The sequence below is a fragment of the Chryseobacterium sp. T20 genome, from assembly GCF_047345655.1.
Classification (GTDB): domain Bacteria; phylum Bacteroidota; class Bacteroidia; order Flavobacteriales; family Weeksellaceae; genus Chryseobacterium.
The window spans coordinates 57,672-115,342 of record NZ_JBLFDU010000006.1; the positions used below are offsets into that span (position 1 = coordinate 57,672).

Below are 57,671 nucleotides of genomic sequence, written 5' to 3' on the forward strand. Positions count from 1 at the left end.
AAATTGAGTATGATGAAATTATTGAAATCGGATCTAAAAATGAACTTTAAAATTAACAATATCAGCTTGAAACAATCACTGTTAACGGGAATGCTTTTTGCATTGCTGGGAGTTTTAAATTCATGCTACAGCTTTACGGGATCGTCTCTTACAGACGAGAAAACAGTTCAGATTAATGAATTTCCCAATAATGCCCCTCTTGTAAACCCTGCATTATCACAACAGTTTTCTACAGCGATTCAAAACAGATTCCTTCAGAGAACCACTTTGAAAGGAACAAAAGAAAATCCGGATATCCTGATTGAAGGAGAAATTACAGACTATTCCATTACCCCTACCACCATCAGCTCCAATACCCAGACCAACCCTTCTGGAGGAGTGATTCAGCAGGCACAGAATAAACTTACGATTACAGTAAAGGTACATTATGAAAATAAAATCCACCCGGATGCAAGTTTTGACAGAACATATTCTGATGAAGCCGCTTTCAACAGTGATGTATCCCTAAGTCAGATCGAAGACCAGCAGGTAAAACTGGTAACAGATAGAATTATTAATAAGATATTTAACGACATTGTAGCGAATTGGTAAGATGAATCCGAGAGTTTTAGAATTAATAAAAAATCCGAAAAATATTCAGTTAGAAGACCTTGGTCTTTTGAAAGAAGAGATTCACACTTTTCCTTATATTCAGAATATCAGGGCGCTTCATCTGTATGGAGTGCATCTGTATGAAAAAGAAAATTATCAGAAGGAGCTTTCTATAACGGCTGCATATACTACTGATAAAAAGATTTTATATCAACTGATCAACGGAAAGATCAGACAGGAGGTAAAACCCGAAATTGTGGAAGAGAAGAAACCTTCTAAAACAATTGAAAAACCTGCCCAATTTACTCCAAAGATCCAATCCTTTCCCATCAGGAGAGAAGAGGAAGTTTCTTTGGAAAAACCTTTGGAAGAGGAGAAAAGTACTTGTGTTTTACCAACCGCACAGGAAGTTAAACACATTTATGTAAACGGTGAACGAAACAGAATTTTATTTGAAGGAGAAGAAAACTTCCTGGATGAAGAAAATTCTGAAACCATAGATATTGAATCTACCCTTGAATCTGGGACTCTGGTAACCCAGAAGACTGAGCCTATAATTGAAGAACCGGTTCAGGAGAAAGTTGAATCCGGACAAGTTGAAGCTGAGGAGAATGACGGAGAGGAGTTTACACCAGAAACTATCATTCACGGAGAGCAGATTTCTTCAGAAAAAGAGGAAGAAGAAATTGAAGAAGAGGAAAATACCAGTTTTCATGAAGTAGCACCTTTAGTACCGGAAGTAAATAGTGAGGTAGCAGTAGCAGAAAAGTTTATAAAGGAGGAATCTGCTCATGAAACTGAATGGGTTTCTGAGGAAGAACCTGCTCACCAGGAAGAAATACAAGCTGAAGCAGAAGAGGAAGCCGGAGAAAACTTTACACCGGAAACCATCATTGATGAAGATCAGATTTCTGGTGAAAAAGAAGAAAATGGTAATGAAGAATTGCCTTCAGTGGAATTATCTGATGCGGAAGTAAGTTTCCATGGAACAGATTCATTTATGCCGGACGTTAAAATCCAGGCTAACAGCGAAGAAATAGCAGAAACCGTTGAAATTTCCCAACCGAATGTCAATAAACATGAGGAGGAAATGAGACGCCTGATTGAAGAGGTTGAGAAAAAAATGAAGGAAACTAAGCTTGTTCCGCAAGAAGAAGAAATAGAGCCTGAAATAGTTGAAGATCATGAAATTAGCTTCTCAGATACTCAAAACTTCCATTTCTGGTCAACAAGTGAAGAAAAACCTGAAGAAATAAAAGAAGAATCTGTACAGGAAAAAGCTATTGAGAGTCAGACATCTGTGGTTGAGGAAACTAAACCTGAAGTTACTGAAGAAAAGATAGAAGAAGCTCCTGAAGTACAGTCTGCCTGGAAACCAATGAGTGTGGAATCCAATATGCCGGATTCTTTAATCAGTAAACCTGAACAAGTATCAGCTCCAGAAATAAAAACTCCGGCAGAGAAAATAACGCCAGCTGTAGAACCTGAAGTAATCCTTGAAGAGGAACAACTTTCCGAAACGGTTGCAGAAACCACTCAGGAAGAAGTTATTCCAGTATTAGAAACATCAGAAATTGAAGAGGATCATTCTGAACCCACTGAATCAGTTGAAGAAGAAAAAGCTGATACTGAGACTTTAAAAGAAAATGTACCTGTCATGAATGTTTCCTTCTTTGGAACTGATATTTCTACCCTTAAGGTTGAAGAAAAGCAGGAGGAAAAGAAAGAAGAACCTGTAGAAAAAGTACAGGAGGTTACTATGAAAAATACTACTCAATCATCCCTAGACAGCAACGTTCCAGGTTTTATCAACACATGGCAGAGCTGGCTTAAGATTGACAGAACAGAAGAGATTGAAAAGGAAAAATCAGAAATCAAAGAAAAGGCTATTGAGAACTTTATTGAGAACAATCCTAGAATCAGTCAGTTAAAAGAAGAAAGTACCTATGTTGTAAAAGAAAAGAATGACGATATCTCGCATTTGATGACAGAGACATTGGCTAATCTTTATTTTGAACAGAAACTATATACAAAGGCCATAAAAGCGTTTGAAATACTTATCAAAAAGAGTCCTGAGAAAAAAGAATATTTTGAATCCAAGATTAAAGATATTAAGGACTTCAGAAGTAAAAATTAAAAAGAAAAAGGTACTGATTAGAACAGTACCTTTTTTATTTTATAGCTTCTGAGAATTGCTTTTAGTGCTCCTTAATTTTTTCCAGGCCTTCCGCCCAAATACAATAACAACAATTAAGGTAATGATGGCAAATATGGCTGCTATTACCGGAGCTGCCATTGCAAGAATAGACATGATACCTGCACCTGCCGTTTCTGTTGTTCCTACCATAGAATTTCCTAAACCTCCGGTCGTCGCAGTAGAAGCAGCCCTTATTCCTGCAAATCCAGAGCTGATGGTAGCTGCTGTACCTCCACCGGCAATTAATGCCAAAGCCCATTGCGGAAAAGTTCCAAGATCAGCAAACTGACTTGCAAATAATATGGACCCAGCCACCGTGGCCATAGGAATAGAGACGGTATCCAGTAAATGATCTACAAAAGGGATGTAATAAGCCAAGATCTCAATAACAGTGGCTATTCCTGTCGTAATAAGTGTAGGAAGACCAGCAAGCCATTCAAAATGCTCATTCATGGGAATCCAGTTGAAATAGGAGGCAAGGCTTACAATAAACATAGGAAGAAATACCCGGAAGCCTGTAGCAGCTGCCAATCCAATCCCAATAAATGCACTGATTATATAGGAAAAATAGGGAACGTTATCTAACATATTAATTTTCAGATTTAATGTTTTCCCTAAATTACAAAAACTATATGATATTTGGAGCGTTGTTGATTTTAGAGTTCCAGATACGGGATGCGGGTACGAGGTTTTGAGCTTTACTATTCGTGATTTATTGTAGAGTAAAAAATATTTTATACATACTTATCTGTGAAAATCTGTGCGATCTCTGGGAAATAAAAAAATCTGCAAGAAAATGTCTCACAGATTTTTATTATTTCATCAGAAAAGATGATTACTTTTTCTGAGCTTCACAAAGCTTGATAAACTGAGCCTCCACATCCTGAAATTTAGGAGGCATCTCAGGAGAAACCCAAAAAAGCATTGCCATAGTTTTTTCTCCAAATGCTTGCCTGAAAAGATCTTTATTCAGACGATAGCATTCTCTCAGTAACCTTTTGATACGATTCCTGTGTACTGCTCTTTTAAAATATCTTTTAGAAACGGAAACTCCAAATCTTGCAGCTTCTACAGAAAGGTTGGGTTTATCCTTTAGAATAATGATTCTCAGGTTTCCGCTTGTTCTCCATTTACCTTTCTCAAAAAGCAAACTGATCTCTGTGTTTTTTTTGAGCTTTTCCGCTCTGGGATATTTGGAATTTGTCATTTACGAAGTGTAAATATATTTTTTTATTTTTCTCCCACATATTTCACAGATTAAGACATGAAAATCGTTTTAAAAATCTGTGCAATACGTGAGACAATATTTTAATCCTGATTTAATAAATGATTAATCACTTCTGAAGCGGTATACAACCCGAAAATGGCAGGCATATAACTTATTGTTCCGTAAAAAGATCTTTTATAGTTGGTTCCGTCAGTCATTTTCAAACTTTCTTCATCCTGGATGTCATTGGCAAAAACACAACGGACTCCTTTGTCAATTTTTACTTTTTTCAGTCTTTTTCTTACCTGTCTTGCGAGGTGGCAATGTTCGGTTTTGCTGATGTCTCTTACCATTACCTTGCTTGGATCGGTTTTTCCACCGGCACCCATTGAGCTTACGATTTTTATCCTTCTTCTTTTGGCAGCAATAATCAGACAAAGTTTTGGCGTTACACTGTCAATACAGTCTAAAACATAATCAAATTTTGCAGAATCCAGAACTTCATCCATTCTTTCAGGATTTAGAAACTCATTGATTTTGGTTAGATTAAGAGCAGGGTTAATATCTAAAAGTCTTTCAGCTACCACTTCTACTTTATGCTTTCCAATGGTAGAATGTAAAGCAGGTAACTGTCTGTTGATATTGGTAATGTCTACGGTATCACCATCTACGATCGTCATATTGCCAACTCCGGCTCTTGCAAGAAATTCAGCTGCAAAAGAACCTACGCCGCCTAAACCAACAACCAAAACAGTGGCTTTGTTCAATTTTTCCAAGCCTTCTTCTTTTACCAGAAGCTCTGTTCTTTCCAACCAGTACTTATCCATTTTTTATTGAGTGTAAATTTTCTAAAATTTGTTCATTGAGCTGTTCCAAAGAAATACCTTTTATTTCCGAAACTTTATCATACAATTCTTCGATGTTAAAATCTTCATTGTCAGTCTCTAAAAAGAATTTGTTTAATGGAGTGTTTTTCAAAATATCCTGCAAAGATAAATTATACAAAACAGCTTTTCCAAAACTCAGGTAAAAATTATTGGCAAGAAGGTCTTCAGCAATTTGACGTTTTTTATTAAAACCATGAATGATCATGGGCTGTTCGGCTTTCTTTTTAAAAGAAATGACCTCATAAAATTTTCTTACACAATGAATAATCATCGGTTTTTTGACTTCATTGGCGATTCTGATCTGTCTTAAAAAAACGTCTTCCTGAATTTTCTGATCTATAGAAACTAAAGAATCTAAACCACATTCACCAATGGCAAAACAATTTTGAAACATCATACTTTTCATCCATAAAAACTGTTGTTCGAGATTATTAACATCAATATCTTGGGGATGAATTCCAATAGAATAAGGGAAATCAGGCGGAATTTGCTCAATGTTCAGATTGTAAATTCCGTTTGTGATATATTTCTTATGATGATGAAAATCAAAAAAATCCATATTCAAAAGTAAGTATTTTCAGAATTAATTTAAAATTATTAAACGATCGTTTATAAATGTGTTAAAAATTTCTTAACTTTACTCAAAGTACACTTCATGAAAAAAAAATTTACAGAAAAACAGATTCACATATTGGATATTGCAGAAGAGCTCATCGCCAAGAAAGGATATGAGGGAACTTCTGTAAGAGATATTTGTTCTAAAGCAAATATCAACGTCGCCATGATCTCTTATTACTTCGGTTCTAAAGAGAAAATGATGTCCTATCTCTATCAGTACAGAGTACTGAAAACGAGAGAAAATTTTTCAGAATTTGCAGATACTATCAAAGAAGGTAAACCTGAAATGCAATTGCGGGAAATGATTAAATATATTGTTTCTCAGCTTTTCAAGTATAATTATTTTCATGGTTTCGTGACCCAGGAGCTTCGTCATACAGAGAACTTGAAAGATGAACTGCTGGATTTCTATCAGTTATTTGTGAAAAAACTGGATGAAGTCATTAAGAAAGGGGTTGCATCAGGAGTTTTTACTTTTACTCCCAAACCTGAAGATATTCTTACCATGATCATCGGATCCACGTTATTTGTGATCAGGAATAAAAATTTCTATGAGCTCTATGTTCCGAGCAAAAATGAGGAAACCTATGCAAAAGAAGCGGAGAAAAAGGTGAGAATGAATCTTTTATTAAGTGTTTTTGCAATTTTGGGATACGCTGCAGACTAAAATTACGTTAAATATTCATAAAAAAAAATCTATTGGCAAAAAAGTTATATTTTTGCAAATTAGTAAATCGGCTGTATAATCCGAAAACTGTTGAATTTTATATATGAAAAAATATATTTTAGGTCTTTTTGCTGTAGCGGTGGTTACATCTTGTGTAAGCCAGCAGGAAAGAGCAATGAGAAGTGCTGATAAAGAATTTATCTTAAAGGCAGCTAATGAAAATTTTGCTAAGAAAAAGTGGAAAAATGCATTGGCTCTTTACGACAGACTTGCCAATCTTGTGGCGGGAACAGATGATTTTCCTAACGTAGGTTTCAACACAGCTTATGCCAACTATTATGACAAAAGTTATAAGCTGGCGGGTCACCAGTTTAAAAATTTCGCAGTAAGTTTTCCTAAAGATCCTAGAGCAGAAGAAGCAGCCTATATGTCTGCATTATGCTACTATGAAGGATCTATGGATTATAACCTGGATCAGTCAAGTACAGAATTGGCCATTAATGAACTTCAGGAGTTCCTGAACAATTATCCTAATTCTGAAAGATCTAAAAATATCAGCCAGTTAATTGATGAATTGTCTTATAAGCTAGAATTTAAAGCTTATGAAAACGGAAGACAATACTACAAAATGGGCGAGTATAAAGCAGCCAATGTAGCATTTGAAAATGTTTTGGAAGATTTCCCAAGTACAAAACTTCGTTCAAAGATTTATGACTATATTATGAAATCACGTTATGAACTGGCGATGAAATCTGTATATGGTCTGAAAGATGAACGTATTGAAAGTGCTCTTACTTATACAAAGCTGGTAGAGAAAGAACTTCCTAACACGGAATATTCTAAAACGGCAACCGATCTTAGAGAAAAGCTGGAAAAGGAAAAACAGAATTTCGTAGGTGTTAAAAAACAAACAGAGGCCAGAATTGCGGCTTTAACTGCGAAACAGAAAAAAGAAGCTGAAAAACTGGCAGATAAAGATAAAACAGAACAGCAAATCAAAGATCAAATCGGCAATGAAAAGAAAGCAATGCAGTTACAGAGGGACAGTGCAGCACTTAAGACACCTCCTCCTGCGGCGACTTTCAAAATTCAAAGATAATTCGTAAATTTGCCATCTTAAAATAAAAATAATTTTCTCAAAATGAGTGTAAAAGATACAAAAGCAGAAGTAAATACAATTACTTACGACAAAGATAAGATTGAAGATAAAGTAGGTTCAATCTATGAAGCTATTGTTATCATGGGAAAGAGAGCAGAGCAGATCAATGCGGAGATCCGTACTGAACTTCACAACAAATTGGATGAATTTGCCGTTCACAATTCTACATTAGAAGAGGTTTTCGAAAACAGAGAACAAATTGAGATCTCTAAACATTACGAAAAGCTTCCAAAGCCAACTTCAATTGCTATTGAAGAATGGTTAAACGAAGATGTTTATTTCAGAAAAACAGAAGAAAGAAAGTAATCTTCTGTATTTTAATAAATCAAGGTCATAAAGGAATTCACTTCTTTTATGACCTTTGTTGTTTTAAAGCCTCATTGTGTGGGAAAAAATAAGTACTTTAGTATTTCAAAAAATTAGAACTAAATGAGTGTTTCCGGTAAAAAGATACTTATCGCTGTCTCTGGAGGAATCGCGGCTTACAAAATCCACTTTCTGATCAGAGACTTTGTGAAGAAAGGTGCCGAAGTACAGGTTATTATGACTCCTGATGCAGAAAACTTTGTGACAAAACTAAGTCTGTCTACATTATCTAAAAAACCCGTGTATTCGGATTTTTATAGTGATAACGGAACATGGAACAGTCATGTGGAAATGGCTCTGTGGGCAGATGTTATGATCGTTGCTCCATGTACAGCCAATACACTGTCTAAAATGGTTCACGGAATGTGTGATAACCTCGTTATTGCCACCTATATGTCTGCAAAATGTCCCGTATTCATAGCTCCTGCAATGGATCTTGATATGTATGCACACCCTTCTACAAAAAAGAATCTGGAGCTGGCAGAAAGCTTTGGACATATTATTATTCCTGCGGAAAACGGAGAGTTGGCCAGCGGACTGATCGGACAGGGAAGAATGGCAGAACCGGCAACAATTTTTAATACTGTTGAACATTATTTTAATTCAAATATCCATTCGCGAAGTCTTGAAGGAAAAGCGGTTTTAATTACTGCCGGGCCTACCTATGAAGCTATAGATCCGGTAAGATTCATCGGAAATCATTCATCTGGAAAAATGGGATTCTCTCTTGCAGAAGAAGCTTCAAAAAGAGGAGCCAAAGTAATTCTGATTTCAGGACCGAGTTTTCAAACCATCAATGATCCGAATGTTGAACTTCATAAAGTGACTTCAGCCAAAGAAATGCTGGCCAAAGTATTTGAATTTTACGACAGCATAGACATCGGAATTGCCAGTGCAGCAGTAGCAGACTATGCTCCGAAAGAAGTTGCGAAGGAAAAAATCAAAAAGAATGATGAAAATCTGACGATTGAATTGGTTAAAAATCCGGACATCCTAAAAACAATGGGCGAAAAGAAGACCCACCAGTTTCTGGTAGGATTTGCACTGGAAACCCAAAATGAAGAAGATAATGCAAAAGGAAAGCTGGAAAAGAAAAATCTGGATATGATTGTTCTCAACTCTCTTCGTGATGAAGGAGCCGGTTTTAAAAATGATACCAATAAAATCAAGATATTTACCAAAACAGAGAAGAAGGAATTCAATCTGAAATCCAAGGATGATGTAGCAAAAGATATTCTCAATTTTGTTGAGTCTCAACTTTTAAAATAATTTTAATAAATTTCCGTTCTCAATTTTTAATAGACAATGAAAAAAATTATAAGTTTATTTTTTCTGTTTTTTCTATATACCCAAAGTTTTTCTCAGGAGCTGCTGTCTACGGTACAGGTAAACGCCCAACAGCTGGGTGGAAGTAACCAGCAGGCCTATAAAGCATTGGAGAAAAGTCTCAGGGACTTTATCAATAATACCAGCTGGACAGGTAAAAGGCTTCAGAATTTTGAAAAAATAAAATGTGCTTTTTCTATTGTTATTACGGAAAGAGATGTTAACAAATTCAAAGGAACTATTGTTATTCAGGCGGTAAGACCTGTGTATAATACGACCTATGAATCTCCTTTAATTAATCTTCAGGATCAGAGATTTGCTTTTGAGTATATTGAAAATGAGAGTCTTATTTTTAATGAAAGACAATTTTCCGGGAAGAATCTTACCGATGTAATCAGTTTCTACATTTATGTTATTTTAGGTCTGGATGCGGATAGTTTTCAGTCTATGGGAGGATCGCAATGGTATGCAAAAGCGCAGCAGATTGCACAGAATTCCCAAAACAGAAACTATGAGGGCTGGAACACCATCAACGAGCCGAGAAGCCGCTCTATTTTGATTAACGAAATTATGAATCCTAACTGGAGCCAGTTACGTTCTACCATTTATACTTATCATAGAGCAGGATTAGACAACCTTTTCAACCAGGATCAGACTGCAGGGAAAAAAGTTATTTTTGATGCCCTGATGCAATTAAAAATGTACGAAAATAATTTCCAGCAGGCGTTTTTCTTTAACCAGTTCATGGATACTAAAAGCGATGAAATTTTCAATATTTTCAATTCCGGAAATAATGGAGGATTGATTCTTAATGATCTTAAACAGACAATGATCATCCTTTCACCGAAGAATATAGAGAATAAGTGGAATAAATGGAAAGTCTAGGGACTTCTAAGTAAATTTAAATAAAGTCAGCATTATTGAGGAGAGAGCCGTCAAAAAACGATTTCTTAACTCATTAAAAAAACTTATTTTTACAGTTCAAACTCAAATTGGATTATAACCCGGATTATCAATGCTTTCGAGAATTTACATTAAAAACTTTGCCCTGATTGATACCCTTGAAGTATCATTGAAAAATGGTTTACAGGTTATTACCGGTGAAACGGGGGCAGGGAAATCTATTATCCTAGGTGCTCTTCGACTTATTTTAGGCGAAAGAGCAGATGTAAAATCAATCGCCAAAGCTGAAGAGAAAAGTGTGGTGGAAACCGAGTTTTCTCTCAATAATCAGTTTAAGAAATTCTTTATTGAAAACGATCTGGACTACGAACTTCATACTATTATCCGAAGAGAAATACTTCCCTCAGGGAAATCCCGTGCATTTATCAACGATGTGCCGGTAACGTTGGATATTCTTAGAGAGCTTTCCTCACAACTGATTGATATCCATTCCCAATTTGAAACATCCAATCTTTTTACCTCAGAATATCAGTTTAAAATTATCGACGGGCTTTCTGAGAATAAAAAAATCATTGAAGATTATCAACAGGAGTTTTCTGAGTTTCAAACGCTGAAATTGTTGTTGAAAAAACTGAAAACCCAACTTTCGGAATCTAATAAAGAAAGCGATTATAAAGAATTTTTACTCAACGAATTGGAAGAGCTGAAGCTTGACGATGTTGATTATGAAGATATTCAAAACCAGCTTTCTATCCAGGAAAACGCTGGCATGATCTCTGAAAATGTAGGCCAGATTCTGTCAAGGTTTCATCAGGAGGAAATAGGAATTCTGTCATTCTTTAATGAAGCGACCAACAAGCTTTCAAAAATTTCCGAAATTTCTACCAGTTTTGCTGAACTTGATTCAAGGCTGGAAACCTCTTTTGTTGAGCTTAAAGACATCATCTCTGAGTTGGAACATGAAGCGGAAAGAGTAGAAATCAATCCTGAAAACCTGATATATCTTACCGATCTTAACAATAAAATCAACGCTTTATTCCTTAAACATAATGTTTCAGATCTTAATGAATTGATTGAGATCAGAAATCAGCTGGCTGGAGATCAGAAAGGAGCTTCAGATCTGGAATTACAGATTGAAGAAACAGAAGAAAATATCTCTCAAAAAGAGAAAACACTTCTAAGCCTTGCTTCAAAACTTTCAAAGAACAGACATAAGAATGTTCCTGTTTTCATCAAAAAAGCAGAAAGTCTTCTCAAGAAATTAGGACTGGAAAAAGCAAAGGTAGATATAGAATTACAGGATGCTGATGAGTTTAACCAGTTTGGAAAAGAAAATATCCAGTTGTTGTTTCAAGCCAATTCCGGCTTTCCTTTAAAACCGATTCAGACAGCTATTTCCGGAGGAGAAAGATCAAGAGTAATGCTTGCTGTAAAGAAGATTATTGCAGAAAGTGATGAACTGCCAACCCTTATTCTGGACGAAATTGATACCGGAGTTTCAGGAAAAGTCGCTGAAGAAATAGGAAACCTGATGAGAGAAATGTCTGAAGACATGCAGCTGATCGTTATTTCCCACCTTGCACAGGTTGCAGCCAAAGGAAATGACAATTATAAAGTCGTAAAACAGGATATTTCCGGCAGAACACAATCTACCATTATTCCATTAAGCAGTGAGGAAAAACTGAACGAAATTGCTCAGTTACTTTCCGGAAGCAAAATTACGGAAGCAGCCTTGGCACAGGCAAAAGAGCTTATAGGATAATTAAATAAATCCACTTTTTTCTTAAAAATTTGTAACATATTTTACATTATATTTACTAATGTATAAAAACTAAAATATGTTTCTAAAGTTCCTTAGGCTTGAAATTAAAAGCTTTTTTCGTGGTACATCTTTAGGGATCAATCTGACCATGAAAATCCTCCGTTTTATAGGAATTCTTTACTTTATTGGATCCCTTTTAGGAGGAGCATTTATTGCCTTTTTCTACATTCAGGAGGAAATGCATCAGGATCCTTTAAAGGTGGTTTCAAAATTCATGATCGTTGCCTGGATTATTGATCTTGTTCTTAAATATCTCTGGCAGGAAATCCCTACACAGAATATTAAGCCGTTTCTTACCATGAATATCAGGAAGAATACATTGGTCAATTATATGCTGGCTAAAACGTTTCTTTCAGCATTCAGTTGGCTGAGTTCCTTATTCTTTATTACATTTTCACTCATTGCGTTATTCAATGGATATAGTATTCCAGGAGTCTTATTATGGCTTATAGGAGCGGTTTCATTACTCTACATGAATAATTTTATCAATATCTTTTTCAATGGGAAAGAAACGCTGGCAGTTATCATAGGAGTATGCTTTCTGGGTATAGGAGCGCTGGGGTATTATAATATTGTTCCGGTTTTATCTTATTCTGAGTCGGTTTTCTTCAGCTTTTATGAAAAACCTTACTTTGCACTGATTCCTGTTCTATTGTTTGTAATACTTTGGTGGGTATGTTTCCGCTATCTTCGCAATGAATTTTATCTGGATCAGGGGCTTGAAGCCAAGAAAACAGTCGGGAAAACAGAAAATATTGCCTTTCTGAATAAATACGGTGTTATTGGAGCATTTATCAATAATGATATCAGAATGTTGAGACGCAATAAAGTAACCAAAGGAATTTTGTTTGGAAGCTTTATGTTTCTGTTCTATGGATTACTGATGTTTAGTTCGTCACTCTACAAAACTCCTGCAATGATGATGGTTATGGGACTTTTTGTAACAGGTGGTTTTCAGTTTCTGTTTGGGCAGCGGGTACCTGCTTTTGACAGCTCATATTTTCCATTGATGATGACCCTGAACGTTCCCTACAAAGAATATCTGAAAGCGAAATGGTGGCTGATGAATATTATAACAGCCGCTTCTGTGATCATTGCTCTCTGTTATGCCTACTTTGGCTGGGAGATCTACGTTACATTCTTCGCGGCAGGATTATATAATATAGGGGTTAACTCTCAATTTACGCTGTGGTCAGGAGCTTTCAATAAAAATCAGATCGATCTGAATTCAAAAGAGAAAAGAATGGGACAAAAAGGAAGTTTCAGTTTAATGACAATGCTTCTGTTGATTCCTAAAATGCTTCTCCCAATGGGAGTCTTTGCCCTGACAAAATATCTATGGGGAATTACTGGTGGAGTGATAAGTATTGCTATTATAGGAATTATCGGCTTTTTTCTGAGAGAGAAAATCTTCGATATCATTGTAAAACAATATAAAAGAGAGAAATACAGCACGTTGGATGCATTTAAAAATATAAATTAAGCCATGATCAATATACATAATCTATCAAAAACATACGGGACAGCAACGGTTCTTAATATAGAAAATCTTGAGATTCCTAAAGGAGAAACATTTGGCCTTGTAGGAAATAACGGGGCAGGAAAAACAACCCTTTTCAGCCTGATGCTGGATTTGATTCAGGCAACAACAGGCTTTGTAAGCATTGATGGTATTAAAGTCAACGAATCTGAAGCCTGGAAAAATAAAGTATCAGCATTTGTAGATGATACGTTTCTCATTGGATATCTTACTCCGGAGGAATATTTTTATTTTCTCGGGGAGTTGAGAGGTCAGAATAAAGCATCTGTAGATGAATTCCTGAAACCTTTTCATGATTTTTTCAATGGTGAAATCCTGAAATCCGGGAAATATGTCCGTGATCTTTCAAAAGGAAATCAGAAAAAAGTGGGAATTGTAGGAGCAATCATCGGGAATCCTGAAATTATTATTCTGGATGAGCCTTTTGCTAACCTCGATCCGTCTACTCAGATCAAACTTAAAAATCTGATCAAGGAATTATCAAAACAGGATGGCGTTACTTTTCTTATTTCCAGTCATGATCTTTCCCATACCACAGAAGTCTGCAACAGAATTGTGGTGGTGAACAAAGGGCTTTTGGTAAAAGATATTCAGACCAATCCGGAAACATTGAAAGATTTGGAACAATATTTTGCAGATCAGGTTTCAGTTTCGGATATTTAATACCACAAAAATAGAGGTATGAATACAATAGAATCACAGAATGTAACAGATTATCCCAACAGCAATACTATTTTCATGGTCTGGAAACTTAATGACAGCCCACAGCTGAAAAATGTTTTTCAGGAATTATGCGCGTTGGTGTTAAATCTTAACAATTCGGTGTTTAACCGTTTCCCGGATAGCAGGGCAAGTTGTGTCATGGGAATTGGTGCAGATGCATGGAGAAAACTGGAACTTCCATCACCACCGCCAAAAGAATTAATTAATTTTGAAGAAATAAAAGGATCAAAACATACCGCTGTTTCTACTCCCGGAGATCTTCATTTTCATCTGAGAGCAGACAATAAAAGCCTTATTTTCGATATGGCAGTTGAAATTTCCCAGTTGTTAAGTTCTGTGGCAGAAAGTATCTTGGAGATTCATGGATTTAAATATTGGGATGCACGTTCTATTCTGGGTTTTGTAGACGGAACGGAAAATCCTCATGGAGACGATCGTGATTATTTCGGAAAAATAGGAGATGAAGATCCTCAGTATAAAGGAGGAAGTTTCCTTTTTGTTCAGAAATATCTTCACAATATGGATGCCTGGAAGGGCTTGTCAACAGAAGATCAGGAGAAAGTAATTGGAAGGTCAAAGGAAAATGATATTGAAATGTCTGATGATGTAAAACCGTCGAATTCACATATTGCTTTAGCCAATATCGAAGGCGAGAATGGAGAAGAATTGAAAATTGTCAGAGATAACATGCCTTTTGGGAATCCTTCTACCAATGAGTTTGGAACTTACTTTATTGCCTATTCAAGTACATTTTCCACCACAAAAAAAATGTTGACGAATATGTTTATAGGTGATCCTCCCGGAAATTATGACAGAATTTTAGATTTCAGCACAGCAGTTACCGGAACGCTTTTCTTTGTTCCTACCCGAAATATGCTTGATGAATTCTCAGGATAAAATGAAAGGCTGTCCCATCCAAGGCAGCCTTTTTTATTTAATTAAGCACAAAAAATAGAATTTTTTTTAAATGTTGTAACCTTTTTTTGTTTTGATTGTCTTTAGTATAGAAACAGCATAAGCATGAAACTTTTGTTCGGAAATAAAAAGAATGATTTGTTAAGCCTCCTGAAGAAACAGGATCCGGCTGCACAGAAGATTTTCTATGAACAGAATGTAAAGAGATTCCTGAGTGTAAGCAAAAGCTATGTGAGCGATTTGTATCAGGCCGAAGATTGTCTCATTAAAGCATTCTGTAAAATTTTTAAGCACATAGAAAGCTTCAGAGGAGAGTCGAACCTGGAAAGCTGGGCAAGAAGAATTGTTGTAAATGAATGCCTGAATTTTATCAAGAGTCATAAAACTGTTTTCTATCTGGACGAGATTAATCAATCTTTTCATGAAGATATCCATGAAGCAGAGATTGATTGTGATTTTAATGCGCAAGAGCTTTTGGACCAGCTTCCCGATGCTTACAGAATGGTTTTTAACCTGTACGTGCTGGAAGAATATTCTCATCAGGAAATTGCTGATACTTTGCAGATTTCAGTGGCTGTCAGCAAAACACAGCTGTTCAGAGCAAAAGAAAAATTAAGAAAGATCTACTTTCAACAACAAAAAAAAGTGAAAAATGAAAACGTCTAAAGATAATATTGAATTTCAGATCAAAAAGCAGATTGAGGAAAGAGAAATTGCTCCATCACGGGATCTGTGGTCCGAAATTGAGCTTCAGAATAACAATAATCACCGTTCCAAATCAAAAATGAACTGGGTTTTAGTAGCAGCATGTTTGATTTTGACATTCAGCTTGGGAAGCGTTCTTTTTTTTCTTAATCAGCCTTCCGAGACTCAACCGGAAATTGTGAAGGAAACCGGAAAAAATACGACAAATGAAATGGTAAAAGATCCTGTTCAGAATCATGTTCCGCTGGCAGTTGGGAATAATGATAAAAAGGAGGTGAAAAAAACTCTTTCTCCTGATAAGCAAGAAGTGATTTCTCCGGTGGCAGTAGGGCAGAATAAACTTATTTATAAAGAAACTCTTCCTTTGAAGAAACTGGATATCACTCAAATTTCTAATCCTAAACTGATGGCAAAAGCCGATTCTATAAAAACTCCGGTTAAAAAGAAAAAATATGTAGACCCATCCACACTTCTTTTCTCAGTAGAGCATAAAGATGTTATCGAAAAAACAAAGGATGGAAGTAACGTGGCTACTATTGATTTGAATGCCAGATAATTTATCCGTAAAAATTTAAAAATTAATAATATGATCAAGAAATTAATCGTAATGGGATTGCTGTGCTCTTTTTCAGCATCATTCTATGCACAAAAGACATTCAATATTAACCTGTCTTCTAAAAAAGATACAGAGGTAAGCCCTATTGTAAAAGAAAAAGTGGAAGAATATGCCGCAAAGATCAATACCATCATTCAGGAAGAAAAAAAGCTGATGGAAGATGAACTGGTCGTTTTGCAGGCCAGAAATCTTGATAAAGCAGATTTCGACAGAGAAAAAGCTCAGATTGCAGACCGTTATTCTGAGAAAATGGATAAAAGAATTGAAGAACTTGGATTTGATCTGGATGACGTTATTCAAAAGCAGGTAAGATATTCCCTTTTGAATACTGATGTTACCTCAAAAGAAGAACTTAAAGAAAAATTATTGAAGAAATTCCGTCCCAGCAGAAGTTTTACAGGATATTTCTCTTATGGAATTATGACGTTGACAAACAGTGCTCAAGATAATGTCCTTGATAAAAACATCGGATATGCCAATAACCTGGAGTTTGGTCTGAAACTGAATTATCAGCTTAGCAGAACAAGCCCGTGGGCGGTAATTTCCGGGTTAGGATTTTCATGGAGAACGGTAAGAGCAGATAATAATATGCTGTTTACAAGAAGTGCAGATCAGGGAGTTGCTTTGGCACAATACAACGGAAATCTTGATAAAAGCAAACTGAGAACCGGATATATCATGGTTCCCCTTGGGATGCAGTATAATTTCTCAAAACTTAAAAATGCCGGAATGGATATCCAGTACAGAAGTTATTATACAGGCTTTAAAATTGGAGCTAATGTGTATGGAGGGGTAAAAATGTCTACCAACAATATTGTAAAAGGAAATGATGGTGAAACCAGAGACCGCGGAAACTATCAGGTGAATCCTTTTGTCTATGGAGCACAGATAACATTCTCATACAACAGTTTCAGTGTGTTTGTTAAAAAAGATTTCAGCAACTTCTTTAAAGACAGTTATTTTAAAAATGATAAAGCACTGATATTTGGCTTGGCCATTGGATTAGATTAAATATATTTTGACAGTAAAATGAAAAACTCCGGAAACTATTTCCGGAGTTTTTGCGTTGTATCAGTTATAGAATCATTATTTTAAACTTCCTACCATATCTTCAGGTTTTACCCATTCGTCAAACTGTTCAGCAGTTAACAGACCAAGATTAATGGCTTCCTCTTTCAATGTTGTCCCGTTTTTATGGGCTGTTTTTGCAATCTTAGCCGCATTTTCATATCCGATATGAGTATTTAAAGCCGTTACAAGCATTAAAGATTTGTCTACCAGTTCTTTAATTCTCTCATGGTTCGGTTCAATACCTACAGCACAATGATCGTTGAATGAAATACATGCATCAGCAATCAGTTGAGCAGACTGTAAAAAATTATAAGCCATTACCGGTTTGAAAACATTCAGTTCATAATTCCCCTGAGTTCCGGCAAATGAAATGGTCGTATCGTTTCCTAAAACCTGTGCGCAAACCATGGTCATCGCTTCATTCTGAGTAGGATTTACTTTCCCTGGCATAATAGAAGATCCCGGCTCATTTTCAGGAATATGAATTTCCCCGATTCCGGAACGTGGACCAGAGGCCAGTAATCTTACATCCTGAGCAATTTTATATAAAGAAACCGCCAGTTGCTTTAAAGCTCCGTGAGATTCCACAATCGCATCATGTGCAGCAAGGGCTTCAAATTTATTTTCTGCAGTAACGAAAGGATGATTGGTAAATTGAGCAATATATTCTGCCACTTTTACATCATAACCGTTGGGTGTATTCAAACCTGTACCTACGGCGGTTCCTCCCAATGCCAGTTCAGAAAGGTGAGGTAAAGTATTTTTTAAAGCTCTCAATCCGAATTCCAACTGAGCCACATATCCTGAAAATTCCTGTCCAAGAGTAAGAGGAGTGGCATCCATCAAGTGAGTTCTACCAATTTTTACTACATCTTTGAAAGCTTTTGACTTTTCAGCCAACGTGTTTTTTAGTTTTTCTACAGCCGGAATGGTTACTTCTACCACTTTGGAATAAGCAGCAATGTGCATGGCAGTAGGATAGGTATCATTCGAAGACTGGGATTTATTCACATCATCATTCGGGTGAATTTCAGATTTTTCGCCTAATGTCCCTCCGTTATTCACATGAGCTCTGTTGGAAACTACTTCATTCACATTCATGTTAGACTGCGTTCCGGAACCTGTCTGCCAGATCACCAACGGAAACTGGTCATTAAGCTTTCCTTCCAGAATTTCGTCACATACCTTAGCAATCATATCTCTTTTTTCTGCAGAAAGTACTCCCAGGTCAGTGTTAGTGTAAGCCGCAGCCTTTTTCAGATAAGCAAAAGCTTCGATAATTTCATGCGGCATTGAACCCTCAGGTCCTATTTTAAAATTGTTTCTGGAACGTTCCGTCTGTGCACCCCAAAGTTTATCTGCAGGTACCTGCACTTCTCCCATGGTGTCTTTTTCAATTCTGTAATTCATAGTGGTTGAAATTTGTATGATCTTTTTATTGTAAGCCATAAAAACTGTAAACATTATTTATGTTTGATGAAGAAAATAATGTTTTGGCTTTGTTTATTTAGCTTCTATAAAGGTACTTATAAACTCAGAAACCTCCAATTTATAATCATTATAAATATCAATATAAATGACTGATTTTACTCATATTTTTTTAAAGGAGGCGTACTTTTGTACAAACAAAAATTGAATGGATTTTAGATATCAGGATCCGTATCCTATTCAGAAAGATGATACGGTGTACAAGAAGCTTACATCAGACTATGTAAAGGTGGAAAAACTGGGTGACAGAGAAATTTTAACAATAGATCCTAAAGGATTGGAACTGTTAGCTGAAGAAGCGATGGCAGATGTGTCTTTCATGCTTCGTTCTTCGCACTTAGAAAGCCTTAGAAGAATTATTGATGATCCTGAAGCTACAGATAATGACAGATTCGTTGCGTATAACCTTTTACAGAATGCTGCCGTAGCAGTTGAGGGAGCTCTTCCTTCATGCCAGGATACGGGAACCGCTATCGTAATGGGAAAGAAAGGGGAAAATGTATATACGGGAGTAGAAGATGGAGAATACCTGAGCAAAGGAATTTTCAATACTTATCAGAAAAGAAACCTAAGATATTCTCAGGTAGTTCCTTTAACGATGTTTGATGAGAAGAATTCCGGATCTAACCTTCCTGCACAGATCGATATCTATGCTAAAAAAGGAGATTATTATGAATTCTTATTCTTGACAAAAGGAGGAGGTTCTGCGAATAAAACATTCTTATATCAAAAGACGAAATCTTTATTGAACGAAAAATCTCTTGAAGAATTCGTTAAAGAAAGAATTTCAGACCTTGGAACAGCTGCCTGCCCACCTTACCATTTAGCGTTGGTAATCGGAGGTACTTCAGCAGAAGCCAACCTTGCAGCAGTGAAGAAAGCATCTGCAAAATATTACGACCATCTTCCGACAGAAGGAAATGAGGCCGGACAGGCTTTCAGAGATCTTGAATGGGAAGCTAAAGTTCAGAAAATCTGTCAGGAAAGTGCTATAGGAGCTCAGTTTGGAGGGAAATACCTTACGCATGACGTAAGAGTGATCAGACTTCCGAGACACGCTGCATCTTGCCCTGTAGGAATGGGAGTTTCCTGTTCTGCAGACAGAAATATCAAAGGAAAAATTACAAAAGAAGGGATTTTCCTGGAGCAATTAGAGCAGGATCCGAAAAGATTCTTACCTGATACTCCTCCACACTTGGAAGAAGCTGTTGAGGTTAACCTGAACAAGCCAATGCCGGAAATTCTTGCCGAACTTTCCAAATATCCGATCAAAACCAGATTAAAACTGAACGGAACATTAATCGTAGCAAGAGATATTGCTCACGCAAAAATCAAAGAAATTATCGACAGCGGGAAACCAATGCCTGAATATTTCAAAAATCACCCAATCTATTACGCTGGACCTGCAAAAACTCCGGAAGGAATGGCTTCAGGAAGTTTCGGACCTACTACTGCCGGAAGAATGGACGTTTATGTAGACGAGTTCCAAAGCCACGGTGGAAGTATGATTATGCTGGCAAAAGGAAACAGAAGTAAAGATGTTACCAATGCATGTCATAAATATGGAGGTTTCTATCTTGGGTCTATCGGAGGACCGGCTGCTATTCTTGCGAAAGACAATATTGTGTCTGTAGATGTAGTAGACTTCCCGGAATTAGGAATGGAAGCAGTAAGAAAAATTGAAGTAAAAGACTTCCCTGCATTCATCATTTCCGATGATAAAGGCAATGATTTCTTCGCAAATCTGGCTCACTAATTAGTTTAAAATTAAAATAAATAAGAAAATAGAACGCTGATCTTTTGTGTAAAAAGGAAAAAAGTTCTATTTTTGCCTAAAATCTTTAAGAGAATGATAACGATATTATCAGCATTTTGGCCGTTCTACCAGTTCCTTTGGACTATATTCTTCATTACTATGTTCTTAGTAGGATTCTGGTGTATTTTTATGTTCTTCGGATTAGTAATCCCAATGTGGCTAACTGAAGGTTTGAAAGAGTATTTCGGAAAAGTAAAGCCTTTCGATCCTGAAGATATCAGAAGAAAGCTTATTTCTGAGCAGGAAGGTGTAGAAGTTATCTATAGCGAGCCTAAAGGAAACGGACCTTTCCTTCACGATCACGGACATCATCATTAATTGATTGTCATTGCTTTTTCACCTGAATTCTGAAAAAGTAATATCAAAGCAAAACAACATATATAAACCGCTTAAGCAATTAAGCGGTTTTTCTATTTATTATTCCTCAGACTTTCAGGAGATACCCCAAATTTCTTTTTGAAAGCGCGTGTAAAGTTCTGGAGGTACTCATAGCCGCATTCAATAGCGATCTCTTTGATCATAATTTCTTTATTAGTGATCAGTTTCCTGGCTTTCAACATTCTGAGCTCCGAAATATAATGAGCAATCGTTGTATGGTACTGAGTTTTAAATTCCTTTCTGATGATATTCTGGTTCAGACCAAAATATTTTCCTATTTCTTCCGCTTTTATATTCCTGTGATAATTTTCATCAATGAATTTCCTGATCATTTCGGGAGTTTTTGGAGTATCCTCGAGAATGTTTTTCTCATTAAATTGTTCAAAGATCAGGATAAGGAGTTTGATAATCTTTGCTTCTATAAATAACTTCTGCATGATTCCTTTCTTATTATAATCCAGAATTTCTTTTACAATCATATGCATCTCAACTGTCATATCCGGCGGCGTTTCTTTATGAAGGAATATAAAATTATTATGAATCATGTTTTCCAGAATCTCAGCATTCTCACGATTAAGTTCCGGATTGATGAGGTTAAAAATATATTGGTAATTAATCTGAATCTGGAGATACCTCAGAATTTCCTGATTTTCCGTCCATAATTCAGCAACACTTTCTTTAGAAGAATAATGAAGTATATATTGATTTTTCTTGAATAAAAACTGGGTGCCGCAATCATGACCTTCTAAATTAATGCCCTCACTCAACAGAAAAATCAGATTAAAGCTTGACTTCCCCTCCAGCATATGAGACTTGAAGGATTGATCAGGACACAGGTCTTCCTGCATGATGATTTTGATGTCCTCGGATATGAACAAATGTCCACTTTTTGATTGACTCCTCATACAACACATTTTTACAGCCATGGTACAACTTCTTAAGATAAAAGTCCTTCGCAGGATAACCAAAAGTTCGAAAATGATAACTCGGGGTTAATTATGTGAGGTACTTTTGCGCAAAATTAAATTAAATTTAGAATAATTAAAAATAATATTTCATATGTTTAAAGATTTACATTTTGCAATTCAGAAAATCAGAACGGGATTAGTACTGCTAACCGTTGCTGGAAGCTATATGTATGCCCAGCAATGGGAAAATGTTGGAGGCGTTCAGGATGTATCTGCAGGAGGAAGCAGTTTTAATAATCTTGTTATTGATAACTCAGGAAACTATTATCTGTCATATTATGATGTTTCAGTAGCTAAAGGCTCTGTTCAGAAATTTAACGGGAACTCATGGTCTTACTTAGGGGGAACACCCGGAGTTACTACAGGAACTGCCACTTACAACTCATTGTCTATAAGTCCGAACGGGAACAGTATTTATTATACCAATCAGCTTGGTTATCCAGGCTCCGGGATGGAAGTCCGTTTATTTACAGGCTCTTTATGGTCTCAGCTTCCGAATGCTACAGACAGCTCGGTAAATTATCAGGCTTCTGCAGTATCTTCAGATAATATTATATTCACTTATGGATCTTACGGTTCCGGAACTGTAAAAAAATATTCCGGAGGTGCATGGGAACAGGTAGGAAATGCAGGCTTTTCAGGAGGTGCTGAATTTGCTGAAATGGTCATAGGGACCAATAATATGGTGTATACCTGCAATGTTTCCGGAGGGATAAAAGTATATCAGAACAGTACGGATGCAAGTTCAGGACAAAACTGGAGTTTGGTAGGAGGAGCCGCGGCTGATGCTTCTTCGTCAGGGGAACAGTACAATGCTGATATTGCTTTAGATGGTGCAAATAGAATCTATGTAGCGTATGTTTCAAACTCTGCAGGAGGAAAAAAAGTGAATGTCAAGAAATTTGACGGAAACTCCTGGGTGCAGGTTGGAAATGCCAACTTCTCAGAAGGAAGAGTACAGCATGTTGCGTTAGCCGTAACAGAATCCGGAAAACCTTACGTGGTGGCCAGCCGTTTTGAAAATGATGACTTCCTGAGAAATACGGTTTATAAATTAGATGATTCGCAAAACTGGGTTCCTTTTGGAGGAGATTTTGTTTCAGATGGCGAAGCAAAATACAATGATTTAGCGATAGATAAGGCACAAAATTATCTTGTTTTGGCTTATTCCGACAATACAACAAAGGTGAAAAGAATTTCTCTGAACCTTAATCCACAAACATGCAGCAATACAGATCCTGGAGCCAATGTAGGTGATGTTGGCTGCGTAAGTTTTATGTATCGTGGACAACAGGTTGCTTATACTACGGTAAGAGGAGCAGATGGAAAAATCTGGCTTCAGCAGAACCTGGGAAGTACACAGGTGGCTTCATCAGTAGCGGATGCCAATTCTTATGGAGATCTTTTCCAATGGGGAAGATGGGATGACGGACACCAGCTTAGAAACTCTCAGATTGTACAGGCACCATCTCCTAACACTCCGGAAGGAACAAGTACCACTGTGGGAGCTTATGTTGCAGGATCTCCGGCATGGTGGGCAAATTTTGCCAGTGGAGATACATGGAATGGGACATCACTTGCAGATGTCAATGCTTCTGCAGGTATAGATCCTTGTAAAGCAATAGGAGCAGACTGGAAAATGCCTTCTCAGGCAGAGTGGACAACTTTAATAGGAGCAGAAAGTATTTCTAACCCTACAGCTGCTTATAACAGTCATCTTAAATTACCTGCCGGAGGTTACAGAAGCTCCAGTGATGGGAACTTTACTTTCGTAGGGCAAAGAGGGTATTTCTGGAGCTCTGATACATCAAGTTTAGGAGGTAAATATCTGTATATCGGATCCACGATTGCCAATCCATCTGCTGGTGCTATGAGAGGGCAGGGTGCTTCAGTAAGATGCATCAAGCCTACCTCTTCTTTGAGTACTTCAGAAACCAAACTGAATCAATCTGTAATTGGAATGTATCCTAACCCTACAAAAGGAATTCTTATGGTTAAAGCTGATTCAGGGATTGAAAAAGTAAACGTTGTGAACGCAGTAGGACAAAGAATGAATGTACAGTTCTCGGATAATCAGATCAACATGACTGAACTTCCTTCAGGATTGTATATTGTAGAATTAAAATTAAAGAATGGGCAATCCATTTCTAAAAAAATTATAAAAAATTAAGCGAAATTCAATACCAAAGATTTTTGCCAAAAGGAATTAGTTCATTACAATTACTTTTATTGGAAGGCTCATGAAATTTCATGAGTCTTTTTTATTTGGTTTTTTTTCAAAAAATGGGAATATTTCCCGAAAACTGATTAAAAGTAGCTGATATGAATAAAAAATAACACTATATTCGATAAAAAATAAGACATGAGAAAATTTTATTCCGTTGTTTTTCTGCTGATTGCAATGTACGTTTTTGGGCAGATTAATTATACAATTTCTCCCAATCCATTCAATGAAACAGATGCCATTACGCTTACGGTTCCTGGTGATCAGATTGACGAAACGGCCTGGGGAATTTCCAATAATGCCATTTATATGTGGACCTGGTCGTTTGACACCAATTATCAGAACAGTCAGGATTGCCCTACCAATGGCAGCTGGAATAATTCCAATGATTTGAATAAGTTGGTTTATAATGCTGCAACAGACAGCTATTCACTTACTTTTACCCCAACTGCTTTCTTTGGAAGAACAGGAATCGGAAGGTTCGGATTTTTATTAAAAGATAAAACAGGCTCCCATCAGACATCACCCGACATTTTTGTAAACGTAGGGACTTTAAGTTTAAATCTTACCAATCCATTGGCCAATAGCCTCACTACTGTTCCTGTCGGGAATTCTATCAATATTACAGCTACAGTCAATACCAATGCAACATTTCAGTTAAAAGCCAACGGAACTGTTGTCAACTCTACGACAACTCCTTCACAATCGTATTCTTACAGTTACACAGTTACTCAGGATGTCAGTATGGAACTTGTAGCTACACAGGGAACCAATTCTAAAACGGCCACATTTATCTTACAGATTCCTAGAAATGTAGTTTCTGAAGCAATACCGAACTGGATCAGACAGGGAATCAATTACCACCCGACAGATCCTACCAAAGTGGGATTGGCGCTATATGCTCCGGGGAAAAGTTTCGTCCATGTCATCGGAAGTTTCAATAACTGGGCAGTGAATGACACGTATTTAATGAAAAAAGATACCGCAAATCCTGATCTGTACTGGATAGAGCTCAATGGAATTACTCCTCAGCAGCTTTATACCTTCCAATACAGAACCAATGATTTGAGGAAAGTAGCAGATCCTTATTCTCCACAAATTCTATCTTCTTACGATGATCAGTGGATTTCAGCTTCTACCTATCCGAACTTACCAGCATTTCCTGCCGGGCAGGGTTTTGAAGTCTCAACATTTAAAACCGGACAGACCGCTTATAACTGGCAGGTTACCAATTTTCAAAGACCAGCAAAACAAGATCTGGTGGTCTATGAATTATTATTGAGAGACTTTACACAGGAAAAGAACTGGCAGTCACTGATTAATAAAATCTCGTATTTAAAGAACTTAAAAATCAATGCCATAGAATTACTTCCGATCATGGAATTTGACGGAAATCTTTCATGGGGCTATAATACTTCTTTCCATTATGCATTAGACAAAGCTTATGGAACTCCGGAAAAATTCAAAGAATTTGTAGATCTATGCCATCAGAACGGAATTGCAGTCATTCTGGATGTCGCGTTTAATCATGCTACAGGACGTTCTCCTTTGGTAAGACTTTGGAATGTAGATCCGGATGGTGATGGCTATGGCGATGTTGCACCGAACAATCCTTACTTTAATCAGGTCCCGAAACATTCATACAATGTATTCAATGATTTTAACCATACAAGCCTTTCAACGCAATATTACGTTGAAAGATGTCTTCAGCAATGGCTTACAGAATATCACATAGACGGATTCCGTTGGGATTTAACAAAAGGATTTACACAAAGCTGTTCTGAAAATGATGAAGCCTGTACCAATGCCTATCAGCAGGACAGAGTGGACATCATGAAACACTATGCCGACAGACAATGGGCCATTGACCCCAATTCTTATATGATCTTCGAACACCTGGGAACAGATGCAGAAGAGCAGCAATGGGCGAACTACAGAATCGCAGAAGGAAAAGGGGTTATGCTTTGGAATAAACAGACAGACCCTTACAATCAGAATACAATGGGATATCAGGAAAACAGCAATTATGACCGCATGAATCACAGTCTTCACGGCTTCACCAATATGAGTGCTGTAGGCTATGGAGAAAGCCATGACGAAGAAAGACTGATGTTTAAAAATCTTGCATATGGTGCAGTTAACGGAAGTTATAATGTGAAAGATCTGAATACCGCTCTTGAAAGAATGAAAACTTTCGGGGCAACTTTCTTTACCATTCCCGGTCCGAAAATGATCTGGCAGTTTGGAGAATTAGGATATGAATTCAGTATCAACAGATGTGCGAATGGTACTATCGACAGCGGATGCAGAACCGATGAAAAACCTGTTGCATTCACTTTAGGATATGATACCAATGCAAACAGAAAGGCAGTATATGATACATGGGCTAAAATCATCAACATCAGAAATACCCATCAGGTTTTTAAATCTAAAACCTACAGTATAGAATCCAATAACCTTGCGAATGATCCTACCGGGCTGATCACAAGAATTTACGTGTATGATGCTGCTATTGCCACGGGAATAAAGAATGTGGTTGTATTAGCAAATTATACCACTTCCGCACAGAATGTTATCCCTTATTTCCCTTACATAGGTCAATGGCAGAATCTGATGGACAACAGTATTTCAAATGTAGCTTCCACAACAGCTCCAATCACTTTACAACCTGGGGAATTCAGAATCTTTGGTAATTACGCGGGTGCTTTGTCAACAGCAGATGTCAATGCCGCCAACAAATTATCTCTTCAGATTGCAGATAATCCGGTTCGAAACGGAATAGCTAAACTCGTTTTCAGTAAAGCAAAAAATGGTGAGATTTCAATTTTTGATATGACCGGTAAAAGAATGGATTCTTTCAAACTGGATAAAGAAAACGGTACCTATGAAGCCAAAATCAATTATCCGGCAGGAACTTATCTGATTCAGCTAAAATCAGACACAGGAATAGCCATTCAAAAAATGATGATTCAATAAAAACGAATTATGAATTTGTTGATTTGTAATATTTTGAACCATTAAGGGCTATTTGAGAAGTAAAGTGTAGTTAAGATGGATCATTCTGATTTTTAAGCTTAAAGCGAAGCTTATCTTAATACTCTTAAACTCTTATTAAACCTTAATGGTTCAGAAATAAAAGCTTAAACAAGTTCTATAAATAATAAAAGGCAAATTTGCAGATCAGCAGCTTTGCCTTTTTTTTGTACATTTAAAAAAATAGTCTACTTTTGCAGTAGATTTATCAAGAAAGGTGGAGGGATTTGGCCCGATGAAACCTTAGCAACCTACACAGTTCCAGAAGTGTAAAGGTGCTAATTCCAACCCTTAGGGGGAGATAAGTGAAGTCAATACTCTATATGAATTCCATTTCTTGAAGTCTTGTGTATCTGCGGAAAGATCCGTCAGATTCGTATTATTAATTGGCAAGAACAAAAATGAAAAAATTAAGCACAGCTGTATTATTGCTTGGGGCAATTCTGGTCGCTGCTCAGGAAAGTGAGGAAAAAGGAAAACAGATCGAAGATATTATCATCGTCGGAAACCGTAATGTCAAAAGAACAAAGCTGGAGACACCTGTTCCTGTAGATGTAATTAATATCGATAAAATCCAGAGAAGCGCTCCGCAAATGACTGCTCAGGATCTCCTGAACTATGTGATTCCATCGTTCAATGCAGTGAGACAGTCTGCTTCTGATGGGACAGAACATATTGACCCTGTTACTTTGAGAGGAATGGGGCCTGATCAGGTTCTGGTTTTGCTTAACGGAAAAAGAAGACATTCTACATCATTGGTCAATTATCAGAATACGGTAGGGAATGGCTCTGTAGGAACAGATTTGAGTACCATTCCCGTCATTGCAATTGATAGAATAGAAGTGTTAAGAGACGGAGCTGCTGCACAATATGGTTCTGATGCCATTGCAGGAGTAATCAATATAATTCTTAAAAAAAATGCCGGAGCTTCAGCAAGCCTTACCTATGGATTAACCGGAAGAAATGATGGTGATACTTACCAGGCAGGAGTTAACTATGGAACCTCATTAGGAAAGAAAGAAGGCTATATTAATCTTTCATTACAGCTAAGTCACAGAGGAAAAACCACAAGAACGCAAAATCATGACCTGGATATTTTCGGAGATAATTTTGCTTATGAATTTGCTGGTGATGCAGAAGCCGTAAAAGCTGCCAGAGCCGTAGATGATGCAGAAATTGCAAAAAGAGGATTAACACGTGACGATTTTAATTTTCAGATCGGAGATGCCCAAATCAGACAGGGACAGCTGTTTTTCAACTCAGAATATCCTTTTAATGACAATTTTAAACTGTATTCTTTTGGAGGATTCAGCATCAAAGAAGGAAATGGCTTTGGTTTCAGAAGGCTTCCGAGTGAAAAATCTAATGTCGTTTCATCCATTTATCCGAATGGATTTCAGGCTACTCTGGCCTCTCAGGTATACGATGTTTCTTATGCGGTAGGAGCGAAATATAATGTTAACGACTGGTTTTTTGACCTTAGCAATACCTTTGGAAGCAATACCTTCAATTATAATGTAAACAATACGAATAATGCTTCTTTGGGAGCAAAATCTCCAACCCGTTTTTATGCCGGAGCGCATAGCTTTCTTCAAAATACCGTTAATCTTGATGTTTCCAAAAATATAAACCGTTTCAATATCGCCTTCGGAGGAGAATTCAGATTTGAGCAATATCAGATCAAGGCAGGTGACGAAGCATCTTATACCCAATATGACGTCAATGGAAATGTGGCCACTGAAGGATCAACAGTGCTTGGTGCGGGCGGATCTCAATCTTTTATTGGGTTTTCTCCCAATAATGCATTGAAGAAAGACAGACATTCCACCGCAGTGTATGCAGATGTTTCCTATGATTTAGATAAAAAACTGAATATTGATGCAGCGGCAAGATTTGAAAACTATTCAGATTTTGGAAATACTCTGAATGGAAAGCTTGCGGTACGATATGAATTTGTAAAAAACTATGCGGTAAGAGCTGCAGTTGGAACAGGATTCAGAGCACCATCATTGCAACAGCAGTATTTTAATAACTCTTATGCTGATATTTCTACTTCCGGCGAGAAGATTGTCACAAAGGGAATTTTTAGCAATGACAGCAAAGCCGCTGAAATTCTTGGATTTGATAAACTTAAACAGGAAACTTCTGTCAATGCAAGTGCAGGATTTACTCTGAGACCCTTAAACAATTTGACAGTTACCATAGATGGATACTGGATCAAAGTAAAAGACAGAATTGTAATCACCAGCAATATTACCGATGAAAGATTAGATCAGTTTAAGGTAGAAAGCGGAAGATTTTTTGCCAACGCTATTGATACCGAAACAAAAGGAGTTGATGTTGTAGTAACCTATGACTGGATTCTTGGCAAGGGAAAATTAAATATCAATCTTGCCGGAAACTATACGGAAACTAAAATCACAGATTTCCATTTTCCGGAAAACTTAGGAACGCCTCAGGATCAGTTTTTTGGTCCGGATCAGATCAACATCATTGAAACCCTGTCTCCCAAAACAAAAGCTTCATTAGGATTAAATTATGGAATCGGGAAGTTCAGTTTTCTCGTAAGAAATACCTATTTTGGTAAAGTAATAAGAGATGGCTATCCGTTTGGAGGCGTGCAGGAGTTCTCACCAAAGGTCGTTACCGATATCAGTGTGGGATATGATATCACAAAAAGCATCAACTTTACAGTAGGAGCCAACAATGTATTTGATGTCTTCCCGGATCGCCAGATTTATGAAAATTCGTATTATGGAGTATTCAAATATGCACCGGTTCAGATGGGAACGCTGGGGAATTATTTCTTCGGAAGGCTTAATTTTAATTTTTAATCAGTAAATGAGTACCACCTCACATCAGATTGGCTGGAAAACAGCAGCAGCCATCGTTGTTTCCAATATGATCGGAACAGGGATTTTTACAACCCTGGGATTTCAGTTATCCGATATTACCAATACCTACAGTATTTTTCTGTTATGGAGTATCGGAGGAGTTCTTGCTTTATTTGGGGCATTTTGTTATGCAGAATTAGGCTCACATTTTAAAGGAAACGGAGGCGATTTTATTTATCTCAAAGAAACCTATCATCCCATATTCGGATATCTGATAAGCTGGGTTTCGCTCATCATTGGATTTTCCTCTCCGGTAGCGCTGGCAGCCTTAGCAATGTCGAAATACCTTTCCGTATTTGAGTATTCTTTTGGAAACGGCTTTGCGATTGCAGCGATTTTTCTGGTTGCGATTGCGTTATCTTTCAGCCTGAAAACATCCAGTAGGTTTCATAACTTTTTCACATTCATTAAGATAGCCTTTATTATTGTACTGGTTATTCTTGGGGTAGAAATTTCAGATTCACCACAGATAGGTAACAGTCTCAATTTCAGTGACAGCTGGCAGAATGAAATCATGCTTCCTGCATTTGCGACCTCTCTGGTATTTGTAACTTATTCTTACACGGGATGGAATTCGGCCTCTTATATCGCAGGAGAAATAAAAGATGTTCAGAAAAATCTTCCAAAATCCTTGATTATAGGAACTGTTTTCGTGACGGTAAGCTATATTCTGGTGAACTATATTATGCTGAAACATGCACCTGTAAGTCAACTGGCAGGAAAAGAAGATGTAATGGGAGAAGCGGCAGTCAATATGCTGGGACCGGCTTTTGGAAAGATTGTCAATATTTTTATTGCTCTGCAGCTTATTGCAACCATCAGTGGTTATCTGTGGGTAGGATCAAGATTAACACAGGCTTTTGCAAAACATACCTCTATTTGGAAACCATTGTCAATGGGCAATGCAAAAGGAATTCCGGTAAGAGCCATTTTTGCCCATGCAGTAATTGCAGCTATTATTATTCTGACAGGAAGTTTTAAAGAAATTTTTGTCTATACAGCCTTTATTTTGCAGCTTTTTGCAAGTTTAGCGATTTCAACTGTATTCTTCCTGAAGAAAAAAGACAGGAAAATCTTTAAGTCGAATGCATTCCACATTTTTCCGGCTGTTTTTTTACTATTTAGCTTTTATATTCTCTATTTTACATTCATTCATAACCCTAAAGAAAGCTTGATAGGATTGGGAATTATCGCGGTAGGAATTGCTTTATATTTAATAGACAGAAGACTTTCTAAAGGATCTCAAACTTAATTTTGATGATTCAGAAAGGGGAATAAACAGATTGGCAAATCTGTCTTTTTGTGGTTTTGCATCCTTTATCCCTAATGCTCAAAAATTTATGATGATTCGGAATTTTAATTTTGAATTAATAATCCTTATCTTTGCACCCACAAAATTTCTACAATGTCTAAATCATTAATTCCAAAATTAGAAGCTATAAAACAAAGATATAATGAGGTTGCAGACCTTATTATACAGCCTGATGTCATTTCAGACCAAAAAAGATATTCTTCTTTGAACAAAGAATATAGTGATTTGGGGAAAATTGTAAGAGTTTACGATCAGTACAAAGGTGCTTTGGATAGTATCGCAGAATCTGAAGAAATCATTGCAGATGGTTCAGACAGAGACCTGGTAGATCTGGCTAAAGAAGAAAAACTGGAAGCTCAGGCTAAAATTCCTGGTCTTGAAGAAGAGCTGAAAGTATTACTGATCCCTAAAGATCCTGCAGATGACAAAAACGTTATCGTGGAATTACGTGCCGGTACAGGTGGTGATGAAGCAGCTATCTTTGTGGAAGATGTGTACAGAATGTATACCATGTATTTCAAAACAAAGGGATGGAGACATGAAGTAACAGATTCTAACGAAGCCGCAAAAGGGTACAAGGAATTGATCATGAAAGTGGAAGGAGAAGGAGTTTATGGAATCATGAAGTTCGAATCCGGAGTTCACCGTGTACAACGTGTACCTGAAACTGAATCTCAGGGAAGAGTGCATACTTCCGCCATCACTATTGCTGTTCTTCCGGAAGCTGAAGAAGTAGATTTTGAACTGAATCCTGCAGATATTGAAATGCAGACTTCCCGTTCAGGAGGTGCCGGTGGTCAGAACGTAAACAAGGTTGAAACTAAAGTTCAACTTACCCACAAACCTTCAGGACTTGTTGTAGTTTGTCAACAGGCTCGTTCTCAGCTTGCTAACCGTGAGTTGGCAATGGAAATGCTAAGAACAAAACTATATGATATTGAATTACAGAAAGTACAGGGAGATATCGCTGCACAACGTAAATCTATGGTATCTACAGGTGACCGTTCTGCAAAAATTAAAACCTACAACTATCCACAAGGTAGAGTTACAGACCACAGAATCAATAAGTCTATGTACAACCTTGATGCTTATATGAATGGTGATATTTCTGAAATGATTGACGCTGTAATCATGGCAGAAAATGCAGAGAAGATGAAAGGGGAAGAAGAGAATTATTAAAATTAAAATAAATAAAAACAAAGCCTCTGACTGTTCAGGGGCTTTGTTTTTCCCAATAACAAAACAAAATATCAACTATGAAAAACTACAAAATTATTTTCCTGCTGTTGCTTACCATAATGGGACAGCAACTGATGGCTCAGACAGAAGTAAAGAAACCTAAAGAAGCCTTTGAACTCTTTTTTGGAACTTTTGTGAGTAATGATGATGCAGCATTGAATAAGCTTAATGATTATTTAAAACCTACAGTAGACGGACAGACTGCTTATCAGGTAGATTTTAAAGAAACTTCACAGGAAATGATCAATGGCAGTGTAGAGAATTTTCTTGCGGCTTTTCCTAAAGCTACGGCAGCAGCATGTAAAAAAGAAGCTGAAGACTATTTCTGAGCTATGTTTGGAAACTTTAAAACGGGAAAACTTACCGTTAAAGACGTAAAAGTAGTCCCGAATGAACATGTTGAAGGGCAAAAAATTGCTGAAATAAGCTATTCTGTAAGCTTCCTTGTTCCATCAAAACTGACTTCAGGACCAAAAGGAGATCTGAACAAAATAAAAGCGGAAGACCTTAAAAAATATTTAATTCAGGCCGTTCAGGATTTTAAAAATGCCAATAAGACTGTAACAACAGATCAAAACTTTAGTTTATACGAACTTAAAGAAGGAGATAAAATATACTATTGGAATGGCAGTCCGGATGAAATTGTTTCCAACCTTACCGACTTCTATTTTGAAAGCTTCGGAGCCAATGAATAGTTGAAAAATATCTTCATAAAGAATAAAGAAGTCCCAATATAACGGGGCTTTTTTTATTTCACATACTTTGCGTATTTTTGAGAAAAACCGATCAGTATGAATTTTAAACCTATATTGTTAACCGCTGGAGTGTTGTTTTCAGCATCTTTTTACTCTCAGAAAATGATTTATCCTAAAGCATTAAAAGGAAGCCAGACAGATACCTATTTCGGAAACACTGTTTCTGATCCTTTCAGAGATCTGGAGAATGACTCTGAACCTACTAAAAAATGGGTAGATGAAGAAGTTGCTTACAGTCAGAATTACCTTTCTAAAATTCCGTTCAGGGATAAAATCAAAAACCAGCTGAAAGATATCTGGAACTATGAGAAAATTTCAGCACCTTTCAAAGAAGGAGATTATACCTATTATTATAAAAATGATGGTCTTCAGGCGCAATCTGTTTTGTACAGAACCAACAACAAGACCAATGCTACAGAAGTATTTTTAGATCCTAATAAATTTTCAGAAAAAGGAACGACTTCTCTTTCCAATCTTTCATTCAATAAAAAAGGAAACCTTGCAGCTTACTCTATTTCTGAAGGAGGAAGTGACTGGAATAAAATTATCATCATCGATGCTGTGACTAAAAAACAGATTGATGAAACTTTATTGGATGTAAAATTCAGCGGAATTTCATGGCAGGGAGACGAAGGATTTTATTATTCAAGCTACGACAAACCTAAAGAAGGAACAGTACTTTCCGGAATGACGGATAAGCATAAAGTATACTTTCATAAACTGGGGACAAAACAGTCTCAGGATAAATTGATTTTCGGGGGAGATAAAACTCCAAGAAGATATCTGAGCGCCGGAGTTTCTGAAGATCAGAGATATCTTATCATTTCTGCTGCTAATGCCACAAATGGTAATGAATTGTATATAAAAGATCTTAAAAAAGGAGGAGATTTTGTACAAATTATGAGCGGATTTGATATCAATGCCAGCATCGTAGATACACAAGGTGATGATCTTTTCATTTTTACAGATAAAGATGCTCCGAATATGCGTCTTGTAAAAACTACCATCGCTAATCCGGCTCCTGCAACATGGAAAGACGTAATTCCACAGACTGAAAATGTATTGGGGATCTCTTCAGGGGGAGGATATTTCTTTGCTACTTACATGATTGATGCCATAGACCAGGTAAAACAGTTTGATAAAACCGGAAAACTGGTGAGAGAAATTACTCTTCCGGGCAAAGGTAATATCTCAGGATTCGGAGGAAAAGAAAAAGAGAAAGATGTTTACTTCTCTTTCAGCAATTATATTACACCGGGAACTACGTATAAATTCAATGTAGACTCAGGAAAGTCTGAAGTCTATCAGAAACCTAAAGTGAAGTTTAATCCGGATGATTATGTTTCGGAACAGGTATTCTATACTTCAAAAGACGGTACAAAAGTTCCTATGATGATCAACTATAAGAAAGGAACAAAACTGGACGGTAAAAATCCTACTATTCTTTACTCTTATGGAGGTTTCAACATCAGTCTTCAGCCTTCATTCTCTGTAGTCAACGCTATCTGGATGGAAAATGGTGGTATTTATGCTGTTCCAAACATCCGTGGTGGTGGAGAATATGGTAAGAAATGGCATGATGCAGGAACAAAACAGCAGAAGAAAAATGTTTTTGAAGACTTTATCGCTGCCGGAGAATACCTTCAAAGTAAAGGCTATACTTCAAAAGAATACATGGCGTTGTCAGGAAGATCAAATGGTGGATTATTAGTAGGAGCAACAATGACAATGAGGCCGGACCTTGCGAGAGTAGCCTTCCCTGGAGTTGGAGTTTTGGACATGTTGAGGTATAATAAATTTACTGCCGGAGCAGGATGGTCTTACGACTATGGGACTGCCGAAGACAGCAAAGAAATGTTCGAATATCTGAAATCCTATTCTCCTGTACATAATGTAAAAGCAGGAACTTGCTATCCATCCACAATGATCATTACCAGTGATCATGATGACAGAGTAGTTCCGGCACATTCATTCAAATTTGGAGCAGAGCTTCAGGAAAAACAAGCATGTAAAAATCCTATTCTTTTAAGAATTGAGAAGAATGCAGGTCACGGAGCTGGAAGATCAACAGATCAGGTGATCAGTGAGAATGCAGATCTTATATCATTTGCTTTATTTGAGATGGGAATAAAGAAATAATTTAAATTGATACCAATAAGAAAGGTCGGACATTTGTCCGGCCTTTTTCTTTTGCTAAAGTTTGTAAAAACAGAACGTTAACATAAGTTTCATGTTTCGCTCAAAAAAATTAACTTTACGGGGACAAAAATAATTGGAATGCGAAAGACAATTTCTGTGAAAAAACCGGATTTTAGTGTATCATCTCAGGAAAGAGAGATTTACAATTTTGAAAAAGACGGCCTTGAACTCAAATCATCCTATGAAAAAAAAGATGTAAAAGATGAATCATTAACGCAGACTTCTCCAGGAATTGCTCCCTATCTGAGAGGACCGTATTCCACCATGTATGTTCAGAAACCATGGACAATCCGCCAGTATGCGGGATTTTCTACCGCTGAAGAATCCAACGCTTTCTACAGAAGAAACCTTGCAGCAGGTCAGAAAGGACTTTCCGTAGCATTTGACCTTGCAACGCATAGAGGATATGATTCTGACCACTCAAGAGTGGTAGGAGATGTAGGAAAAGCAGGAGTTGCCATCGACTCTGTGGAAGATATGAAAATCCTTTTCAATGAAATTCCATTAGATCAGATTTCAGTTTCAATGACAATGAACGGAGCCGTACTTCCTATTTTGTCTTTCTACATCGTAGCGGCAGAAGAACAAGGGGTAAAACAGGAGTTGCTTTCAGGAACTATTCAGAATGATATTTTGAAAGAATTCATGGTAAGAAATACTTATATCTATCCGCCGGCACCTTCCATGAAGATCATCGCAGATATTTTTGAATACACTTCGCAAAATATTCCCAAATTCAATTCCATTTCCATTTCCGGGTACCATATGCAGGAAGCTGGTGCAACGCCTGTACTTGAAATGGCTTACACACTGGCAGATGGTCTTGAATACGTAAGAACAGGAATAAAAGCAGGAATGAATGTAGACGATTTCGCTCCAAGACTATCATTCTTCTGGGCAATCGGGATGAATCATTTCATGGAAATTGCAAAAATGCGTGCCGCAAGATATATCTGGGCAACCCTTTTGAAACAATTTAATCCTCAGAATCCAAAATCTCTGGCGTTAAGAACCCATTCACAAACTTCAGGATGGTCTTTAACAGAGCAGGAACCTTTCAATAATATTACAAGAACGGCTATTGAAGCGTTGTCTTCAGCATTAGGAGGAACGCAGTCTCTCCATACCAATGCACTGGATGAAGCTATCGCCCTTCCTACAGATTATTCCGCAAAAATTGCAAGAAATACACAGATCATTCTTCAGCAGGAAAGCGGAATATGTGATGTCGTAGATCCGATGGGAGGAAGTAACCTTGTAGAAAGCCTTACTCAGCAGATGATTGAGGAAGCGATGAGGTATATTGATGAGGTAGAGCAGGAAGGAGGAATGACCAAAGCCATCGAAGCCGGAATTCCAAAAATGAGAATTGAAGAAGCCGCAGCAAAAAAACAGGCTAAGATCGATAGTGGTGAGGAATTCATTATCGGAGTCAATTCATTCAAATCCTCATTGAAGCAGGATCAAATAGAAATCCTGGACATTGACAATACAGAAGTTCGTAGAAAACAGATTGAAAGGTTAAATACGATCAAAGCAGAAAGAAATACAGCTGCTGTCGAGCAAATCCTGAATGACATCCGCGAAAGCGCCAAAACAGGAAAAGGAAACCTTCTGGCATTATGCATCGAAGCCGCAAGAAGAAGAGTTACCCTTGGCGAAATGAGTGATGCTATGGAAGAAACCTTCGGAAGATATAAAGCAAACATTAAAACAATCTCTGGTGTATACGCAATGAATGCCGGTAAAAATGAATACTTTGAAAAAGCCCTTAATCTGACTCAGAAATTCGAAGAAGAAGAAGGACGCCGCCCAAGACTGATGGTCGCTAAAATGGGGCAGGATGGACACGACAGAGGTGCGAAAGTAGTAGCAACAGCATTTGCCGATATGGGATTTGACGTAGACGTTGCTCCATTGTTCCAGACACCGGAAGAAGTGGCTAAGCAAGCGGTAGAAAATGATATTCACATTTTAGGAGTGTCTTCATTGGCCGCAGGACACAAAACATTAGTTCCGCAGGTAGTGGAAGAACTGTCCAAACTGGGAGCAGACGATATCACCATTGTGGTAGGAGGAGTAATTCCGCAACAGGATTATGAATTCCTTTATGCCAACGGTGCTGACTTTATTTTCGGACCTGGAACCAACCTTCCGAAATGTGCCGTGGAAATTTTAGAAAGATTTTTAGAAAAATAAATAGAAAAGCTTTAATTTCAGTACAGAAATTAAAACATAGTCTATGAATCTGAAAAATATAATAAAGCCTACGAGGGAAAAACTATTTCTTCTCGTAGGCTTATTTATTATTGCTGGTGTTTTCCTGTTAGCTTCAGGGAATAAAAACGGAGCTATACAAAGCTCAAATGTCGTTGCAGATCCTTCTCTGGTTAAAAAACATTTGACAGTACTTACCCAAACCCCACAATTTAGAAATCATAAAAATATTGATCAGCTAAATGCTGTTGCAGATTATATTCATCAGACGTTTGCTACTTATGGAGACAGTACCACTTTTCAGGAATATAAAGTAGACGGTAAAGTGTATAAAAATGTAATTACTTCTTTTGGTCCGGAAAATGCCAAACGGATCATTATTGGAGCTCATTATGATGTTTGTGGCGATCAGCAGGGAGCAGACGACAACGCAACCGGCGTTACTGCCCTTCTGGAGCTTGCAAGAATGCTTAAAGGACAGAAGCTGAACTATAGAGTAGATTTAGTTGCTTATACGTTGGAAGAGCCTCCATATTTCAGAACAGAAAATATGGGAAGCTATATCCATGCAAAATATTTAAAAGACAGCAAAATTGATGTCTATGGAATGGCAAGCGTAGAAATGATAGGTTATTTCAGTGATGAAAAGAATTCACAAAGCTTTCCTGTTGGTATTCTTTCCTGGGTATATGGTGATCAGGGAGATTTTATTACTTTGGTGAAAAAAATGACCGGAGCAGGACCTTTTGTAAGAAATTTTATAGGAAACTTCAAAGATTCCAAACAGATCAAAACTGAAACTTTCTCCGCTCCCAAATTCGTAGCAGGAATAGACTATTCTGACCATCTGAATTATTGGAATTTCGATATCCCCGCCCTCATGATCACCGATACTTCTTTCTTCAGAAATAAAAATTATCACGAAACCACAGACACTTTGGAAACCTTGGATACAAAACGAATGACAAAGGTAATTGATGCTATTTTCCTCAGTATTATTCACCTTAAGTGAAAAAAAATATTTTGATTATCAGAAAAATGTATATATTTGCACCTGAAAATCAAGTTTAACCAATAAAAAAACGACGAAGCAATGTTCGAAACAAAACAGAATTCTACAGTTGGATTGCCACTTATGGTGGTAAGGCTTCGCGGTTTGGTACATTCTTAGAATAACAGTACAATGAAATATCAGAACCCGAAGTCGTAGAGATTTCGGGTTTTTTATTGCGCAATATTTCAAACTTCAAGTTTCCCCGAAATCTTTTTTAGTGTCATTAAAGACAAAAATAGGATGAGGTACATTCCTCAGAACTATTTCGTCTATTATTAATCTATTCAACTAGTGTTTTAGTTGATTAAAAGTTGTGTGAGAAAAAAGAACCTGGTTTCTATGATCTCACATCAGACTTCTGTTCACAATGGAAAATGATAACCTACTGCATTTCCGCCTGAGAAGCGTAAGAAGCAGAAAAAGAACAATTAGAAAAGATGTAGAAAAGCAGATAAGAACAAAATACAAACGTAGTAGAGAACTCTGGAAAATAAGAAGAAATCTTCCGTTGATACCATTGGATAAACCTTATCAAAAAGGATTTGTAAGATTCTTTGTTGTAAGAGAAGATGTAAAACAATCCAAAGACGGAGATTTTTTCGAAGGAATTTTAAAGAAGATAAATACCTATATGTATTCTGATAACCGAAAATTTTTAAAAAAGAAAAGAAAGTTCGGAAGAAAGATATATGTAGAAAGAGAGCAGAAGCTTAGGTATATTACTTCATATTCATGGAATTATCCAAAATGGGAACTTACTGACAGAGAAAGACAATACTTTGAAAAGAAAGAAGAATATTGTCCTGTCCGTAAGATATTCGGAACCTACTACAAATTTACCGAACCATGGCGATTTACTTTAAGGGTAAGACCCAACATGATTACCCATTACAAACCCCTTGATTTGGAGCTGGAAAAAGAATATGCAGCGCTGGATTCCTATTTGGGAGAGTATAAGGTGATAGGGATTATGAACAAGACTATTTTATGTAAATCGAATCCATGGAAAGAAACGTATCAAAGAAAACTTATCAAAAGCAGGAAATATGTTACCTGCACAATGTCTGCAACAGAGATTGCAGAAAGCTTACTGGACATATAAGTCCAACTGTTATTTAAAACAAAAACAATGGGAAATTTAAAACTAAAAGGAAAAGATATATTAAAATTGGGCTATCCCAATAACCAAAGCGTAAACGTAGCACTGGAAGTCATGAAAAGAAATTTTGCAACAAAGAATATTCACCACGTAAAATCTCTTTTAAAGGAAATTCTGCTGAATCCGGAAGAATTTGAGAAAGATCTCACCTTTGGACAAATTGCAGAAACCCTGCTTTCATCCAAAAAAACAGAAAAAAGAATGCTGAATTCACAGCGTGCTTCCTTTCAGATTTTTGGAAACAATATTTCAGAAGAGGCAAAAAATCAGTTATACACTGCTTTGAAACTGCCCATTTCTACTCAGGGAGCATTAATGCCGGATGCCCACAGCGGGTACGGACTTCCCATAGGAGGAGTTCTCGCAGTAGAAAATGCGGTAATTCCTTACGGAGTAGGAATGGATATTGGCTGCAGAATGAGCCTCAGTATTTTGGATACACCAGTTTCATATCTTGAAGGAGCAAGGGATAAATATGAAAAAGCCCTTGCTGAACATACAAAATTCGGAATGTATGAAACGCATAAATCTCACATAGATCATGAGATTTTTGACAGAGATACATTCGATATGATCCCGATCTTAAGAAGATTAAAGGGAAAAGCGATCAAACAGATGGGATCCTCAGGCGGAGGAAATCATTTTGTAGAATTCGGAGAAGTGGAAATCACTGAAGAAGACAAACAAATTGGCCTTCCAAAAGGAAAATATCTGGGAATACTTTCTCACAGTGGCTCGAGAGGTCTGGGAGCAGAAATCGCACAGTATTATTCAAGAATGGCCACAGAGCAGTGTCCATTACCGAAAGAAGCACAAAACTTCGCATGGCTGGATCTTAGTACCCACCTTGGACTGGAATACTGGACCGCAATGAATCTTGCCGGAGATTATGCTTCAGCCTGTCATGATGATATTCACAGAAGGCTTGTAAAAGCAGTCGGAGGAAGAGTAAAAGCCAGAATTGAAAACCATCACAATTTTGCATGGAAAGAAATTCATAACGGCAAAGAAGTGATTGTTCACCGAAAAGGAGCTACTCCTGCCAATGAAAATGAATTAGGAATGATTCCTGGATCGATGACTGCAAAAGGATTTATCGTTCGCGGAAAAGGAAATCCGGAATCTTTGAATTCAGCATCACATGGTGCGGGAAGAGCCCATTCACGAGGAGAGTGCAGAAGTCTTTTCACTCAGCATGATATCAAAAAAGAACTGAAACTGAAAAATGTCACATTGATGGGCGGAAATGCAGAAGAAGCACCAATGGCCTACAAAGACATCAATGAGGTGATGAATGCACAGAGTGAGCTAGTAGATATTCTGGGAACATTCCAGCCGAGAATTGTGAGAATGGATAAGTAATTAGCCTTATACTTTACAACCTTATAGGTTTCAAAAACCTATAAGGTTTAATAAAGAAATATTTTAAAGTCTATAAGGTTTTGAATATTCAATTTAAAAAACAAAAAAATGGGAGCACCACATAACATAAAAAGATACGGTGAAGTCTGGCCGGAATTCAGAATTCAGTCAGGACTCGAAATTTTAGATAAATTAAAAGATAAAGTCATTATATCAGGAGGCTGGGCATGGCATTTCATGTCAGAAAAAGGACATACAGAATACAAACATGCCCATGACCACAAGGATATTGATGTTTTTGTAAAAAAAGAAAATGTAGCAGAAGTAGTTATCATTCTTCAGCAGGAAGGATTCCAGAAAGTCTGGACCCGATATGACCATCTGCCGAGTGAAGAAAACTTTCGCAGGTATGAAAAGACTGTTGAGCTGGAAAATGAAAAACTTCACAGAATTACCATAGACTTCTTTGAAAGAGATGATCTAGAGATATTGGAAACCAATGGCTTTACCGTTGTGAGGCCTGATATTTTACTTTCTTTTTACAAGAATATTCACTCCAGTGACAAATGCTGGGCAGTGATGGCTGCAAAAGAATTATTACAAAAGGGAATAAATCCGGTAGGAAACCCTTTATTAAGCAAAATGCCAACATAAAAAATGGAAAAATTAATACAGATCACTTCGGGAAGAGGTCCTTTAGAATGCCAGTGGGTAGTAGCCAAGGTTTTGAAGGTCTTTCTTGAAGAGGCAAAACATAATACAATAGAATACGAAATCATTCATCGTGAAAATGGGGATGAAAACCTGACATTAAAATCAGTTACTGTTCTTTTAAAAGGAAAAGACATGACCTCGTTTTTAAAAAGCTGGCTGGGAAGCGTTTGCTGGATAGGAAAAAGTACATTCAGGAAGCTCCATAAAAGAAGCAATTGGTTCATCGGAATTTTCGAACTGGAAAATGTAAAAATGATTGATTTTCATGAAAAAGATATCCGGTTTCAGACTGCAAGAAGCCAGGGAAGTGGAGGACAAAACGTAAACAAGGTGAATACCGCTGTACGTGCTACCCATATTCCTACTAATGAAACTGTTTTTGTACAGGATTCCCGTTCACAGCTGGAGAATAAAAAACTGTCTGTTATCAGACTAAAAGAAAAGGTGATGGCAGTTTATATCCAACAACTGGAAAGAAAATTGAAAGAAACCTGGTCTCTCCAGATGCAGGTCGAGCGTGGGAATCCGGTTCGTACATTCTCGGGGACAGATTTTAAAAAGAATTACGAAGACAAGACATTCAAAAAACAAAGGAATGCCTTGAAAAATGAATTAAAAAACTACAGAAATGACCTTAACTAAGAGTAAATATTATTTTGAAGCATTAGACTACTTCCCATTCAATCTTTCTGAATGTATGGATGCGCTGAATTATGCTTTATCCTATGAACCGGAAGATGCAGACAGTCTTTGTCTCATGGGAAGAGTATATTCAGAAGAATTAAAGGATTATGAAACGGCCAAGAAATACTTTGATGAAGCCCTACAGAGTAATATCGGGAATATCAATACTCCTAAATATTATATTGAATGTCTTTTGAGTAATGAAGATTATAAAGAAGCAGAAAAACTGATTGAATTTGCTTTGAAACTAAAAGGAATTGATAAATCTGAAATCCTGACCTGTCTTTCTCTTCTTCAGGAGAGAAACTTTGAGTACAAACAGGCTTTGGCAACGCTTAAAGAAGCTAAAAAATTTGCTTACAACCGTGCAGCACTCGAAATTATTGAAGACCGAGAAAAACTGGTTAAAGGAAAAGTAACCAGAACAAGAACCGTAAAAAAGGCAGAATAATCTGTTTTTGAGTTACTTAATTAAATGAAATAAGCTTTCATTAGAAAGCTTATTTTTTATTCACAGAGATCAGATAATCATACACCATTTGATGCTGGTCATCAGTAAGCTTGGCCTTTGGAGCCATTCTGCTTAGAGTATTGATCCATCCCTGGTTGTCATGCTTGGTTGGCTCTGGAAGCTTATGGCATTTTGCACAGGAATTTTCAAAAATGGTTTTTCCTTGCGCCAACTGCTCAGATGAGGTGTACTTTGGCCCTGTAACAGCCACACTTTTCGGCCCGCAGGATACCAGAAATGCTGATGCTGCAATACCTGTTAAAATGAATTTTTTCATATCCTATTTTTGTTTGATGATTACTTCTTCACAGAAACAATATAATCATAAACCCATTGGTGCTGTTCATCCGTTAGTTTTGCTTTTGGAGCCATAGAATTCATAATTCCCACCCATTGTACAGGATTGTGTGAAGCAGGATCTGGCAATTTATGACATCTTCCGCAAGAGTTTTCAAAAATAGTTTTCCCCTGAGCAATCTGTTCTGCAGTAGAGGTAGAGGTTCCTGCAGTAGCAGCGGATGTAGAAGCTTTCGGCGTACAGGAAACCAGCAAAATAGCAGTAAACGAAGCCGCAGCGATGAGTTTTTTCATGTTTCTTCTTTTGATATATAACAAATGTAATAAATTCCTTAAGCCGTTGATACAGGGTGTTCTAGTTTTAATTTAGAAGAAATAAAAACTAAATTCGTGAAAAATTGATAATTCTAAATAAAGCCAATTTGGGTCTTTTGTGTGATCATTATGATCCAGGTATTGACCATTCCCATTTTAATTATTAATTTTGAATTAATGAAATTTTCTACAGAAGAGCTAATAGAGGGAATACAGTCAGGAAACAAACGCCTGATTGCAAAAGCTATTACATTGGTGGAAAGTAAGAAAGCAGAGCACAGAGTACAGGCAGAAGAACTTTTGAAGAAAATTATGCCTCTTACTGGGGACTCTGTGAGGGTAGGAGTAACGGGTGTTCCAGGAGCAGGAAAGTCTACTTTTATAGAAAACTTTGGTCGCCTGGTTATTGCTCAGGGAAAAAAGGTTGCCGTTTTGGCTATTGACCCAAGCTCGGCCATCAACAAAGGAAGTATTTTGGGGGATAAAACCAGAATGGAGGAATTGGCCAAAGAAGAAAATGCATTCATTCGTCCTTCTCCTAGCTCAGGATTTCTGGGAGGAGTTGCCAATACTACTTTTGAAACCATGATGATCTGTGAAGCTGCAGGCTATGACTATATTTTAATTGAAACTGTAGGGGTAGGGCAATCAGAAGTTCTGGTGGCTGATATTACCGATGTTTTTTTATTCCTTAAAATCATTGGAGGAGGAGATGAACTTCAGGGAATAAAACGAGGGATCATGGAAATGGTAGACCTTATCTTCATCAATAAAGTAGATCAGGACAATCTTCAGAAAGCGAAAAATACAAGGCTTGAATTAAAAAGAGCTTTGGACTTTATTCCGCCTAAAGAAAAAGGATGGAAGATTCCTGTTTTATTAGGTTCTGCGCTTCATAATCAAGGATTACAGGAAGTTTATGATACAATATTCGAATTTATTGATCTGAAAAAGAAGAGCGGTCGTTTTGAAGAAATCCGTGTTCAGCAGGCCGAAAAACGATTTGAATATTGGGTTCAGGAATATATTTTGTCCCTGATGAAAAAGAGCAATGCTGTAGAAGAAGCTTATCATATGCACAAAAAAAATGCTTCAGCCATGGTTTCCAATCCAAGTACTGAAGCAAAATTATTTGTTGAAAAATTTTTATCGAACGAAAACAGGGATTAAAGTTTCTCTTTTTCCTTTTTTACCTCAGTTTTAGAAATATATCCGTCATAAGTAATCGGTTGTCTGTCATTACTTCTCATAGAAACGAAAGCTTTTCCGTTTTTAAATACTTCAATATTGATTTCATCCACATTTTTAGCATCATTAGGCTTGAACTTTAAAGTCCAGGTTCCCTTTTTATTCTGAGTTTTAGTTACTGTAAAATCTTTTGAAGTAAATCTGTAGCTGTTATCAATTGCGCTTCCATAGGTTGGATTAAACAGCCTTCCAAAATAAGGCAACACTACATCCAGTGTATTTTTACTGACATCAATGGTATACTCTCCATTTAGGTTAAGTACCCTCGTTGCAGTAGAATTAGGCATTGAGTTTAAAACATTAATAACATCATAATTTGTAGGATTGGCTCTTTGTGCATAAAAAGTAAACTCCTGAGAATCTACCAAAGTATCCACTGTTTTCGGATCTAATGACCCCTGCGATGCGCAACTCTGAAAGAAGAACAGGAATCCAAAAATCATCAGTAAAGAAATATACTTTTTCATAATGAGATAATTATTAAATTTAGATAGCAAAATGTATGCAAATATATTCTTTCTGAAATATTTTGGAATAAAAATTGTTAAGGTTGAATTATTAACACTCAAACTATGAAAGTTACACATCTATTTGGAATGGGAGCTATTGCTCTGTCGGCTGTTGCCTGTACTACAAACCCGATTACGGGGAGGTCTTCTTTACAGCTGGCCAACAATTCGGAAATTTTAACAATGTCTTCACAGGAATATAGAACGACATTGTCTAAAGGTAAAGTGATTACCGGTACAGCAGATGCAAAGAGAGTGGTAAATGTAGGAAACAGAATCAAAAATGCAGCAGAAAGATATTATCAGAGTATTGGAAGATCAGCAGATCTTGCAAGCTACAGCTGGGAATTTAATCTTTTGCAGAGCAATGAGCTGAACGCCTGGTGTATGCCTGGTGGAAAAGTAGCAGTCTATACCGGAATATTACCGGTAACAAAAGACGATAACGGACTTGCAGTCGTAATGGGGCATGAAGTTTCGCACGCATTGGCAGGCCACGGAAATGAAAGAATTTCTCAGGCAATGGTAGCTCAGTATGGAGGGGCGATCCTGGGAGGAACAATCTCAAATTCACAATGGGCAAGTGTTTTCCAGAAGGTTTATCCTATCGGTTCACAGGTTGCTTTATTGAAATACGGAAGAGGTCAGGAATCTGAGGCAGATGAAATGGGACTTTACCTGATGTCTATGGCAGGATATGATCCAAGAGCAGCAATTCCTTTCTGGAACAGAATGGAAGCAGCATCTACAGGAGCAAGACAACCTGAATTCTTATCTACCCACCCGAATCCGGAAACAAGAATTTCAGATATCAATAAAGATCTTCCAAAAGCTTTGGAATACTATAAGGCTGCAGGAGGAAAAATATAATTAGAATTTTAATCTTGAGTAAGGCCTTATTAAATTTTTAGTAAATTTGGTAAGGCTTTTTTATGTAACCACCTAAACACAATATTATGAAGAGTTTATCAATTACCGGACTTATACTTTTGGCTGTTTCTGCATTACTTTTCTATTTAACAACTGACTTTACCGTTGAAAAAATTACGATGTCTCATATTATGGGCATCATGGCAGGAGTTGGAATAGGGCTTATCATTGGAGGAATGGTAGGCTATGTAAGTAAAGGAAGCGCTATAAAAGAAGAACAGAAGAAAAAAGAATTCAAGCAGTTACAAAAAGACAAAGAAGACCTTGAAAAACAGGCTGCAGAAATTGCAAAACGTCAGGCTGAACTTGAAGAACAAAATAAAAACCCTCAAATTTAAATTTGAGGGTTTAAAGTTGTTATTTTCGATAATTCATTAGAATTTATATCCTAAACCTACCATAAACAAGTTCGGTCTGTTATCATATCTGATTTCTGAACCGGAAACTTTGTTGATGAAGTTTCTTTCGTCTTTGCTGAAAGCACCTTCATATCTTGCATTTACAATAAGTTTTTTAATTTCAAGCTGTGCACCGAATTGGTATCCTACTGTAAAGTCATTTTTAGCATTTTCTTTGAAATCGTTGTAAGTATTGTCTTTGTTTAAGTTAAAACTTCCTACAGGTCCTACAAAAACTCCCAGCATATTTCCTAAAAGATTATATCCTAAAAGAACAGGAACATCAATACGGTTGCTTTTTACGTCAAAAGTAGTGTTCTCTGTCGTAAACTCATTTTTGAAATGAGTATAATAGATTTCCGGCATCACAAACAATGAAGTAGGAAGACCTACTTTTAATGAAAGCCCAACATTGAAACCTACATTATTTTTACCTGTTCCTGCAATAGCATCATTCACTGTTCCTTTAATATTGGACCATGAAGGTGAGCCTGTTGGAAAAATTAAGTTAGCTTTACCTGCCAGTGAAATCTGTGCAGAAGCCCACATTGAAAACCCTAATAACGCTATACTAAGTGCCTTTTTCATTATCGTCTATTTTTGTATTTGTCGTTTCAATCGTTTTATTATTCTCAAGTAAATATTCTCTCAGCTCTTTAAACAGTTCTGAAGAATAAACGAAATCAATCAGATTTTTATTGCCTGCTGTAATCAGAATGTCTTTGTTACCTTCCCATTCTTTAATTCCCAGTCTTAGGTATACAATTTTCTCGCCAATCGTCATTACAGAGTTCATATCGTGTGTATTGATGATGGTGGTAGTATTATATTCTTTTGTGATTTCGTAAAGAAGATCATCAATGATCTTAGAGGTATAGGGATCCAGTCCGGAATTGGGTTCATCACAGAACAGATATTTCGGATTGTTGACAATAGCTCTTGCAATAGCCACCCTTTTCTGCATACCTCCTGAAATTTCGGAAGGATATTTTTTTTCTGCTTTATCAAGATGTACTCTTCCTATTACTTCAAAAACTCTTTTCTTTTTTTCTCTGTAGGTAAGATTGGTAAACATGTCAAGAGGGAACATGATATTTTCTTCCACTGTTAGAGAATCAAATAAGGCACTTCCCTGGAAAACGGTTCCGATTTCTGAACGGAGATGCTGTTTTTCATCTCTGGTCATGGTATTGATATCTTTCCCATCAAACAGAATTTCTCCTGATGAAGGCATATAAACATTCAATAAACTTTTTAGAAAAACGGTTTTCCCGGAACCACTCTGCCCAATGATTAAGTTTACTTTTCCTTTATCAAATGAAGTTGAAATTCCCTTAAGCACTTCAACATCATCAAAACTTTTCTTAAGATCTTTTACCTCAATCATCAGCTTAATATTAATTGGGTTAAAATTAATTCAGAGATAATAATGAACACCATTGTCCATACTACGGCCTGAGTACTGGCTCTACCTACTTCCAAAGATCCTCCTTTTACATTGTATCCGAAATAAGAAGGTACTGTTGCAATGATAAAAGCGAAAACAGTTGTTTTGGTAAATGCATAATAAATGAATAAATTAGGCATATACATTTGAATACCAACAATATAGTCGTTTTCTGTCCAGTTTCCTGTTAAAATTCCGGCAATATATCCTCCGAGAATACCAAATACAATACTGATGGCGATAAGCAGAGGATTAAAAATCATACAAGCGATAATTTTCGGAAATATAAGGAAGTTAGGTGAGTTTACTCCCATAATGTCCAATGCATCAATTTGCTCTGACACCCTCATCGTTCCGATACTGGAAGCAATATATGATCCTACTTTACCCGCCAGAATAAGGCTGATGATGGTAGGGGCAAATTCCAATACTAATACCGCTTTTGTAGCGTATCCTACAAATGATGGAGGAATAGGAAAGGAAGAAGCGTCAAAGTTGTTGAACATCTGAATAGCAACTACAGCCCCCACGAAGATTGACGTGAAGACTACAAGCCCGAAAGAATTTACTCCCAAATCATTAATTTCTCTCATGAACAGCTTCCAGAATACTCTCATTTTCTGAGGTTTCTGCAGGGATTTTCCCAAGAGGATAATGTATTCCCCTATCGCTGTGAAAAACTTTTTTAACATACTGCTAAATTAGACTTTTTTATTTAATTGGGCTAGGGTCAAGAATAAGACCAAAGCTTGGTTTTGTGTTAAAATTATTTCAATATTTATGTTATTCCGTTCTTTATTTTGCATTTTTATCTCCTCCAATTACCAATAAAACGGTTTTTAAAATAATAACCAAATCAAGTACGAAACTCCAGTTTCTTACATAGAATGCATCAGCCAGAACTCTTTTTTTCATTTCTACTTCCACATCTCCGAAGTCACCACGCAGTCCATTCACCTGCGCCAGTCCGGTAATACCAGGATTAACCATACTTCTCAGGCTGTATCTTCCGATTTTGGGTTTATAATAATTGTCAACAGCCAGCATATGTGGGCGCGGCCCTACTACAGACATTTCACCTCTCAACACATTAATAAATTGAGGAAGTTCATCAAGACTGGTTTTCCTTAAAAATTTACCCACTTTGGTAATTCTGGAGTCATTGACGGAGGTGGTTTTGGTTGTAGATTCATCATTGACAAACATTGTTCTGAATTTAATACAATTAAAAACCTCTTCATGAAAACCATATCTCTTCTGAAGAAAGAAAACCGGTCCTTTGGAAGTTGTTTTGATTAAAATAGCAATGATTGGAAATACCCATGAGCAGATAAGAACCAATATAATAACAGAAAAGAAAATATCAAATGTCCTTTTCATCAGAAAATTAGAATAATAATCTAAGGGATATCTGGCCTGATTAAGCACCGGCTGAGTCTGGATATAGCCAAGATCATAAAGGAAAAAATCACTTTGGGTAATGCTTGGAATCAATGAAATATGAATCTTATGATCTTCGGCCAGACTGAAAATTTCATTTTTCATGGCCTCATCATAAGAGTTTTCCATCGATAAAAACAAGGTGTGGATTCCGTTTTTTTTCCAGAAAGCCACCAGTTCATTGATCTTTACTTCGGTATTTTCATATTCAAATATTCTGTATCCATAATCTTTACGTTCTGTAAAGATATTCTTAAGAATTTCTGTAGAATGAATGTCCCCCAAAAACATTACATTTCTGTAGTTGGCTCCAAGAGATCGCAAGTACTTGATCGCGAAATAGACTAATGATTTCGCCAGGAAAATGGCAATAAAAAGGTAAAGAGAAAGCCAGTAAATATCCGAATTGAAAAATACATTCTTACTTACCTTTCCTATAAGCAGTACTCCCAGTATAAAAAATAGAAAATGGATCAGAAGGCGTTCAAGAAACAAGGTATAGGTAAGGTTCCTCGGAATATTGTATATTTTTGTCCTACCACTTAATAGTACCCAGAACAAAAACAACAGAACCAGAGAAAAACTATTCTGATACCAGGTTTCTTTATTGTATTTTAAACTTTCGTTTCTGCTTATAAAAAAGAATATGAAGATAGATGCAATAACCATGAGGTCAAGCAACATAATGATTGATTTCAGGTATCTAGAGTATCGAATTCTCTGCATCTATCGGTATTATAGCGAATAAGCCCGGCTAATTTACACTTTTTTACGGGATATTCAGATATTTGTGCGTCTGAACAGAAGCCTGCCATTCAGGGTTTTCCAGAATGAAATCTGTAATCTTAGGATACATATCATCTCTTTTGCTCCATTCACTCTGAAGATAAAGCTTACAGTTTTCAGAAACTTTTGCTGCCTGTTCCTGAGCAAATGTAAAATCATGCTGGTTGAAGATAATGACTTTAAGCTCATTGGCCTTTTGATAAATCTCTTCTTTAGGAAGCCCTGTTTTCTTTGGTGAAAGGGTAATCCAGTCCAGTTGACCGCTCATAGGGTAAGCTCCGGAGGTTTCGATATGTACTGTACATCCTAGTTCTTTCAGTTTGGATGTCAGGATATCTAAATTCCACATTAAAGGTTCACCACCAGTCAGCACTATTGTTTTACAGTGTCTGGCTGCAGTTTCTGCAATTTCCTCTGCATTCATCAGGGGATGGAGTTCCGGATCCCAGCTTTCTTTTACATCACACCAGTGACATCCTACATCACACCCTCCCAGCCTGATAAAGTATGCGGCTTTTCCGGTGTGTGCTCCTTCTCCCTGTAAAGTGTAAAAATGCTCCATCACAGGGAGCATTTTACCTTCTTTTAATAAAATATCTTCTTCTTTATTCATTTTAAATTAGTCGTTATAGACCGAAGTTTTATAAGCAATGATGGTGTTTTTCATCAACATCGCTCTTGTCATTGGGCCTACTCCTCCAGGTACCGGAGTGATCCAGCTTGCTTTTGCAGCACAGCTGTCAAAATCTACATCACCTGCAAGGTAATATCCTTTTGGAGAGTCATTATCTACTCTTGTAATACCCACATCCACGATTACAGCTCCTTCTTTGATCATATCTCCTTTTAAGAAATGCGGATCTCCCAAAGCGGTAATGACGATGTCTGCTTTTCTTGTGTATTCTTCAATGTCTTTTGTGTATGAGTGCGTAAGGGTAACGGTAGAGTTTCCTGGGAAATCTTTTCTTCCCATCAGAATACTCATTGGTCTTCCTACAATTTTACTTCTTCCGATAATTACACAGTCTTTTCCTTTGGTTTCAATATTATATCTTTCCAATAATGTTAAAATTCCGAAAGGAGTTGCCGGTAAGAAAGTATCCATTTCAAGAGCCATTTTTCCGAAGTTTTCTGGGTGGAAACCATCCACGTCTTTTCTAGGGTCAATAGCATTGATGATCTTTTCCTGATCAATCTGATCTGGTAAAGGCAGCTGAACGATAAATCCGTCTACTGCTTTAGACTTATTAAGCTCGTCAATTTTTTCCAATAGTTCAGATTCAGAAACAGTGCTTGGAAACTTGATTAAGCTGGATTGAAATCCTACTTCCTCACAGTCTTTCACTTTAGAGTTTACGTAGGCCTTGCTAGCTCCATTATTTCCTACAAGAATAGCCACCAAGTGTGGAGCTCTTTTTTTGCTTGCGAGAATCTTTTCTACTTCAACCTTGATCTCTGCTTTAATTTCCTTGGATACTTTAAGTCCGTCAAGAATTTCTGCCATTTTTACTTTTTTACTTTATAGATTTACTTTTACTTTCTTTTTACTTACTATTTGTTTTCCTTATAGTAATTGATCAATCCGTTGGTAGAGCTGTCATGAGAGCTTATTGCTTCATTGTTTTCAAGCTCCGGAAGGATTTTATTGGCTAATACTTTTCCTAATTCCACTCCAAACTGGTCAAAACTGAAAATATTCCAGATTACTCCCTGAACGAAAATTTTGTGTTCGTAAAGAGCAATCAACTGACCTAGTGAAAAAGGAGTTAATTCTTTGAATAATATAGAGTTAGTTGGAGTGTTTCCATGGAAGACTTTGAAATTGATCAGTCTGTCTATTTCTTCATCAGATTTACCCGAATTTCTAAGCTCTTCTTCCACTTCTTCTTCCAGTTTTCCGAAGGCAAGAGCCTCAGTCTGAGCGAAAAAGTTAGCTAATAACTTGTCCTGGTGATCAGAAACATGGTTCGGGCTTTTTGCATAGGCAATAAAATCTGCCGGAATCAATTCTGTTCCTTGATGGATTAACTGGTAGAATGCATGTTGTCCATTGGTTCCAGGTTCTCCCCAGATGATCGGTCCCGTTTCATATTCTACGAATTCACCATTTCTGTCTACACACTTTCCGTTACTTTCCATATCTCCCTGCTGAAGATACGCTGCAAATCTGTCCAGATATTGAGAATAAGGTAAGATGGCATAAGTGGTTGCTGCATAAAAATTACGGTACCAGATTCCTAAAAGTCCCATTAATACGGGAACATTTTCAGAGAATTCTGCTGTCTGGAAGTGTTGGTCTGTATCAAAAGCACCTCTTAAAAGCTGCTCAAAGTTTTCATATCCTACAGAAAGTACAATGCTTAATCCGATAGCGCTCCAAAGAGAATATCTTCCGCCTACCCAGTCCCAGAACTCAAAAATATTTTCTTCTGCGATTCCGAACTTCTTAACTTCTTCAATATTAGTAGATAAAGCAACAAAATGCTTCGCTACATCTTCCTGTTTTCCTGCTTTCAGGAACCAGTCTTTAGCTGAATTGGCATTCGTCATTGTTTCCTGAGTTGTAAATGTTTTGGAAGCAATGATGAATAAAGTAGTTTCAGGATTTAAATCTTTTACTACTTCTGCAATATGATTTCCGTCCACGTTGGAAACAAAGTGAGCGTTTAATCTTGTTTTAAAATGCTTTAAAGCTGAACAAACCATTACAGGACCTAAGTCTGATCCTCCAATCCCGATGTTGAATACATCTGTGATCTCTTTTCCGCTGAAACCTTTATGTTCTCCTGAAATAATTTTCTCAGAAAAAGATTTCATATGCTCAAGAACCCTCTTGATCTGTGGTTTGATGTTTTCTCCATCTACGATAATTTCACGGTCGGAGAAATCTCTTAATGCGGTGTGAAGAACCGCTCTTCCTTCAGTTTCATTGATTTTATCCCCAGAGAACATTCTGGAAATAGCATCTTTTAACTGGCTTTCCTCAGCCAATTGCAATAAAAGATCCTTTGTTCTTGAATCAATCAGGTTTTTAGAATAATCAAAAAGATAGTTGTCCTTTTGTAGAGAAAACTCATTAAAACGATTCGGGTTATACTGGAAAAGAGTTCTAAGATCAAAGTCATTTCCACCGAAGTGTTCGTCAAGTGCTTTCCAGCTGCTAGTTTGTGTTGGATTTATTTTTGATAGCATATTACAGAATTTTTATCGCTCAGAAGATCATGTACTGGATGAGAATAGCTCATAATCCATAATGATTTATTTCTGATTTGCAAATTTACGGAAAAATAAAACCTCAGATAAATTTGAAGATAATAAATAACGATTTTTTAAAAAACAAAACCTCAGAGTTTATCTGAGGTTGTATGAAAAATGTTTTGTGACAGGAGTTTTCAAGGTTATTCTTCCATTTCGTTCAGAATTTTTTCCAGTTGTTTGGCACTCCTTCCATAGACGTATTTTGTCCATAGAACGATGCTTGTTATCAGTCCTAAAGTTCCGATAAGAACGGCGATGATTAAACCTTGTTGATGAGCAGTGGTAAGTTCGGTGAGAGATTTTCCATGTTCTTTCATCGTATTATAAATCACCATACCTATTGTTACAAGGAAATGAGGAAGTAACAGAAAGCCGAAAGACTGGTATCTTTCCATATTCAGGCGAAGTTCATGGTATATTTTCCAGAGGCTGTTTTTGGTGTTTCCGGTATAAAGTTCCGTCTGTTTGTAGAATTTATAAAATCCTAGCAGATAGTACGATGAGATAACGACCATCATTGTGTAGGATACATAATAAATAATGTACTGTGAAGATGGAAATTTAAACTGAAGAGGGAAAAAAGCGATCAGAATGATGGCCAGAATCTGCATAGGAAATTCTTTCTTCATGTTTTTCTGGATTTTTTCTATAGGGTGTTTGCTTTCCTTTAATTGTTCTATGGTATCAGGAATATGGACGTCGCTGTCTTCCTTATTCCACTGTTCTTTTAATTGATCAAAATTCATAACCTGATTTTTTTATGATTTGCTGTATTTTTTCTTTTGTTCTGTTGAGTTTTACGCGGGCGTTGCCTTCACTAAGTCCTAAATTGTTCCCTATTTCTTTGTGAGACATCCCTTCCATGAAATAAAATATGACGGCTTTTTCCAGAGAGTTTAGCTCCTGAACGGCACTGTAGAAAATTTCCAGCTGCCTGTCCTTTGTGGGATTATAATCTTCCTGCTGTACTTCAAAATGCGAAGGAGCATCTGTATGATTATTGGATCTTTGCTTTTCCTTTTTTAAATATGTAATTGCAGTATTGATCGCAACCCGATACATCCAGGTGGAAAACTCACTGTTCCCTTTGAAATTCTGGTAGGACTTCCAAAGTTGGATAAGAATTTCCTGCTGCAGGTCTTCGCGGTCTTCTACAGAATCTGCATAGATCCTTGAAGCTTTATATAAAATGCCCTTGTGCTGGTTGACGAGCTTTAAAAAAGCGGTTTCAGTTGGATTGCTCACAATCGTTTCATGGTTTGGTTATTATTATAAGCTTAATACAGGTTTTACCGTGTAGCCTTTTGCCTGTAGAAGAGGAATAATTCCGTTTTCACCCATAAGATGAGAGCCACCAACGGCAAAGAAAGAACTTTCTTTTTTCATCATGTCCGGCATTACTTTTACCCAGTTTTGATTTCTGTTGGTAAGCATAGCCTTTTCCTGCTGAGCATTCATGAATCTTTCATCCTTAAAAAGGCTGTATAAAGATTGTACATTTTCATTTTTAAAAGCTTCAATCATCTGTCTGAACAATATTTGATATTCCTTGTCCATTTTCAGTTGAGTAATAGTGCTTTTCAGGTCATACGCTTCATTGATTGATTTCATTTGATCTTCCACTTTTTCAAGTCCTTTGATGCTTTTTTTATCTTTCATTGCTTTCTGAAGAAGTTCCATTTCGTAAAGCTTTACTTCGGTCTGAGGGCAAGGGATTGCTTGGGTAGAAAGCAGTGCATACAGCGCCTGAGGGCTTGAAGAATCTATACTTTTCAGATCAGTTCCATAATTGGCAAGAACAGTATTCAGTTCTTTAGCTTCTTCGGGAGAAAGCTGATCCGATATTTTTTTATCTGCTTTAAACATTTTCTGTAATGACATCATTTCAGCGGGATCTGTATAATTGATTTCCATAACAAAGTTGTCAGATTTCTCAAGCGCTTTTAACACCTTAGGTTTGATCTCAAAATCTTTACTGCATAAGATATGAAAAGTTCCGGTAATATAAGAAGGCTTCGAAAGTCCATTTCCAGACACTTCCCATAGGAGACTGTTATCCTTACTGTTATTTTTATTTTGTGCGTTGGCTGTTATGGAGTTCAGTGATAATAATGCTGCGAACCCAAGTTTTATTAAATTTTTCATAGTATTAATTTTTTTGATTTTCTGTTCTTTTAAACAGTAGGTAAAGCAGGCATTACAATCGTTACAGTTTTTTTTTCAAAAAAAATAAAAACCTCCTGAAAACAGGAGGCTGTAAAATCTAAAATTATGATGATAACCAATTGGTTAGGATGGTTTTTTTATTCCTGATTTTTTGAATACTCAGGTTTTGAAATTTTTCTTCTTCTTAAAAAATAGAGGATTGCAGCAGCAATTAATACAAGAGGCCATACATTGATAAGACCAACGATAATTCTCTGAATCAGGTAGAATCCGTATACAAAGCCGTCTTTTGCGTCATAGATGAAATTGTATTTATACTTATTATCAATACTTGTAGTGTTGGTAACAGCAATTTCAGCAATGCGCAATTGAGGTTCTTTGATGTAAATGTCAATCGTGCTGTATTTTAAATCATCTGTCATGTTCATGCTAGACAGCTTTTGAAGATTTCCTTCAGACATATTTTCATCATCCAGCGTTACTTTATCTTTATTTGTTTTCAGCTTACTGATGTTCTCAGAAGTTTTTTGATTTCTTTTTCCTTCCAGTTCAGAATACTTGATGTTGGCTGTTACATCTTCTGCATTGATAGCTCTTGAATTAAGAAATAATTTGTTTGTATTGATAGCTGTCAACAGTTCACCCAGCTTTTCCGTAGGAATACGTACCTGCATTCTATTCTCAGTCTGGTATTTTTTTACCAGCATAGCCTCTTCATTGGATGTGTTGTAGGTATTTTCAGAAACAACGTTACTTTGAAGATTACTATTGGTAACAAAACCACCAAGCTCCTGTACAGATTTTTCAATAGCAATTGTTGCATTATACACATCTTTTACTTCCATATTCACATCTGCAGTCTTGATAAACTGCTTGTCTTTTACTTTCATATCTGCAACAGATGAAATACTGTCCGAAACCACAACAGCGGCTGAATCGGTAGTAGCATAGGCTTCAAGATCTTTAGAAGAAACTTCTCCTTTTTTACACGAATAAATTCCTAATAAAAGAACAGCAGCTAGTGATAATTTAATGTAAGTAGTTTTCATAACGTTGATTTTTAATGTTTTTGCTTGAGTCAAAGTTCAGTCAGGATCTTTTGTAACGCTTGAAAATCAAAAGTAAAAAGCTTGTAAACGAAATTTTCAGTTTTAATAAGTTGAATTTGAGTGTTTTGTAAAATACGCTTAAGCTACAGTCATAGCTTTCGGAGCAATTTTTGCTTATCTTTTACAAACCAAAACTACAATCTATCATTATGTCGAATACTTTTTCCAAAATCAGAAACGCAATAGAATTATTTAGATCCATAGATTTCGATCAGTTGAGCTCCATCTCTCAAAAAGTAGACTTGCCAAAACTGATGCGGAATTTCTCAAAACTGGATGATAAACAACTTTCCGGGCTTATGAAAATGCTCGATCCGGAAAAGAAAAAGAAAGAACTTCCACCCATTGATGGAGATTTTTATGATATCTACCATACTCTTACTCCGGAACAGCGTGAAATTCAGCTGAAGGTAAGAGCTTTCATGGAAAAAGAAGTAAAACCTCTGGT

General features: G+C 36.9%; 56 protein-coding genes and 1 riboswitch (2 of these 57 cut by a window edge). Of the genes, 36 read left to right on the forward strand and 20 right to left on the reverse strand.

Going from position 1 to position 57,671, the window contains the following annotated elements; translation table 11 throughout:
* The 3 genes in view from ACMA47_RS14870 to ACMA47_RS14880 are tightly spaced (at most 1 nt apart) and all read left to right on the forward strand, a layout consistent with a single transcriptional unit that may run on beyond the window.
* On the forward strand, positions 1-50 hold the final stretch of the coding sequence (locus ACMA47_RS14870) for a hypothetical protein (RefSeq protein WP_413930389.1). The gene continues 655 nt to the left of window position 1, outside the view; only the last 50 of its 705 coding nucleotides appear in the window; its start codon lies beyond the left edge, outside the window; its stop codon occupies positions 48-50.
* Positions 40-591 carry an LptE family protein gene (locus ACMA47_RS14875; RefSeq protein ID WP_051934227.1) on the forward strand — a complete coding sequence of 184 codons (552 nt, stop codon included), beginning with the start codon at positions 40-42 and terminating at the stop codon, positions 589-591. Before ACMA47_RS14870 ends, ACMA47_RS14875 begins: the two co-directional genes overlap by 11 nt.
* Before the next feature lies 1 nt (position 592).
* The gene (locus tag ACMA47_RS14880; RefSeq protein ID WP_413930390.1) at positions 593-2,728 is read left to right on the forward strand and encodes a hypothetical protein; all 2,136 of its coding nucleotides are present in this window, start codon (positions 593-595) and stop codon (positions 2,726-2,728) included.
* A gap of 39 nt (positions 2,729-2,767) precedes the next feature.
* On the opposite strand, the gene ACMA47_RS14885 is transcribed toward ACMA47_RS14880, so the two are convergent.
* From ACMA47_RS14885 to ACMA47_RS14900, 4 genes are all read right to left on the reverse strand, one after another.
* Positions 2,768-3,376 carry a DUF4126 domain-containing protein gene (locus tag ACMA47_RS14885; protein WP_413930391.1) on the reverse strand — a complete coding sequence of 203 codons (609 nt, stop codon included), beginning with the start codon at positions 3,374-3,376 and terminating at the stop codon, positions 2,768-2,770.
* Positions 3,377-3,623: 247 nt separating this feature from the next.
* The gene (gene rnpA, locus ACMA47_RS14890; RefSeq protein WP_034692725.1) at positions 3,624-3,995 is read right to left on the reverse strand and encodes a ribonuclease P protein component; all 372 of its coding nucleotides are present in this window, start codon (positions 3,993-3,995) and stop codon (positions 3,624-3,626) included.
* Between the two features lie 101 nt (positions 3,996-4,096).
* Positions 4,097-4,822, reverse strand: coding sequence for a ThiF family adenylyltransferase (locus tag ACMA47_RS14895; RefSeq protein WP_413930392.1), 726 nt, complete (start codon positions 4,820-4,822; stop codon positions 4,097-4,099).
* On the reverse strand, positions 4,815-5,441 hold the full coding sequence (locus tag ACMA47_RS14900) for a TatD family hydrolase (protein WP_413930393.1): 627 nt from the start codon (positions 5,439-5,441) through the stop codon (positions 4,815-4,817). Before ACMA47_RS14900 ends, ACMA47_RS14895 begins: the two co-directional genes overlap by 8 nt.
* Before the next feature lie 96 nt (positions 5,442-5,537).
* Here ACMA47_RS14900 and ACMA47_RS14905 point away from each other — a divergent pair, with 96 nt between their 5' ends.
* The 12 genes from ACMA47_RS14905 (at position 5,538) to ACMA47_RS14960 (ending at position 17,253) form a co-directional block, all read left to right on the forward strand.
* On the forward strand, positions 5,538-6,167 hold the full coding sequence (locus tag ACMA47_RS14905) for a TetR/AcrR family transcriptional regulator (protein WP_034692722.1): 630 nt from the start codon (positions 5,538-5,540) through the stop codon (positions 6,165-6,167).
* A gap of 103 nt (positions 6,168-6,270) precedes the next feature.
* Positions 6,271-7,266 (forward strand): outer membrane protein assembly factor BamD, encoded by a 996-nt coding sequence (locus ACMA47_RS14910; RefSeq protein WP_413930394.1) that lies wholly within the window; start codon positions 6,271-6,273, stop codon positions 7,264-7,266.
* A 42-nt stretch (positions 7,267-7,308) separates the two neighbouring features.
* On the forward strand, positions 7,309-7,632 hold the full coding sequence (locus ACMA47_RS14915; RefSeq protein WP_034681463.1) for a DNA-directed RNA polymerase subunit omega: 324 nt from the start codon (positions 7,309-7,311) through the stop codon (positions 7,630-7,632).
* A 123-nt stretch (positions 7,633-7,755) separates the two neighbouring features.
* Positions 7,756-8,961, forward strand: a complete 1,206-nt coding sequence (gene coaBC / locus ACMA47_RS14920) for a bifunctional phosphopantothenoylcysteine decarboxylase/phosphopantothenate--cysteine ligase CoaBC (protein ID WP_413930395.1) — start codon at positions 7,756-7,758, stop codon at positions 8,959-8,961.
* 36 nt (positions 8,962-8,997) lie between these two features.
* Positions 8,998-9,903: a DUF4835 family protein gene (locus ACMA47_RS14925; RefSeq protein WP_413930396.1), complete on the forward strand. Its 906-nt coding sequence runs from the start codon at positions 8,998-9,000 to the stop codon at positions 9,901-9,903.
* A gap of 130 nt (positions 9,904-10,033) precedes the next feature.
* A complete protein-coding gene (locus ACMA47_RS14930) occupies positions 10,034-11,683 on the forward strand; it encodes a DNA repair protein RecN (protein WP_413930397.1) in 1,650 nt (549 codons plus the stop codon).
* 76 nt (positions 11,684-11,759) lie between these two features.
* Positions 11,760-13,226 carry a DUF5687 family protein gene (locus ACMA47_RS14935; RefSeq protein WP_413930398.1) on the forward strand — a complete coding sequence of 489 codons (1,467 nt, stop codon included), beginning with the start codon at positions 11,760-11,762 and terminating at the stop codon, positions 13,224-13,226.
* Positions 13,227-13,229: 3 nt separating this feature from the next.
* On the forward strand, positions 13,230-13,946 hold the full coding sequence (locus tag ACMA47_RS14940) for an ABC transporter ATP-binding protein (protein ID WP_413930399.1): 717 nt from the start codon (positions 13,230-13,232) through the stop codon (positions 13,944-13,946).
* An 18-nt stretch (positions 13,947-13,964) separates the two neighbouring features.
* A complete protein-coding gene (locus ACMA47_RS14945) occupies positions 13,965-14,903 on the forward strand; it encodes a Dyp-type peroxidase (protein ID WP_413930400.1) in 939 nt (312 codons plus the stop codon).
* A 123-nt stretch (positions 14,904-15,026) separates the two neighbouring features.
* Positions 15,027-15,587, forward strand: coding sequence for an RNA polymerase sigma factor (locus tag ACMA47_RS14950; RefSeq protein WP_047428786.1), 561 nt, complete (start codon positions 15,027-15,029; stop codon positions 15,585-15,587).
* Positions 15,574-16,182 carry a hypothetical protein gene (locus ACMA47_RS14955; protein ID WP_413930401.1) on the forward strand — a complete coding sequence of 203 codons (609 nt, stop codon included), beginning with the start codon at positions 15,574-15,576 and terminating at the stop codon, positions 16,180-16,182. The genes ACMA47_RS14950 and ACMA47_RS14955 overlap by 14 nt, the downstream gene beginning before the upstream one ends.
* A gap of 30 nt (positions 16,183-16,212) precedes the next feature.
* Complete coding sequence (locus tag ACMA47_RS14960) at positions 16,213-17,253, forward strand: outer membrane beta-barrel protein (RefSeq protein ID WP_413930402.1); 1,041 nt, start codon at positions 16,213-16,215, stop codon at positions 17,251-17,253.
* A gap of 75 nt (positions 17,254-17,328) precedes the next feature.
* Here the strand turns inward: ACMA47_RS14960 and fumC are convergent, their stop codons facing one another.
* The gene (gene fumC / locus ACMA47_RS14965) at positions 17,329-18,723 is read right to left on the reverse strand and encodes a class II fumarate hydratase (protein WP_413930403.1); all 1,395 of its coding nucleotides are present in this window, start codon (positions 18,721-18,723) and stop codon (positions 17,329-17,331) included.
* A 226-nt stretch (positions 18,724-18,949) separates the two neighbouring features.
* Here fumC and ACMA47_RS14970 point away from each other — a divergent pair, with 226 nt between their 5' ends.
* Both ACMA47_RS14970 and ACMA47_RS14975 read left to right on the forward strand, forming a co-directional pair.
* A complete protein-coding gene (locus ACMA47_RS14970; RefSeq protein ID WP_309436641.1) occupies positions 18,950-20,557 on the forward strand; it encodes a fumarate hydratase in 1,608 nt (535 codons plus the stop codon).
* A gap of 93 nt (positions 20,558-20,650) precedes the next feature.
* Complete coding sequence (locus ACMA47_RS14975) at positions 20,651-20,935, forward strand: hypothetical protein (RefSeq protein WP_170872059.1); 285 nt, start codon at positions 20,651-20,653, stop codon at positions 20,933-20,935.
* 92 nt (positions 20,936-21,027) lie between these two features.
* Here the strand turns inward: ACMA47_RS14975 and ACMA47_RS14980 are convergent, their stop codons facing one another.
* Positions 21,028-21,900: a helix-turn-helix transcriptional regulator gene (locus ACMA47_RS14980; protein WP_413930404.1), complete on the reverse strand. Its 873-nt coding sequence runs from the start codon at positions 21,898-21,900 to the stop codon at positions 21,028-21,030.
* Between the two features lie 154 nt (positions 21,901-22,054).
* Between ACMA47_RS14980 and ACMA47_RS14985 the strand changes: the two genes are divergently transcribed.
* The 15 genes from ACMA47_RS14985 (at position 22,055) to ACMA47_RS15055 (ending at position 43,260) form a co-directional block, all read left to right on the forward strand.
* Positions 22,055-24,133 carry a T9SS type A sorting domain-containing protein gene (locus ACMA47_RS14985; RefSeq protein WP_413930405.1) on the forward strand — a complete coding sequence of 693 codons (2,079 nt, stop codon included), beginning with the start codon at positions 22,055-22,057 and terminating at the stop codon, positions 24,131-24,133.
* 192 nt (positions 24,134-24,325) lie between these two features.
* Positions 24,326-27,163, forward strand: a complete 2,838-nt coding sequence (locus ACMA47_RS14990) for an alpha-amylase family glycosyl hydrolase (RefSeq protein ID WP_413930406.1) — start codon at positions 24,326-24,328, stop codon at positions 27,161-27,163.
* A 259-nt stretch (positions 27,164-27,422) separates the two neighbouring features.
* Positions 27,423-27,528: riboswitch (SAM riboswitch) on the forward strand.
* 93 nt (positions 27,529-27,621) lie between these two features.
* Complete coding sequence (locus ACMA47_RS14995) at positions 27,622-30,054, forward strand: TonB-dependent receptor plug domain-containing protein (RefSeq protein ID WP_413930407.1); 2,433 nt, start codon at positions 27,622-27,624, stop codon at positions 30,052-30,054.
* 7 nt (positions 30,055-30,061) lie between these two features.
* Positions 30,062-31,366 (forward strand): APC family permease, encoded by a 1,305-nt coding sequence (locus tag ACMA47_RS15000; RefSeq protein ID WP_413930408.1) that lies wholly within the window; start codon positions 30,062-30,064, stop codon positions 31,364-31,366.
* Between the two features lie 153 nt (positions 31,367-31,519).
* Complete coding sequence (prfA, locus tag ACMA47_RS15005; RefSeq protein ID WP_034692695.1) at positions 31,520-32,605, forward strand: peptide chain release factor 1; 1,086 nt, start codon at positions 31,520-31,522, stop codon at positions 32,603-32,605.
* 77 nt (positions 32,606-32,682) lie between these two features.
* Complete coding sequence (locus tag ACMA47_RS15010; protein ID WP_413930409.1) at positions 32,683-32,994, forward strand: hypothetical protein; 312 nt, start codon at positions 32,683-32,685, stop codon at positions 32,992-32,994.
* A 3-nt stretch (positions 32,995-32,997) separates the two neighbouring features.
* On the forward strand, positions 32,998-33,360 hold the full coding sequence (locus ACMA47_RS15015) for a hypothetical protein (protein ID WP_413930410.1): 363 nt from the start codon (positions 32,998-33,000) through the stop codon (positions 33,358-33,360).
* Between the two features lie 96 nt (positions 33,361-33,456).
* Positions 33,457-35,559 (forward strand): prolyl oligopeptidase family serine peptidase, encoded by a 2,103-nt coding sequence (locus ACMA47_RS15020; RefSeq protein ID WP_413930411.1) that lies wholly within the window; start codon positions 33,457-33,459, stop codon positions 35,557-35,559.
* A 138-nt stretch (positions 35,560-35,697) separates the two neighbouring features.
* Complete coding sequence (gene scpA, locus ACMA47_RS15025; protein ID WP_413930412.1) at positions 35,698-37,818, forward strand: methylmalonyl-CoA mutase; 2,121 nt, start codon at positions 35,698-35,700, stop codon at positions 37,816-37,818.
* 43 nt (positions 37,819-37,861) lie between these two features.
* The gene (locus ACMA47_RS15030) at positions 37,862-38,848 is read left to right on the forward strand and encodes a M28 family peptidase (RefSeq protein WP_413930413.1); all 987 of its coding nucleotides are present in this window, start codon (positions 37,862-37,864) and stop codon (positions 38,846-38,848) included.
* A gap of 409 nt (positions 38,849-39,257) precedes the next feature.
* Entirely contained in the window at positions 39,258-39,992 is a 735-nt protein-coding gene (locus ACMA47_RS15035) for a hypothetical protein (RefSeq protein WP_413930414.1), read from the forward strand.
* A 27-nt stretch (positions 39,993-40,019) separates the two neighbouring features.
* On the forward strand, positions 40,020-41,411 hold the full coding sequence (locus ACMA47_RS15040) for an RtcB family protein (protein ID WP_413930415.1): 1,392 nt from the start codon (positions 40,020-40,022) through the stop codon (positions 41,409-41,411).
* Between the two features lie 108 nt (positions 41,412-41,519).
* Positions 41,520-42,065 carry a nucleotidyltransferase domain-containing protein gene (locus ACMA47_RS15045; RefSeq protein ID WP_413930416.1) on the forward strand — a complete coding sequence of 182 codons (546 nt, stop codon included), beginning with the start codon at positions 41,520-41,522 and terminating at the stop codon, positions 42,063-42,065.
* Between the two features lie 3 nt (positions 42,066-42,068).
* The gene (gene prfH / locus ACMA47_RS15050) at positions 42,069-42,767 is read left to right on the forward strand and encodes a peptide chain release factor H (RefSeq protein ID WP_413930417.1); all 699 of its coding nucleotides are present in this window, start codon (positions 42,069-42,071) and stop codon (positions 42,765-42,767) included.
* On the forward strand, positions 42,754-43,260 hold the full coding sequence (locus ACMA47_RS15055) for a tetratricopeptide repeat protein (RefSeq protein ID WP_413930418.1): 507 nt from the start codon (positions 42,754-42,756) through the stop codon (positions 43,258-43,260). Before prfH ends, ACMA47_RS15055 begins: the two co-directional genes overlap by 14 nt.
* A gap of 49 nt (positions 43,261-43,309) precedes the next feature.
* On the opposite strand, the gene ACMA47_RS15060 is transcribed toward ACMA47_RS15055, so the two are convergent.
* Entirely contained in the window at positions 43,310-43,597 is a 288-nt protein-coding gene (locus tag ACMA47_RS15060) for a c-type cytochrome (protein WP_034692685.1), read from the reverse strand.
* A 20-nt stretch (positions 43,598-43,617) separates the two neighbouring features.
* Positions 43,618-43,911 (reverse strand): c-type cytochrome, encoded by a 294-nt coding sequence (locus ACMA47_RS15065; RefSeq protein WP_253316596.1) that lies wholly within the window; start codon positions 43,909-43,911, stop codon positions 43,618-43,620.
* Between the two features lie 198 nt (positions 43,912-44,109).
* On the opposite strand from ACMA47_RS15065, the gene meaB reads away from it, so the two are divergent.
* The gene (gene meaB / locus ACMA47_RS15070; RefSeq protein WP_413930419.1) at positions 44,110-45,102 is read left to right on the forward strand and encodes a methylmalonyl Co-A mutase-associated GTPase MeaB; all 993 of its coding nucleotides are present in this window, start codon (positions 44,110-44,112) and stop codon (positions 45,100-45,102) included.
* On the opposite strand, the gene ACMA47_RS15075 is transcribed toward meaB, so the two are convergent.
* On the reverse strand, positions 45,099-45,647 hold the full coding sequence (locus ACMA47_RS15075; protein ID WP_413930420.1) for a DUF4251 domain-containing protein: 549 nt from the start codon (positions 45,645-45,647) through the stop codon (positions 45,099-45,101). The genes meaB and ACMA47_RS15075 overlap by 4 nt on opposite strands.
* A gap of 105 nt (positions 45,648-45,752) precedes the next feature.
* Here ACMA47_RS15075 and ACMA47_RS15080 point away from each other — a divergent pair, with 105 nt between their 5' ends.
* Both ACMA47_RS15080 and ACMA47_RS15085 read left to right on the forward strand, forming a co-directional pair.
* The gene (locus ACMA47_RS15080; protein WP_079243508.1) at positions 45,753-46,559 is read left to right on the forward strand and encodes a M48 family metallopeptidase; all 807 of its coding nucleotides are present in this window, start codon (positions 45,753-45,755) and stop codon (positions 46,557-46,559) included.
* Positions 46,560-46,645: 86 nt separating this feature from the next.
* Positions 46,646-46,957, forward strand: a complete 312-nt coding sequence (locus tag ACMA47_RS15085) for a hypothetical protein (RefSeq protein WP_413930421.1) — start codon at positions 46,646-46,648, stop codon at positions 46,955-46,957.
* Between the two features lie 36 nt (positions 46,958-46,993).
* On the opposite strand, the gene ACMA47_RS15090 is transcribed toward ACMA47_RS15085, so the two are convergent.
* The 11 genes from ACMA47_RS15090 to ACMA47_RS15140 form a co-directional block, all read right to left on the reverse strand.
* Positions 46,994-47,605 (reverse strand): outer membrane beta-barrel protein, encoded by a 612-nt coding sequence (locus ACMA47_RS15090; protein WP_413930422.1) that lies wholly within the window; start codon positions 47,603-47,605, stop codon positions 46,994-46,996.
* Positions 47,589-48,404, reverse strand: coding sequence for an ABC transporter ATP-binding protein (locus tag ACMA47_RS15095; RefSeq protein WP_034692677.1), 816 nt, complete (start codon positions 48,402-48,404; stop codon positions 47,589-47,591). Before ACMA47_RS15095 ends, ACMA47_RS15090 begins: the two co-directional genes overlap by 17 nt.
* Positions 48,404-49,156, reverse strand: a complete 753-nt coding sequence (locus ACMA47_RS15100) for an MlaE family ABC transporter permease (RefSeq protein ID WP_062676038.1) — start codon at positions 49,154-49,156, stop codon at positions 48,404-48,406. The genes ACMA47_RS15095 and ACMA47_RS15100 overlap by 1 nt, the downstream gene beginning before the upstream one ends.
* Before the next feature lie 103 nt (positions 49,157-49,259).
* Complete coding sequence (locus ACMA47_RS15105) at positions 49,260-50,630, reverse strand: exopolysaccharide biosynthesis polyprenyl glycosylphosphotransferase (protein ID WP_413930423.1); 1,371 nt, start codon at positions 50,628-50,630, stop codon at positions 49,260-49,262.
* A 43-nt stretch (positions 50,631-50,673) separates the two neighbouring features.
* Entirely contained in the window at positions 50,674-51,303 is a 630-nt protein-coding gene (locus tag ACMA47_RS15110) for a 7-carboxy-7-deazaguanine synthase QueE (RefSeq protein ID WP_413930424.1), read from the reverse strand.
* Positions 51,304-51,309: 6 nt separating this feature from the next.
* Positions 51,310-52,194, reverse strand: a complete 885-nt coding sequence (locus ACMA47_RS15115) for a bifunctional 5,10-methylenetetrahydrofolate dehydrogenase/5,10-methenyltetrahydrofolate cyclohydrolase (protein ID WP_223601352.1) — start codon at positions 52,192-52,194, stop codon at positions 51,310-51,312.
* Positions 52,195-52,241: 47 nt separating this feature from the next.
* Positions 52,242-53,882, reverse strand: a complete 1,641-nt coding sequence (gene pgi, locus ACMA47_RS15120) for a glucose-6-phosphate isomerase (RefSeq protein ID WP_413930425.1) — start codon at positions 53,880-53,882, stop codon at positions 52,242-52,244.
* 206 nt (positions 53,883-54,088) lie between these two features.
* On the reverse strand, positions 54,089-54,694 hold the full coding sequence (locus ACMA47_RS15125) for a hypothetical protein (protein WP_413930426.1): 606 nt from the start codon (positions 54,692-54,694) through the stop codon (positions 54,089-54,091).
* The gene (locus ACMA47_RS15130; protein ID WP_253316592.1) at positions 54,684-55,193 is read right to left on the reverse strand and encodes an RNA polymerase sigma factor; all 510 of its coding nucleotides are present in this window, start codon (positions 55,191-55,193) and stop codon (positions 54,684-54,686) included. Before ACMA47_RS15130 ends, ACMA47_RS15125 begins: the two co-directional genes overlap by 11 nt.
* Before the next feature lie 24 nt (positions 55,194-55,217).
* On the reverse strand, positions 55,218-56,093 hold the full coding sequence (locus ACMA47_RS15135) for a TraB/GumN family protein (protein WP_413930427.1): 876 nt from the start codon (positions 56,091-56,093) through the stop codon (positions 55,218-55,220).
* A 158-nt stretch (positions 56,094-56,251) separates the two neighbouring features.
* On the reverse strand, positions 56,252-57,163 hold the full coding sequence (locus ACMA47_RS15140; RefSeq protein WP_413930428.1) for a DUF4349 domain-containing protein: 912 nt from the start codon (positions 57,161-57,163) through the stop codon (positions 56,252-56,254).
* Between the two features lie 209 nt (positions 57,164-57,372).
* On the opposite strand from ACMA47_RS15140, the gene ACMA47_RS15145 reads away from it, so the two are divergent.
* Positions 57,373-57,671: the 5' portion of an acyl-CoA dehydrogenase family protein gene (locus ACMA47_RS15145; protein WP_413930429.1), read on the forward strand. Its footprint extends 1,060 nt past the window's final position; the window shows 299 of its 1,359 coding nt (coding positions 1-299); the start codon lies at positions 57,373-57,375; its stop codon lies off the right edge, out of view.

Coding starts and splice junctions, on each gene's coding strand:
- ACMA47_RS15075 (WP_413930420.1), bottom strand. CDS start 45,647: ATGAAAAAGTATATTTCTTTACTGATGATTTTTGGATTCCTGTTCTTC.
- ACMA47_RS14915 (WP_034681463.1), top strand. CDS start 7,309: ATGAGTGTAAAAGATACAAAAGCAGAAGTAAATACAATTACTTACGAC.
- ACMA47_RS14910 (WP_413930394.1), top strand. CDS start 6,271: ATGAAAAAATATATTTTAGGTCTTTTTGCTGTAGCGGTGGTTACATCT.
- ACMA47_RS15065 (WP_253316596.1), bottom strand. CDS start 43,911: ATGAAAAAACTCATCGCTGCGGCTTCGTTTACTGCTATTTTGCTGGTT.
- ACMA47_RS15055 (WP_413930418.1), top strand. CDS start 42,754: ATGACCTTAACTAAGAGTAAATATTATTTTGAAGCATTAGACTACTTC.
- ACMA47_RS15085 (WP_413930421.1), top strand. CDS start 46,646: ATGAAGAGTTTATCAATTACCGGACTTATACTTTTGGCTGTTTCTGCA.
- ACMA47_RS15015 (WP_413930410.1), top strand. CDS start 32,998: ATGTTTGGAAACTTTAAAACGGGAAAACTTACCGTTAAAGACGTAAAA.
- pgi (WP_413930425.1), bottom strand. CDS start 53,882: ATGCTATCAAAAATAAATCCAACACAAACTAGCAGCTGGAAAGCACTT.
- meaB (WP_413930419.1), top strand. CDS start 44,110: ATGAAATTTTCTACAGAAGAGCTAATAGAGGGAATACAGTCAGGAAAC.
- ACMA47_RS14885 (WP_413930391.1), bottom strand. CDS start 3,376: ATGTTAGATAACGTTCCCTATTTTTCCTATATAATCAGTGCATTTATT.
- ACMA47_RS14880 (WP_413930390.1), top strand. CDS start 593: ATGAATCCGAGAGTTTTAGAATTAATAAAAAATCCGAAAAATATTCAG.
- ACMA47_RS14935 (WP_413930398.1), top strand. CDS start 11,760: ATGTTTCTAAAGTTCCTTAGGCTTGAAATTAAAAGCTTTTTTCGTGGT.
- ACMA47_RS14970 (WP_309436641.1), top strand. CDS start 18,950: ATGGATTTTAGATATCAGGATCCGTATCCTATTCAGAAAGATGATACG.
- prfA (WP_034692695.1), top strand. CDS start 31,520: ATGTCTAAATCATTAATTCCAAAATTAGAAGCTATAAAACAAAGATAT.
- ACMA47_RS15105 (WP_413930423.1), bottom strand. CDS start 50,630: ATGCAGAGAATTCGATACTCTAGATACCTGAAATCAATCATTATGTTG.
- ACMA47_RS15040 (WP_413930415.1), top strand. CDS start 40,020: ATGGGAAATTTAAAACTAAAAGGAAAAGATATATTAAAATTGGGCTAT.
- ACMA47_RS14955 (WP_413930401.1), top strand. CDS start 15,574: ATGAAAACGTCTAAAGATAATATTGAATTTCAGATCAAAAAGCAGATT.
- ACMA47_RS14985 (WP_413930405.1), top strand. CDS start 22,055: ATGTTTAAAGATTTACATTTTGCAATTCAGAAAATCAGAACGGGATTA.
- ACMA47_RS14900 (WP_413930393.1), bottom strand. CDS start 5,441: ATGGATTTTTTTGATTTTCATCATCATAAGAAATATATCACAAACGGA.
- prfH (WP_413930417.1), top strand. CDS start 42,069: ATGGAAAAATTAATACAGATCACTTCGGGAAGAGGTCCTTTAGAATGC.
- ACMA47_RS15140 (WP_413930428.1), bottom strand. CDS start 57,163: ATGAAAACTACTTACATTAAATTATCACTAGCTGCTGTTCTTTTATTA.
- ACMA47_RS14995 (WP_413930407.1), top strand. CDS start 27,622: ATGAAAAAATTAAGCACAGCTGTATTATTGCTTGGGGCAATTCTGGTC.
- ACMA47_RS14960 (WP_413930402.1), top strand. CDS start 16,213: ATGATCAAGAAATTAATCGTAATGGGATTGCTGTGCTCTTTTTCAGCA.
- fumC (WP_413930403.1), bottom strand. CDS start 18,723: ATGAATTACAGAATTGAAAAAGACACCATGGGAGAAGTGCAGGTACCT.
- ACMA47_RS14925 (WP_413930396.1), top strand. CDS start 8,998: ATGAAAAAAATTATAAGTTTATTTTTTCTGTTTTTTCTATATACCCAA.
- rnpA (WP_034692725.1), bottom strand. CDS start 3,995: ATGACAAATTCCAAATATCCCAGAGCGGAAAAGCTCAAAAAAAACACA.
- ACMA47_RS15115 (WP_223601352.1), bottom strand. CDS start 52,194: ATGGCAGAAATTCTTGACGGACTTAAAGTATCCAAGGAAATTAAAGCA.
- ACMA47_RS15125 (WP_413930426.1), bottom strand. CDS start 54,694: ATGAATTTTGATCAATTAAAAGAACAGTGGAATAAGGAAGACAGCGAC.
- ACMA47_RS14990 (WP_413930406.1), top strand. CDS start 24,326: ATGAGAAAATTTTATTCCGTTGTTTTTCTGCTGATTGCAATGTACGTT.
- ACMA47_RS14930 (WP_413930397.1), top strand. CDS start 10,034: ATGCTTTCGAGAATTTACATTAAAAACTTTGCCCTGATTGATACCCTT.
- ACMA47_RS14950 (WP_047428786.1), top strand. CDS start 15,027: ATGAAACTTTTGTTCGGAAATAAAAAGAATGATTTGTTAAGCCTCCTG.
- coaBC (WP_413930395.1), top strand. CDS start 7,756: ATGAGTGTTTCCGGTAAAAAGATACTTATCGCTGTCTCTGGAGGAATC.
- ACMA47_RS14940 (WP_413930399.1), top strand. CDS start 13,230: ATGATCAATATACATAATCTATCAAAAACATACGGGACAGCAACGGTT.
- ACMA47_RS14945 (WP_413930400.1), top strand. CDS start 13,965: ATGAATACAATAGAATCACAGAATGTAACAGATTATCCCAACAGCAAT.
- ACMA47_RS15035 (WP_413930414.1), top strand. CDS start 39,258: ATGGAAAATGATAACCTACTGCATTTCCGCCTGAGAAGCGTAAGAAGC.
- ACMA47_RS15010 (WP_413930409.1), top strand. CDS start 32,683: ATGAAAAACTACAAAATTATTTTCCTGCTGTTGCTTACCATAATGGGA.
- ACMA47_RS15100 (WP_062676038.1), bottom strand. CDS start 49,156: ATGTTAAAAAAGTTTTTCACAGCGATAGGGGAATACATTATCCTCTTG.
- ACMA47_RS15135 (WP_413930427.1), bottom strand. CDS start 56,093: ATGAAAAATTTAATAAAACTTGGGTTCGCAGCATTATTATCACTGAAC.
- ACMA47_RS15110 (WP_413930424.1), bottom strand. CDS start 51,303: ATGAATAAAGAAGAAGATATTTTATTAAAAGAAGGTAAAATGCTCCCT.
- ACMA47_RS15045 (WP_413930416.1), top strand. CDS start 41,520: ATGGGAGCACCACATAACATAAAAAGATACGGTGAAGTCTGGCCGGAA.
- ACMA47_RS15000 (WP_413930408.1), top strand. CDS start 30,062: ATGAGTACCACCTCACATCAGATTGGCTGGAAAACAGCAGCAGCCATC.
- ACMA47_RS14895 (WP_413930392.1), bottom strand. CDS start 4,822: ATGGATAAGTACTGGTTGGAAAGAACAGAGCTTCTGGTAAAAGAAGAA.
- ACMA47_RS14980 (WP_413930404.1), bottom strand. CDS start 21,900: ATGAGGAGTCAATCAAAAAGTGGACATTTGTTCATATCCGAGGACATC.
- ACMA47_RS14905 (WP_034692722.1), top strand. CDS start 5,538: ATGAAAAAAAAATTTACAGAAAAACAGATTCACATATTGGATATTGCA.
- ACMA47_RS15090 (WP_413930422.1), bottom strand. CDS start 47,605: ATGAAAAAGGCACTTAGTATAGCGTTATTAGGGTTTTCAATGTGGGCT.
- ACMA47_RS15060 (WP_034692685.1), bottom strand. CDS start 43,597: ATGAAAAAATTCATTTTAACAGGTATTGCAGCATCAGCATTTCTGGTA.
- ACMA47_RS15080 (WP_079243508.1), top strand. CDS start 45,753: ATGAAAGTTACACATCTATTTGGAATGGGAGCTATTGCTCTGTCGGCT.
- ACMA47_RS14975 (WP_170872059.1), top strand. CDS start 20,651: ATGATAACGATATTATCAGCATTTTGGCCGTTCTACCAGTTCCTTTGG.
- ACMA47_RS14875 (WP_051934227.1), top strand. CDS start 40: ATGAACTTTAAAATTAACAATATCAGCTTGAAACAATCACTGTTAACG.
- ACMA47_RS15020 (WP_413930411.1), top strand. CDS start 33,457: ATGAATTTTAAACCTATATTGTTAACCGCTGGAGTGTTGTTTTCAGCA.
- scpA (WP_413930412.1), top strand. CDS start 35,698: ATGCGAAAGACAATTTCTGTGAAAAAACCGGATTTTAGTGTATCATCT.
- ACMA47_RS15030 (WP_413930413.1), top strand. CDS start 37,862: ATGAATCTGAAAAATATAATAAAGCCTACGAGGGAAAAACTATTTCTT.
- ACMA47_RS15095 (WP_034692677.1), bottom strand. CDS start 48,404: ATGATTGAGGTAAAAGATCTTAAGAAAAGTTTTGATGATGTTGAAGTG.